The sequence below is a fragment of the Amycolatopsis bullii genome (genome assembly GCF_014654205.1).
GTDB classification, from domain to species: domain Bacteria; phylum Actinomycetota; class Actinomycetes; order Mycobacteriales; family Pseudonocardiaceae; genus Amycolatopsis; species Amycolatopsis plumensis.
In genome coordinates this window covers 115,344-165,351 of record NZ_BNAW01000014.1, presented here as the reverse complement: position 1 = coordinate 165,351, position 50,008 = coordinate 115,344, and the positions used below count along the sequence as shown (strand labels likewise).

The window sequence follows — 50,008 nt, the reverse complement described above, 5'->3', positions numbered from 1 at the left end:
CCGCCGGTCCCGCCGGTCCCGCCGGCCGCGCCGGGCGCGCCGCCCGCCGGGGAACCGGCCGTGCAGTCGGCCGGGTTGGCGGGCACCTCCGGAAGCGGCGCGTCACCTTCCTCGGCGTCGACCCGCACCCGGACGGGCCGGTCCGCCGGGCCGCGGACGTAGATGTCGAGCGGGTTCTCGTACTTGACCTTCCAGCCCTTCGGCGGCAGCAGGAGCAGCCGGTAGTCGGGGCCGGGCAGCACGTCGTGGAACTCGAAGTGCCCGTTCTCGTCGGTCGTCAGCTCGGCGGTGACCGGGCAGTGCGCCTCGGACACCAGCACGACCTTGGTGCCGGCGACGCCCTGCTTCACCTCGCCGCGGTCACCGTAGACGGCCACGTCACCCACCACGGTGGCCTTGCCGCCCGGCACAGCCGCCTGCGCACCGGCGAACGCGTGGTTGTCGAGGTCGACACCGCGGTAGCCGAAGTCGCAGCTCGCCGTGACGAGCCCGCGGTCGAGGGCCCCCGCCGGCACCTGCTCGGTGACGTCGATCGTGCGCGTCTCTCCCGGCCCGACCCGCACCCCGTCACCGGCGAGGTCGCCCCAGCCGGGCCCGGTGCCCTGCAGGGCGTACGAGGCCCCGAAGCGATCGCATTCGGCCACGATGCCGGTGAGCGGGACCTGGCCGGAGTTGGTCAGCTTCACGGTGACGTGCGCGAGGTCGCCGACGTGGTAGCTGTCCTGGGTGAAGGCCATCGAGGCCGCGAGCTTGCCGTCGAGCGGCGGTGCGCCGCGGACGACCAGGTTCGTGTCCGGCCCGACCTCGACGTTCCGGAACGGGAACAGCCAGCCGCCGATGACGTCGCCACCGAGGGAGTACTTGGCCGCCGGGATCTCGCCGAAGTCGAAGTGCCCGCCCTTGCCGCTCTTGGCCTGGTAGATGAGGGTGTTGTACCGCAGGGTGAGCGTGACGCCGGTCAGCTCCTCGCCGGCGTCGAGCGTGCCGTTGCCGTTCGCATCGCCGTAGACGACGCCGGACGCGTGCCCGGGCGTCTTCTCGAGCTTGAACGGGATGTCGAAGCTGGGGGCCACGCCGTGGCCGTCCTTGTCGTAGACGAAGCCGCGCAGGTTCGCGTGGTCCTGGCTGATGTCCTGGATCTGCCCGACCACCGCCAGGGTGAAGGTCTCGCCCGGCGGCAGCGTCACCCCGCGGTCGCTGCTGAGCGGTCCCCAGCCGTCGGCGAACGGGACCACGAGGTCGTCCGGCTTGCCGATCCACTGGGCGACCCGCAGCTTCTCGGCCGGCACGCTGCGCGGGTTGTGGATCTTGATGGTGAAGTGGACGTCCGCGTTGGTCGGGTACGAGTCCGCGTGCTCGATGGAAACGTCGAGGTCCGGCTGCGGACCGGGATCGTCCTGCGGCTGTGCCGCCGCGGGCTTGTTCTCCGGCTGGGTGGAGCTCGGCACGGAGCTCGGCTCCGGGACCGGTGCCTCCGAGGTGGGCGGCGCTTCGGACGTCGACGGCGCGGTGGCGGTCGGCGTCGGCTCCTCGGCCCCGGCCGGGCCGGCGAACACGCCGGCCAGCAGGGCCGCGGCCGCGACGACGGAGAAGCATCGCGCGAGCGGTCTCGCGGTTCTGGATTTGTTCACGAACAGTCACCCCTGATCAGATCGAAGTCGTACCGGAACGCACCCTCGGTCCACAGTGGACCGAGGGTGCGCTTTCCCGTCAGAACGTGTGCCGGCGCCGGCGGGCGCCGAACAGGAGGCCGCCGCCGAGGGCGAGAGCCAGCAGCGCGAGCGCGCCGAGGCCGATGGCGTCCACACCGGTGCTGGCCAGCCCGGAGGCGCCGCTCTGGCCACCGCCGGAACCACCCGCCGCGGCGGGTGCCGTCGAGGTCGGGGCACCGGCCGTGCAGTCCGCCGGGTCGACCGGCACCGAGGGCAGCGGAGCGTCGCCCTGCTCGGCTTGCACCCGGAGCTCGACCGGGTGGTCCGCCGGACCGTGGACGAAGATCGACCACGGGTTCTCTTCCTTGATCCGCCACCCCGCCGGCGGCAGGAAGAACAGCCGGTATTGCGGCCCGGGCACCACGTCGTGGAACTCGAAGTGCCCCTTCGCATCGGTCGTCTGCTCGGCGGTGACCGGGCAGTGCCGGTCGGACACCAGCACGACCTTGACCCCGGCGATGCCCTGCTTCACCTGCCCCCGGTCGTCGTAGACGGCCACGTCGCCGACCAAGGTCGCCTTGCCCCCGGGCACCGCCGCCTGCGCGCTCGCGACCGGGTGCTCCTCGATGCCGACTTCGCGGTAACCGAAGTCGCAGTCCGCCGTGACGACGCCGGCGTTCCGGGCCGCGTCCGGCACCCGCTCGGCGACGTCGAAGGTCCGCGTCTGGCCGGGAGCGATGGTCACGCCGTCGGCGAAGGTGGCGAGGTCTCCCCACCCGGCGCCGGCCTTCAACGCGGCGTCGGAGCCGTACCGGTCGCACGCGGCCACGATGCCGGTGAGCGGGATCGGGCCGGAGTTGGCCAGCGTCACGGTGAGGTGCGCGAGGTCGCCGGGCTGGTAGCTGTCCTGGGTGAACACCATCGACGCCTTCAGCGCGCCGTTCAGCGGCGGCACCGCGCGGATCAGCAGGTCCTTCGAGCCCGTACCGATCCGGATGCGCTGGAACGGGATCAGCCACTCACCGGCGGGCACGCCACCGAGGTAGTACGTGGCCGACGGGATCTGCCCGAAGTCGATCTTCCCACCCGGACCGCTCGTGGCCTCATACCGGTTTGGGCCGTTGACGTACTGCAGCGCGAGCGGGATTCCGGTCAGCTGCTCGCCGTCGTCGAAGACGCCGTTGCCGTTCCGGTCGCCGTACACCGTGCCGCCCGCGGGCACCGGCACCTGCTTGACCGTCGCCGTGTCCCTGAAGTCGGCGACCCCGCGGCCGTCGCTGTCGAACACGTTCCCCTCGAGGACCACCTCGGCCTGGGCGATGTCCCGGATCTTGCCCGTGGTCTTCAGCACGAAGCTCTTCCCCGGGTCGAGGTCCACGCCCGGCCACGAGAGCTTGCCCCAGCCGTTGTCGTCGGCGTAGACGACCAGGTCGGCCGGCTTGCCGATGTCCTGGCTGACCCGGAGGCCCTTGGCGGGGACGGATCCGGTGTTGGTCAGCGTGAAGGTGAAGGGAACGTCCTCGTCGGACTGGTACAGGTCCTTGTCGAGTTCGGCCGAGGCGGTGATTTTCGCTCGCTCGTCGGCAGCGGCCTGCGGCTGCGCCGCCGCGGGCTTGCTCTCCGGCTCGGTCGCGCTCGGTGCGGAACTCGGCTCGGGAGCCGGCGCTTCCGAGGTGGACGGCGCGGTGGACGACGCTTCGGACGTGGCCGGCGCGGTGGTGGTCGGCGTCGGCTCCTCGGCTCCGGCCGGGCCGGCGAACACGCTGGTCAGCACGGCCGCAGCCGTCAACGCGGCAAAACCGCGCGCGAAAGGTCTCGCGATCCTGGAAATGTTCACGAACAGTCACCCCTGATTACCCGTCGAAAACGCGTGAACCCCCGAACCGCGTGAACACGGGTAACTCTAGCGATGTGAAAGCCGCGTGAGTACCCGTTTGGGTGACGTTTGCAAAACAGCGAAAGGCCCCCGCCGGAAACCCGGCGAGGGCCTTTCGTCGAATCAGCTTCAGCGGAAGTCGCGGCCGAAGTCGTAGTCGTCCAGCGGCACCGCGGCACCGGTACCCGTCCCGAACACGTCCGGGGTGTAGTAGCCGTCGTCGTAGGACGGGATCGCGTACGCCGCGACCCGGGCCTCCTCGGTCGGCTGCACCTGGATGTTGCGGTACTTGTTGATGCCCGTACCGGCCGGGATCAGCTTACCGATGATCACGTTCTCCTTGAGGCCCACGAGCTTGTCCGAGCGGCCGTTGATGGCCGCGTCGGTCAGGACTCGCGTGGTCTCCTGGAACGACGCCGCCGACAGCCACGAGTCCGTGGTGAGCGACGCCTTCGTGATGCCCATCAGCACCGGACGGCCCGAAGCCGGCTCGCCGCCTTCGGCGACCGCGGCCCGGTTCGTCGCCTCGAACTTGGTCCGCTCGGGCAGCTCGCCCGGCAGGAAGTCCGTGGCCCCGGAGTCGATGATCGTCACCCGGCGCAGCATCTGCCGGACGATGACCTCGATGTGCTTGTCGTGGATGGACACACCCTGCGCCCGGTACACCTTCTGGACCTCGTCCACCAAGTGGATCTGCGCCTCGCGCGGCCCCATGACCCGCAGGACCTCGTGCGGGTCCGGCGTGCCCTCGAGCAGCTGCTGGCCGACGTGGACGTGGTCACCGTCGCCCAGCGGGCCGTTCGGGGTGTTCGCGAGCCGCTGACGCTTGGACAGCTTGTCGAAGACGATCTCTTCGCCGCCGTCGTCCGGGATCAGCGTGATCTTCCAGAACCGCTCGCTCTCCTCGATGCGCACGCGGCCATCGACGTCGGCGATCGGCGCCTTGCCCTTCGGGACACGAGCTTCGAAGAGCTCCTGAACACGGGGCAGACCGGTCGTGATGTCGTCACCGGCGACACCACCCTGGTGGAACGTACGCATCGTCAGCTGCGTACCCGGCTCACCGATCGACTGGGCGGCGACGATACCCACCGCCTCGCCAACGTCGACGAGCTGACCGGTCGCCATCGAGCGGCCGTAGCAGGTCGCGCAGATACCGACGGCCGACTCACACGTCAGCACCGAGCGGACCTTGACCTTCGAAATGCCGCTGGAGAGCAGCTTCTCGATGGCCGGGTCGCCCAGGTCGTCGCCGGCGTTCAGCACGACGTTGCCCTTGGCGTCCACCGCGTCCGTCGCGAGGTTCCGCGCGTACACGGAGGTCTCGACGTGCTGGTCGCGCAGGACCTTGCCGTCGCCGATGTCCTCGCCGATCGGCATCATGATGCCGCGGGTGGTGCCGCAGTCGATCTCGCGGACGATGACGTCCTGCGAGACGTCCACCAGACGCCGGGTCAGGTAACCCGAGTCGGCGGTGCGGAGCGCCGTGTCCGCCAGGCCCTTCCGGGCACCGTGCGTCGCGATGAAGTACTCCGCCACCGACAGGCCTTCACGGAAGTTGGCCTTGATCGGACGCGGGATGTACTCACCCTTCGGGTTCGACACCAGGCCACGCATACCGGCCAGGGACCGGACCTGCGTCATGTTACCGGCGGCGCCCGACTTCACGATCATGGCGATCGGGTTGTCGTCCGGCAGCGCCGTCTCCATGATCTTGTGGACCTCTTCGGTGGCCTGCGTCCACACCTTGACGAGCTCGTTGTTGCGCTCGGCGTGCGACAGCTGACCGCGCTGGTAGCGCTTCTCCACCTGGGAGGCCTTGCCCTCGTACTCGTCGAGGATGGCCTTCTTGCCTTCCGGCACCAGGACGTCGGAGATCGCCACCGTGACACCCGACCGGGTCGCCCAGTAGAAACCGGCGTCCTTCAGCTTGTCCAGGGTCTGCGCGACCTGGGTCATCGAGTACCGCTCGGCGAGGTCGTTCACGATCGCGGCCTGCCGCTTCTTCGGCATCGGCTCGTTGATGAACGGGTAGTCCGCCGGCAGCAGCTCGTTGAACAGCACGCGGCCCAGGGTGGTCTCGGCCAGCCACGCCTTGCCCGGCTCCCAGCCCTTCTCCGCGAGCGCCGGCTCGTCGGCCTTGGCCGGCTGCCGGTCGGTGATGCGGATCTTGACCGGGGCGTGCAGGCTCAGCGCCTTGCGGTCGAAGGCCATGATGGCCTCGGCCGGCGACGAGTACGCGTTGCCCGCGCCCTCGGCGTTCTCGTTGAGCCGGGTCAGGTGGAACAGACCCGTGACCATGTCCAGCCGCGGCATGGCGAGCGGACGGCCCGACGCCGGCGACAGGATGTTGTTCGCCGACAGCATCAGGATCCGGGCCTCGGCCTGCGCCTCGGCCGACAGCGGCAGGTGCACCGCCATCTGGTCACCGTCGAAGTCCGCGTTGAACGCCTCGCAGACCAGCGGGTGCAGCTGGATGGCCTTGCCCTCGACCAGCTGCGGCTCGAAGGCCTGGATGCCGAGGCGGTGCAGGGTCGGCGCGCGGTTCAGCATCACCGGGTGGCCGGTGATGACCTCTTCCAGCACGTCCCACACCTGCGGCCGCGAGCGCTCCACCATCCGCTTGGCGGACTTGATGTTCTGCGCGTGGTTCAGGTCGACCAGCCGCTTCATGACGAACGGCTTGAACAGCTCGAGCGCCATGTCCTTCGGCAGACCGCACTGGTGCAGCTTCAGCTGCGGGCCGACGATGATGACCGAACGGCCCGAGTAGTCGACGCGCTTGCCGAGCAGGTTCTGGCGGAACCGGCCCTGCTTGCCCTTGAGCAGGTCGGACAGCGACTTCAGCGGCCGGTTGCCCGGGCCGGTGACCGGACGCCCGCGGCGGCCGTTGTCGAACAGCGCGTCGACGGCCTCCTGCAGCATCCGCTTCTCGTTGTTGACGATGATCTCGGGCGCGCCGAGGTCGATCAGCCGCTTGAGGCGGTTGTTCCGGTTGATCACCCGGCGGTACAGGTCGTTCAGGTCCGACGTCGCGAAGCGGCCACCGTCGAGCTGCACCATCGGGCGCAGGTCCGGCGGGATCACCGGGACGGCGTCGAGCACCATGCCGCGCGGGTCGTTGCCGGTGGCCTGGAAGGCCGCGACGACCTTGAGCCGCTTCAGCGCGCGGAGCTTCTTCTGCCCCTTGCCGTTGCGGATCGTGTCGCGCAGGCTTTCGGCCTCGGCGTTGACGTCGAACTCGGTGGCCAGCTTCTGGATGGCCTCCGCGCCCATGCCGCCGGTGAAGTACTCGCCGTAGCGGTCGACGAGCTCGCGGTAGAGCAGCTCGTCGGCGATCAGCTGGCGGGTGTCGAGCTTCGTGAAGGTCGTCCAGACCTCCTCGAGGCGGTCCAGCTCGCGGCCGGCGCGGTCGCGCAGCTGGCGCATCTCGCGCTCGCCGCCCTCCTTGACCTTGCGGCGGACGTCGGACTTGGCGCCCTCCGCCTCGAGCGCGGCCAGGTCGGCTTCGAGCTTCTGCGCGCGGGCTTCGATGTCCGCGTCACGCTTGGTCTCGAGGTTCTTGCGCTCGACGCCGATCTCGTTCTCGAGGGTCGGCAGGTCGTTGTGGCGCAGCTCCGTGTTCACGCCGGTGATGACGTAAGCAGCGAAGTAGATGATCTTCTCGAGGTCCTTCGGCGCCAGGTCCAGCAGGTAGCCCAGGCGGGACGGAACACCCTTGAAGTACCAGATGTGGGTGACCGGGGCGGCCAGCTCGATGTGGCCCATCCGCTCGCGGCGCACCTTGGCGCGGGTCACCTCGACGCCGCAGCGCTCACAGATGATGCCCTTGAAGCGGACGCGCTTGTACTTGCCGCAGTAGCACTCCCAGTCCCGGGTCGGGCCGAAGATCTTCTCGCAGAAGAGGCCGTCCTTCTCGGGCTTGAGCGTCCGGTAGTTGATGGTCTCCGGCTTCTTGACCTCGCCGTACGACCACTGACGGATGTCGTCGGCCGTGGCGAGACCAATGCGGAGCTCATCGAAGAAGTTGACGTCCAGCACGTCTAGATCCCCTTGGGGTTGTTTCGGCTAGAGGGGTTGGCGGGCGAGCGAGGGGGCCCTGCGGGAGGCCGGTCCCCCTCGCTCAGCTCGCGATCAGTGCACGACGTCGTCCACCGAGGGCGACTCGTTGCGGGACAGGTTGATGCCGAGGTTGGCCGCGGCGCGCTCGAGGTCCTCGTCGTCGGAGTCGCGCATCTCGATCGCCGCACCGTCGCTGGAGAGCACCTCGACGTTGAGGCACAGCGACTGGAGCTCCTTGAGGAGCACCTTGAACGACTCCGGGATGCCCGGCTCGGGGATGTTCTCGCCCTTGACGATGGCCTCGTACACCTTTACGCGGCCGACCACGTCGTCCGACTTGATCGTCAGCAGCTCCTGCAGCGTGTAGGCGGCGCCGTACGCCTGCATCGCCCAGCACTCCATCTCACCGAAGCGCTGGCCACCGAACTGCGCCTTACCACCCAGCGGCTGCTGCGTGATCATCGAGTACGGACCGGTGGAGCGGGCGTGGATCTTGTCGTCGACCAGGTGGTGCAGCTTCAGGATGTACATGTAGCCGACGGACACCGGGTACGGGTACGGCTCGCCGGAGCGGCCGTCGAACAGGTTGGCCTTCCCGTTCTCCTTGACCATCCGCTCGCCGTCGCGGTTCGGCTTCGTGCTGGCGAGCAGCCCGGTGAGCTCCTCCTCCTTCGCGCCGTCGAACACCGGGGTGGCGGTGTTCGTGCCGGGCGCGACGTCACGCAGCTCGGGCGAAAGGTTCTTCGCCCAGTCCGGGTCGCCCTCGATCGTCCAGCCCTGCGAGGCCAGCCAGCCCAGGTGCAGCTCGAGGATCTGGCCGATGTTCATCCGTCGCGGCACACCGTGGGTGTTCAGGATGATGTCGACCGGGGTGCCGTCCTCCATGAACGGCATGTCCTCGACCGGCAGGATCTTGCCGATGACACCCTTGTTGCCGTGCCGGCCGGCGAGCTTGTCGCCCGGCTGGATCTTGCGCTTCTGGGCCACGTAGACGCGGACCAGCTCGTTGACGCCCGGGGGCAGCTCGTCGTCGTCCTCGCGGGAGAACACCCGGATGCCGATGACCTTGCCGGTCTCGCCGTGCGGCACCTTCAGCGAGGTGTCGCGGACTTCGCGGGCCTTCTCGCCGAAGATCGCGCGGAGCAGGCGCTCCTCCGGGGTCAGCTCGGTCTCGCCCTTCGGCGTGACCTTGCCGACCAGGATGTCGCCGTCGCGGACCTCGGCACCGATACGGATGATGCCTCGTTCGTCCAGGTCCGCCAGCACTTCTTCGGAGACGTTCGGGATGTCCCGGGTGATCTCCTCGGCGCCCAGCTTCGTGTCGCGGGCGTCGATCTCGTGCTCCTCGATGTGGATCGACGTCAGCACGTCGTCCTGCACCAGGCGCTCGGAGAGGATGATCGCGTCCTCGTAGTTGTGGCCTTCCCACGGCATGACCGCGACCAGCAGGTTCTTGCCGAGCGCCACCTCACCGTTTTCGGTGGACGGGCCGTCGGCGATGACCTGGCCGGCTTCCACCCGGTCGCCCTCGTTGACGATCGGGCGGTGGTTGAAGCAGGTGCCGTGGTTCGAGCGGCGGAACTTGTAGAGGCTGTAGCTCTTCCGCGTGCCGTCGTCGTGCATGACCGTGATCAGGTCGGCCGAGAGCTCCTCGACCACGCCCGACTGCTCGGCGACCAGCATGTCGCCGGAGTCGATCGCGGCGCGCAGCTCCACGCCGGTGCCGACGTACGGCGCCTGGCTGCGGAGCAGCGGCACGGCCTGACGCTGCATGTTCGCGCCCATCAGCGCGCGGTTCGCGTCGTCGTGCTCGAGGAACGGGATCATCGCCGTCGCGATCGAGACCATCTGCCGCGGCGACACGTCCATGTAGTCGATGTCGAGCGGATCGATCAGCTCGACCTCGCCGCCCTTGCGGCGGGCCATGACCCGGTCTTCGATGAAGGTGCCGTCGTCGGAGATCGGCGCGTTGGCCTGGGCCTTGACGAACCGGTCTTCTTCGTCCGCGGTCAGGTAGTCGATCTGGTCGGTGACCCGGCCCTCGACGACCTTGCGGTACGGCGTCTCGATGAAGCCGAACGGGTTGACCCGCGCGTACGAGCAGAGCGAGCCGATCAGGCCGATGTTCGGGCCTTCCGGCGTCTCGATCGGGCACATCCGGCCGTAGTGCGACGGGTGGACGTCGCGGACCTCCATGCCGGCGCGCTCACGCGACAGACCACCCGGGCCCAGCGCGTTGAGGCGGCGCTTGTGGGTCAGGCCGTCGATCGGGTTCGTCTGCTGCATGAACTGCGACAGCTGCGAGGTGCCGAAGAACTCCTTGATCGCCGCGCCGATCGGGCGGATGTTGATCAGGGTCTGCGGGGTGATCGCCTCGACGTCCTGCGTGGTCATGCGCTCGCGGACGACGCGCTCGGTGCGCGACAGGCCGACCCGGATCTGGTTCTGGATCAGCTCGCCGACGGTGCGGATGCGGCGGTTGCCGAAGTGGTCGATGTCGTCGGTCTCGACCGGGATCTCGGTCCCGTTCGCGGCGGTCATCTTGTCCTCGCCGGCGTGCAGCCGGACCAGGTACTCGATGATCGTGACGATGTCCTCTTCGGTCAGCGTGCCGTTGTCGATCGGGGTCGACAGGCCCAGCTTCTTGTTGACCTTGTACCGGCCGACCTTGGCCAGGTCGTAGCGCTTCGCCTTGAAGAACAGGTTCTCCAGCAGGGTCTGCGCGCTCTCCTTCGTGGGCGGCTCGCCCGGGCGCAGCTTGCGGTAGATGTCGAGCAGCGCCTCGTCGGTGCCGGCGGTGTGGTCCTTCTCGAGGGTCGCCAGCAGCGTCTCCGAGAAGGAGAAGCGCTCGCGGATCGCCTCGGTGGTCCAGCCGAGCGCCTTCAGCAGCACGGTGACCGGCTGGCGGCGCTTGCGGTCGATGCGGACGCCGACGGTGTCGCGCTTGTCGACGTCGAACTCCAGCCAGGCACCCCGGCTCGGGATGACCCGGACGCTGAAGACGTCCTTGTCGGAGGTCTTGTCGATGTCCTTGGAGTAGTAGACGCCCGGCGAGCGGACCAGCTGGGACACCACGACACGCTCGGTGCCGTTGATGACGAAGGTGCCCTTGTCGGTCATCACCGGGAAGTCGCCGAGGAAGACCGTCTGGCTCTTGATCTCACCCGTGTTGTTGTTGACGAACTCCGCCGTGACGAACAGCGGGGCCGCGTACGTCATGTCCTTGTCCTTGCACTCCTCGATCGAGGCCTTGACCTCGTCGAAGCGCGGGGCGGAGAAGGACAGGGACATCGAACCGGAGAAGTCTTCGATCGGGGAGATCTCGTTGAGGACCTCTTCGAGGCCGCCGACCGGGTTCTCTTCACCTTCCTCGACACGGCGCTGGAACCACGCTTCGTCCCCGGTGAACCACTGGAACGACTGGATCTGGACGTCGAGCAGGTTGGGGGTGTTCAGGGGTTCGCGAATCTTTGCGAAGGAAACCCGCTTGGGCGCGCCGGGGATTCCCGTGGCCTCCGAGCGAGATTCAGCCGAGGTGGTCGCAGCAGTGGCCTGGTTCGCGGGAGAGACTGCCAAGATGCGTCCTTCCGGGGACAATGAGCGGTGACGGCCGCCATAGCAACAGCTATGAGCGACTGTCAAGGGTGCCGTGTGCCCACTATCCTAACTACCGGCTCCGGGCAGCCTGAAAGAGGGCAGCGCAAAGAGACAGTCTAGCCCGAACGTCGCGGCCTGTCCAGGGGGCGCTCCCGATGGGGCCCAGCCTGCTTCGCAACGTCTTCAGGTATGCCTCCGGGCGACCCGGTGGTCCCTCCCGCAAGGGCCCCGGTTTCGCCGTTGGGAGTAAGCGTGAACCCACCGGCGCTTCCAGTCAAGATGCCACACGGGGGTCCCGCCGGTTGGCGCAGCGTGGAAGAGGTTCAGCGGAGCGTGAGCGGCCGAATATCATTCCAGCTACCGGCCGGTAACGCCACCTTGGCGGCTCTACCTGGGGTTTCCCGGGGCCGGTGGAGGTATGGCGAAGGCCACCGGGCCGGATGGGGGCCGGGCGTGTCGAAGAACGGGTTTTGCGGATCCGGTGTCCGGGGAGGGCCGGTTCGGGCGCGAGAGAGCGCTTGCGGGCGGCCTGTGAGGGCCTTCCGCCACGACTCGGTGCCGACCGCTCAGAGCCGCCTGGTGGCCCGCCACGCCTCCCGTCAGGCGCACCGGAGCGGCGGCGGGTTCGGACGTCAGGAATGACTCATTCCTGACGTCCGATGCCAGGAATGAGTCATTCACTGCGTCCGGCGACAGCCCCCGCCGCGTCTTGCGAGCTACTTGGTCGGCGAGGGGGAAGCCGGCGCCGAGGAAGGCGCCTGCGACGGGGCCTGCGACGCCGCCGGGACCTTCGGGGCGTTGTAGGTGTCCATGTCGGTGATCTTCCACTTGTCGCCCTGGAGCTGGGCGTTCAGGTGGAGCTGGGCCGTGCCCGCGGTCGTCTTCTTCGTGTCCGTGCGGGTCGAGGTCTGGTCGACGAAGACCATCACCTTCGCCAGGTCGCCGTTGAGCATGATCACCGCCGCGCGCGTCACCTTGCACGTCACGATCATCTTCTGCTGCGGCGCGAGCCGCTTCACCTCGCCCATCAGCGAGTTGTACTTGTTCTTGACGTCGTCGTTGGCGAGCAGGTCGTTCGCCGCGTCCTCGGTCTTCTTGATGTTGTTGAAGTCGTAGGAGAACAGCGCCTCGGCCGCCTTCGACACCGCGTCCTTGACCTGGGCCGTCTTCGCCACGTCCAGCAGCGCCGTGTTGCTCGTCGCCGAGGAGACCTTGACCTCCTCGGACTTGAACCAGAACGCCAGCCCGCCCAGGACCAGCGCGACCAGCACCAGCGCGCCCGCCACCAGGTACGGCTTCGGCACCTTCGGGCCCGCAGCCGCGGCGGACTCGCCCTCGGTGACCGGGACCTCGGACTCCTCGGTCGGCTTCGCGATCCCGGTGTCCCGCTTCTTCCGCCGCGGCGCCGGCCGCTCCGCGACCTCCTCGTCGGCGGCCGGCTCCCCGGTGAGCGCGTCGACCCGGGGCTCGGTCTCGACCGCCGCGAACACCTGCGTGTCCTCGGCCGGCGCGGTGTCGAGCTGCCCGCTGGTGGACTCCACCGGCTCCGGGGCAGGCCGGGGCACCGGGCGCGGCGCCGGCCTCGGCCGCGGCTTGCGCGGCTCGGCGGGCGGGACGGCGGGCTGCTGGCCGGTCCGCTCGGCGGCGGACTCGTCCACCGAGGGCTTGCGCAGGCCGGCCACGCGGGGACGCCGCGACGGCGTCGGGGTGCTGCGCGGCGGCTGGCGGCGGGAGGGGGGCACTACAGGCTCCTTCTGTACTACTGGCCGGCCGCGACGAGCGGGACGCTGTCGATGCCGGACAGCTTCCATTCCTCGCCCACCCGGGTCATCGAGACTTCGAGGCGCAACGGCTTCGCGCTGCTCTTGTCCCCCTGGGTGACGGTCGTGGCGATGGCGGCGAGGAAGCTCGCCTTGCCTTCGTGGTCGTCCAGTTCCTCGACGGCGATGTCCTGGACGTCGGTGGTGACCTTCGTCTTGGCGTCGGAGAGCGCCTTGCGGAACGTCGGCGCCGACTGGTCGATCTGCTGCGACATCTTGTCGTCCGACACCGCCTTCTGCCGGGCGAAGAAGCCGTCGAGGTCGGTGTAGTCGACCTCGGTGTAGGCCTTCAGCGCGTTGGTGCCCGCCTTGACCACGGCCTCGCGCGAGGCCGCCAGCCCGGCGTTGTCGTCGGCCGCGGCCGCCCACCACTGGATCCCGAAGAACGCCGCGGCGATCAGGGCGGCCAGCGCCAGCGCGCCGGCGCCGAGCACCAGGGTCCGCGCGGGGTCCTTCGACGGCGTCGCGGACTCCTCGTCCTCCACCGCCGTGGCGGCCGGCTCCTCCGTGCTCATGACACTCCAGAGTAGGTAACGGTCATCAAATCCACGTCAGGACAGGCCGAGCAGCGAGCCCAGGCTGTTCAGGCTGACGCCGGGGCTGCCGACGATGCCCGGAACGCCCCGGGTGTTCCGCTCCTCGGCCAGCTCTTCGGCCGGCCGGTTCGCGTTGGCCGCGACGTCGCTGTCCGACGGCGCGACCGGCACCCCGCCGTACGGCGCGTTCTGCGCCCCGCGGACGTTGATCGGGCTGCCCTTCGGTTCGGCACAGTACGCGTCTTCCTTCGCCGGCCTCGGGGTCAGGTCGTTGCCGGTGCGGAACTGCGAGTACGGGATGTACCCCTTCGTGCAGGACGGCGGGTTGAACAGGTTGAGCACCAGGCCGAGGTGCGCGGTGCCGTCGCCGGGCGCGACGCTGCTGACCGCGCCGGCCAGCGCCGGGTACGTGACCAGGCCCTGCTCGATCCCGTCGAGCCGGGTCACGGTCAGGTTGGCCGTGGTGAGCAGGTTCGCCGTCAGCGCGCCCAAGCCGGGGCCGGACTCGGCCAGCACCTGGCTGACCTGGGCGGCCACCTGCGGCGTGATGCCGATCAGCTTGCGCAGGTCGCCGTCGGAGTTCTTCAGCGTGCCGGTGAGCTCGTTGAGGCTCTTGCTGAACGACGCGAAGTTCGCCGCCTCGGCGTTCTGCGTGTCCAGCACCTGGCCGCCCGCGTCCAGCAGCTGGATCGTCTGCGGCAGGTACTCCTGCGCGGTCGCGGTGAAGCTGCGCGCGGTGTCCAGCAGCTTCTGCAGGTCGCCGCCGGTGCCGCGGAAGGCGTCGTAGGACTCGTCGACGACCGTGCGCAGCGAGTCGACCGGGACCGACGCGGCGAGCGAGTCGAGGTCGCCGATCAGCCGCTCGGTGCTGACCGGGGTGGTCGTCTTCGCCGCCGGGATCACCGAACCGGCCGCCAGGTACGGGCCCTGGTCCGCCTTGGGCCGCAGGTCGACGTACTGCTCGCCGACCGCCGACCGGTTGGCCACGACGGCGTCGAGGTCCGCCGGCACCTTCGGCGCCGACGGGTCGATGTTCAGGTCGGCCTCGAGCCCGGTCGGGGTGAGCCGCATCTCGCCGACCCGGCCGATGTTATAGCCGCGGTAGGTGACTTCGGCGTTGGTGAAGATGCCGCCCGACTCGCTGAGCTGCAGTTTCACCGTGTAGCCGTCGTTGCCGAACACGCTGCCGAGCCCGGCGAACCGGATCAGCGCGTACACGATCGCGACGACGGAGATGACCGCGAAGGCGATCAGCTGGATCTTCGTCCGGCGGATCAGCATCAGCCCGCACCTCCCGACAGGAGCCCGAAGAGGTTGCCCAGGCCCGGCTTGGACTGGGCGGACTGCTGGCCGGCGCCGGGGATCGGCAGCGGCGGCGGCTGGTTGGCCGGCGTGCCCTGGACCCCGCCGGTCAGCCCGGCCAGCGGCAGCTGCCCGGCCAGCGCGTTCTGCCGGCTGTTGCCCAGGTTGTCGACGATCGTCTTCAGGTTCAGGTCCACCTTCGCGAACAGGTTGAAGTAGTCGCCCTTGACGCCGTTGACGGCCTGGTCGCTGAACGGGAACGTCAGCAGCAGCTGCAGGGCCTGCGGCAGGTCGTTGCCCGCCTCGCCGAGCTTCTGCAGCGTCGGCGTCAGCGCCTTGAGGTCGGCGACGAGGTCCTTCTGCGACTTGTTCACCGTGTCGGTCGCGACGCCGGAGAGGTTGTCCAGCGCCTGCAGCATGGTGACCAGCTGGCCCCGCTGCTGCTCCAGCACGCCGAGCCCGGGCCCGAGGTTGTCGACCGCGCCGACCAGCTTGTCCTTCTGGTCGTTGAGGGTCGAGGAGAGCCGGTTCAGCCCGTCGATGGCCCGGGTGATGTTCTTCGACTGCTTGTCGAGGTTCGTCACCAGCTGGTTCGCGTTGTCCAGCAGCGCCTTGATGTCCGGCTCGCGGCCGGAGGTGGCGTTGTTGAGCTCCTTGGTGATGGTGTTGAGCTGGTCGATCCCCCCGCCGTTGAGCAGCAGGGACAGCGCCCCGAGCAGCTCTTCGACCTCGACGCTGCGGTTCGTGCGGGCCAGCGGGATGGTCGCGTTGTCGGCGAGCTTGCCCCGGGCCTGGTCGTCACCCGGCGAAGCCAGCTCGACGTACTTCTCCCCGAGCAGGCTGGACTGCTTGACGTTGGCGATCGCGTTGGCCGGCAGCTTGATGTCGCCGTTGACCCGCAGCGTGACCAGCGCGTGCCAGCCGTCCTTGGTGAGCCCGACGTTCTCGACCCGGCCGACCGGCACCTCGTCGACCTTCACCCCGGCCTGCGGGGTCAGGTCGAGCACGTCCCGGAACTCGACGTTCACCGTGTACGGGTGGTCGCCGAGGTCGGCGCCCCCGGGCAGCGGCAGGTCGTAGATGCCCTTGAAGGCGCACCCGGAGAGCACCAGCGCGGACGCCGTGGCCAGTGCCCCGACAGTCAGGAGCTTCTTCACTGGCCACCTCCGTAGAGCTGCCCGGCGATGGGCAGGGGCAGCGGCGGCAGCTGGCCGGACTGCAGGGCCTGCACGGTCTGCGCCACGGACGGCAGCGGGATCACCTTGTCGACCACACCGGCGATGCTCTCGCAGGCGTTGCCGAGCACGTCCGGGATGCTGTTGGTGCCGACCTGCTTGAGGAGACGGCAGATCATCACCAGCGGCGGCTGGGTCAGCTCGTTGAGGTTCGGCCGGGCGTCGAGCGTGCCCGCCGCGCCGTTGTAGGTGTTGACCAGGTTGCTCAGGCCGACCGGGGCGACGTCGAGGATCTCGGCGAGCGAGCTGCGCTGGTCGACGAGCACCTTGGTGATGCCGGCCAGCTTGTCCACATTGGACTTGAGCCGGTCGTGGTTGGCGTCGATGAACGCCTGCACCGAGGTCAGCGTGGTGCCCAGCTGCTGCACGGTCGCGGCCAGGTTGTCCTTTTCCGACGCCAGGTAGCCGCTGACGTCGGCCAGCTGGCTCTCGAAGGTGCGCACCTGCTTGTCGGAGTCGGCCAGCGTCTGCGAGAACTTGCCGAGGTTCTCGACCGTGGAGAACAGGTCGTCCTTGTTGCCCGACAGGGTGCCGGCCGCCTGGCCGAGCTTGGTGATCGTGTCGTGCAGGGCCTGGCCGTTGCCGTCGACGTTGGCCGCCGCGGTGTTCAGCAGGTTCGACAGCGACCCGGACTTGTTGGCGCCGTTCGGGCCGAGGGTCTCGCTGACCCGGGCCAGGCTCGAGGCCAGCTGGTCGACCTCCAGGGGCACCTCGGTGCGGTCGAGGCCGATGACCGCGCCGTCGGAGATCCGCGGGCCGCCGGTGTAGGCCGGGGCGAGCTGGACGTACCGGTCGGACACGAGCGAGGGCGCCACGATGAGCGCCTTGGCGTCGGCCGGGACGGCGACCGAGCGGTCGTACTCGAAGTCGACCTTCACCTGGTTGCCCATCGGCGTGATCTTGGTGACCGTGCCCATGTCGACGCCGAGCATCCGCACGCTGTTGCCCTCGTACAGGCCGACGGCCCCGGCGAAGTACGCGGTCAGGTGGTTGCGGCCGGCGTCCTTGAGGGTCCACCAGATCCCGCCGGCGACGACGAGCGCGAGGACGATCGCGATGGTGAAGCCCCGGGTCAGGGCTTGGCCGAAGCGGGTGTCACTCATTTCGTGTAGCACCCCTCTTCGTTGATCGGGCCGAACGACGGCAGCAGCAGGCCGCAGATGTAGTTGTCGAACCAGCGGCCGTTGCCGATGGTGTTGGTGAAGACCCGGATGAAGGGCGCGAACTTCTTGAGGCCCTCGGCCAGGGAGTCCTGGTTGCGCTGCAGCATCGACGTCAGCTGGTCGAGCTGGGTCAGCACCGGGTCGAGCTGCTGGGAGTTGTCGTCGATCAGGCCCTGCAGCTGGGTGGCCAGCTCGCGGGAGCCGTTGAGCAGCGCGGTGATCGCGTCCTCGCGCTTGGCCAGCTCGGCGAGCAGGTCGTTGCCGTCGGTCAGCAGCTTCTGCACCTCGGCGTCGCGGTCGACCAGCGTCTGCGACACCTCGCGCGTGTTGGCCAGCAGGTTCGACAGCTGCTGGTCGCGGGAGGCGATCGTGTCCGACAGCTTCGACAGCCCGGACAGCGCGCCCCGCACGTCCTCCGGGGTGTTGGCGAAGGTCTGCGAGATCGTGTCGAAGCTCTGCGCCAGCTGCTTCGTGTCGATGTTGTCGACGGTCTGGGACAGCCCGCGGAAGGCGTCGAGCACGTCGTAGGGCGCCATCGTGCGGTCCCGCGGGATGCCGGTGCCCGGGTTCAGGGCGTTCTCGCCCTGCGGGTCCAGCGACAGGTACTTCTGCCCGAGCAGCGTCTTGATCTTGATCGCCGCGCTGGTCCGGTCGCCCAGCCAGGCGTCCTTGACCTTGAAGGACACCTTCACCGACGCGCCGTCGAGCTCGATGTCGCTGACCTTGCCGACCTTGACCCCGGCGATCCGGACGTCGTTGTCCTTCTGCAGCCCGGAGGCCTCGCTGAACTCGGCGCTGTAGGTGGTGCCGCCGCCGATCACCGGCAGGTCGTCGGAGTTGAGCGCGGCGGTGAACGCCAGCGCCAGCACGACGATCCCGACCAGCGCGATCGGCACGGGGTTGCGCTTCTGGAACGACTTCATCCCGAGCACCTCGCCCGGTTGGCCGGGATCAACGGGAGGGCCACGTCATTGATCAGGGGCGGCAAGCTGACACTCCCGGAGAACTCGCAGGCGTAGAAGTTGAACCAGGAGCCGTAGTCCGCGGTGCGGGTCAGCGTGCTCACCTTGGTCGGCAGGAACTGGATGAAGTGCTCCAGCTCCGGCTCGTTCTTGTTCAGGGACTGGGTGAGGGTCCCCAGCGCGCTGATGTCGTTCTTCAGCGGCTCGCGCACCTCGCCGAGCAGGCCGGACGTCGTCTCGGCCAGGTTGCCGAGGCTCTCGATCGCGTCGCCGATCGGCTTGCGGTCGGCGGCCAGCCCGGACACCAGCTGCTGCAGCTTCACGATCAGGTCGTTGAGCTGCGGGGTGTGCGCGTTGACCGTGTCGAGCACCGAGTTGAGGTTGTCGATGACCTCGCCGATCACCTGGTCCTTGTCGGCGATCGTGGTGGCCAGCGAGGCCGTGTGCGAGAGCAGGCTCTCCACGGTGCCGCCTTCGCCCTGCAGGACCTGGATGACCTCGTAGGACAGCTTGTTGACGTCCTCGGGGTTGAGCGCGGTGAACAGCGGCTTGAAGCCGTTGAACAGCTCGGTCAGGTCCAGCGCCGGCGTGGTCCGCTCCAGCGGGATGGTGCCGCCGGGGGCCAGGGTCTTGCCGCCGGAGTTCTCGCCCTCGCCGAGGGAGACGTAGCGCTGGCCGACCAGGTTGCGGAACTTGATCTGCGCGGTCACCCCGGCGGGCAGCGTCCGCCCGGCGTCGACTTCGAACTCGACCTCGGCCTGGCGCTTGTCGACGATCTTGACGTCCTTGACCTGCCCGACCCGGACGCCGGCGATGCGGACGTCGTCGTTGGGCAGCAGCAGCGTCGCGTCGGTGAAGCGCGCCTTGTAGGCGTTGGTGCTGGTGGTGTTGATGTTGGCGATGCTGATCCCGAGGATCGTCGTGAACAGCACGGTGACGACCACGAAGATGCCGAGCTTGATCAGCGGCGCGAGCAGGCCCCTCACTTGACCGTCACCTCCGCACCCCGGTACAGCGGGCCGACGAGCAGCGAGCTCCAGCCCGGGACGTCGGCGGCGTTCATGCCCAGCTGCGGGCCGAGCAGGTCGGCCAGGAAGCCCTGCTCCGCCGTCGAGTACGCCAGATCACCCCCGCTGCCGCCGTTGCCGGCCGCGTCGGCCTTGAACTTGGCCGGGTTGAGGCCCTCGCCGACGCTCTTCGGCGCGGCCTGGTGCAGCGTGCCGTCCTTGAACGCGCCGTCCGGCGGCTCGGACGGGAACGGCTTGGGGATGTCCTTGATGTCGTAGCAGCGCGGACCGCGCTTGTCGTCGAACCGAGGCTCTTCCTTGCCGGCCTGGTAGGGCGCGCGCGGCACGATGATCTCGATGGTCGCGTGCAGGCCGGGCTGGTTGGTGCCCTTGCCCAGCGCCTGGTCGATCAGCGGCACGTTCTGTGCCATCTGGGAGATCACGCAGGGGTACTCCGGCGCGTACTTCGCCAGCAGTTCGGCCGTCGGCCGGGCGGTGTCGACGAGGGAGATGATGTTGTCCTTGTTGTTCTGCAGGAACGTCTGCAGGTCCACCGAGGCCTGGGTCAGGCTGCCGTAGAGGTCCGACAGGTGCTGCCGCTCGTCGACCACGGTCCGGGTCGTCGTGCTCAGGTTGTCCAGGCTCTGCACCAGGTCCGGGGCGGCGTCCTTCAGGTGGTCGGAGAACTCCGCGAGCGCCTTGAGGTTGTGCTGCAGCTCCGGCTCGTGCGGGTTCAGCTCGCCGATGTAGGTGCCCAGCTGCGAGAGCGTGTCGCCGAGCTGGTCGCCGCGGCCCTGCAGCGCCGTCGAGATCGCGGTGAGCGTCGCCGAAAGCTTCTGCGGCTGGACCGCCTGCAGCACCGGCATCAGGTGGGAGAACGCCTGCTCCAGCTCGACCGCGTTCGACGTGCGGTCCTGCGGGATGACGTCACCGGTGGAAAGGGTCTTCGCCGAGGGGTCCTTCGGGATCTCCAGCGACACGAACCGCTCGCCGAAGAGCGTCTTGGGCAGGAACCGCGCCGAGACGTTCTCCGGGATCAGCTTCGCCGACTCGGGCTTGAGCGCGAGCGTGAGCTCGGCGCCCTTGTCGGTGGCGACGATGTCCTGGACGGACCCGACGATCAGGCCGCGCACCTTGACGTCGGACTGCTTGATCAGCTGGTTGCCGATCTTGTCGGCCTGCAGCTTGACCGTGACGACCGGCGTGAACGCCTTGTCGTAGAGCGCGATGGACAGCGCCACCCCGCCGACCATCACGGCGATGAGCAGCAGGCCGAGCAGCCTGCGTCGGAGCGTCCTCATCCCGCGATCCTTACCGTGACGTCGGTTCCCCAGATGGCGAACCCGATGAAGAAGTTCATGATCGACACCGTGACGATGGACAGCCGGACGGCCTTGCCGACCGCGACGCCGACACCGGCCGGGCCACCGGTCGCCCGGTACCCGAAGTAGCAGTGCGACAGGATGATCAGGACGCTGAACAGCAGCACCTTGATGAACGAATAGAGCACGTCCTGCGGTGGCAGGAACAGGTCGAAGTAATGGTCGTACGTGCCCGCTGACTGGCCGTAGATGTAGATGACGACCAGTCTCGACGCGAGGTAGGAACTCAGCAGGCCGATGATGTAGAGCGGGATGACCGCGACGAACCCGGCGATGATCCGCGTCGTCACCAGGTACGGCAGGCTCGGCACACCCATGACTTCCAGTGCGTCGATCTCCTCGGAGATCCGCATCGCGCCCAGCTGCGCGGTGAACCCGGCCCCGACGGTGGCGCTCAGGGCGAGGCCGGCGACCAGCGGGGCGATCTCGCGGGTGTTGAAGAACGCGGTCAGGAAGCCGGTGAAGGCCGACGTCCCGATCGAGTTCAGCGCCGAGTAGCCCTGGAGGCCGACGAGGACACCGGTGAACAGCGTCAGGCCGACCATCACGCCGACCGTGCCGCCGATGACGGCGAGGGAGCCGGAGCCGAAGCTCACCTCGGCCAGCAGCCGGAGGACCTCTTTGGTGTAGCGGCGGATGGTCCGCGGGGTCCACAGCAGCGCGCGGCCGTAGAACGACATCTGGTCACCGAGGGTGTCCAGCGTCTGCAGGGGTCGGTTGACGACGCGTTTCGCGCCCTGGAGGAACGTCATGGCGCTAGTCCAGCTTTCCGGGCACGATCTGCAGGTAGATCAGGGTGATCACGAAGTTCACGACGAACAGCAGCAGGAACGTGATGACCACCGACTGGTTCACCGCGTCCCCGACGCCCTTCGGGCCGCCGGAGGGGTTGAGGCCCCGGTAGGACGCGACGACGGCGGCGATGAACCCGAAGATCAGCGCCTTGATCTCACCGACCCACAGGTCGGGAAGCTGCGCGAGGGCGGAGAAGCTCGCCAGGTACGCGCCCGGCGTCCCGCCCTGCAGCACGACGTTGAAGAAGTAGCCGCCGAGCACGCCGATGACGCTGACCATGCCGTTGAGCAGGAGCGCGACCAGCATCATCGCGAGGGTGCGCGGGACGATCAGCCGCTGGACCGCGGAGACGCCGAGCACCTCCATCGCGGCGATCTCTTCGCGGATGGTCCGGGCGCCGATGTCGGCGCAGACGGCCGAGCCGCCCGCGCCCGCCACCAGCAGCGCGGTGACCAGCGGACTGGCCTGCTGCACGGTGGCGAGCACGGAGCCCGCGCCGGTGTAGGACTGCGCGCCCAGCTGGCGGGCGAGCGAGCCGAACTGCAGCGAGATGACGGCGCCGAAGGGGATGGCCACCAGGGCCGTCGGCAGGATCGTCACGCTCGCGATGAACCACGACTGCTGGATGAACTCCCGCAGCTGGAACGGGCGCTGGAACAGGCCGCGGACGATGTCCAGGCCGAGAGCGAACAGGTTCCCGGTCTCGCGGAGCATGCCGATCCCGGGGATCTTCGCCTGTGTTGCGGGAGAGCTCACCTGCCACCTGGCCCGTTGTTCGTCGGTGGCATCCGGTGCGTGCCGGTTCTCGGCGGCTGGCCGCCGCCCGGGATCCGGGCCACCTGGTCGGCGGGCAGCTGCCCGTGGTGCTGGTTCGGGACGCCGTCACCCTGCGGGCGCGCGCCCACCTGCTGCGGCTGCCCGCGGTGCGGCCGCACGCCGTAGCGGCGCTGCTCCTCGGGGCTCAGCGACTCGATGATGCTTTCCTGCGCGGCCGGCGGCAGCCGGTGCATGATCTCCATGACCCGGTCCTTGCGGCGGATGGCACCCATCCGGGTGGCCACGCCCGGCGTGGTCTGCATCTGCGGCGGCACCCCGCTGATGTCCTCGACCCCGCCCGCGTGGTGGCCGGCGTCGAACATCGCCTGCTCGGCGGCCATCTGGGCGGAGTCCTTCTCCTCGGACATGCCGATCGGGCCCTGCATCTTGCCGTTGAGGAACTGCTTGACGACCGGCTCTTCGCTGGTCAGCAGCACCTCGCGCGGGCCGAACATGACCAGTTCCTTGCGGAAGAGCATGCCCAGGTTGTCCGGCACCGTGCGGGCCAGGTTGATGTTGTGCGTGACGATCAGGAAGGTCGCGTCGATCTGCGCGTTGACGTCGAGGAACAGCTGCGAGATGTAGGTGGTGCGGACCGGGTCGAGGCCCGAGTCCGGCTCGTCGACCAGGATGATCTCGGGGTCGAGCACCAGGGCGCGGGCCAGGCCGGCGCGCTTGCGCATACCGCCGGAGATCTCACCGGGCAGCTTCTTGTCGGCGCCGTTCAGACCGGTCATGTCGAGCTTTTCGAGGACGATCCGGCGGATTTCCGTCTCGGATTTCTTCGTGTGCTCGCGCAGCGGGAAGGCGACGTTGTCGTAGAGGTTCATCGAGCCGAACAGGGCGCCGTCCTGGAAGAGGACGCCGAAGAGCTTCCGGATCTCGTAGAGCTTGTGCTCGGAGCAGGTGACGATGTCGACACCGTTGATCACGCAGCGGCCGCGGTCGGGCTTGAGCAGCCCGATCATCGACTTGAGGAAAACCGACTTGCCGGTCCCTGACGGGCCGAGCATGGCCGACACTTCGCCCGGGGGGAGCGTCAACGTGACGTCCCGCCAGATGGTCTGCCTACCGAAGGACTTCGTCAGACCTTCGATGACCACCTCGGCACCCATCGCACCTCCAGGAGCTGTTCCGCGTCATTGCGCCCGCTGCCACACCCTGCCACCCACGCCGGCGGCGAGTGTGGGCCTGTGGCGCCCACGAACCCGCGTCAACCAGGTGCAACGAGCTGAGTGCGAACAGGTTACTCACCAGTTTTCTTTTCTGGCCAGCCCCGGACCCATCGTCACCCCGCCGTGATCGCCAATGGGCAGCACGGTAGCCCATTCGGGGCAACTGCGCAGGTCCGAGCGGCCCCGGAACCACGATTTAGGGACCCCGGGGAGATCCGGACACCGCTCCTAGGGGTTCCCGGAGGCGCCCAGCTCAGGAAGTCGTAGACGCGGAAAGGGCGGACATCCGCAGTGGATGCCCGCCCTTTCGCGAGGTGGAGCGTAGGCGCTTGCGCGCCGGAAATCACTTGATGGAGATCTTGGCGCCCGCGGCCTCGAGCTTCTCCTTGGCGGCCTCGGCGGCCTCCTTGTCGACCTTCTCCAGGAGGGCCTTGGGAGCGGCCTCGACCAGCTCCTTGGCCTCCTTCAGGCCCAGGCCCGAGACGACCTCGCGGACGACCTTGATGACCTGGATCTTCTTGTCGCCGGCGCCCTCGAGGATGACGTCGAACTCGTCCTGCTCCTCGGCGGCGGCGGCCGGGGCGGCACCCGGAGCGGCAGCGGCGACGGCGACCGGCGCGGCGGCGGTGACGTCGAAGGTCTCCTCGAACTCCTTCACGAACTCGGACAGCTCGAGGAGGGTCAGCTCCTTGAAGGCGTCGATCAGCTCGGCGGTGCTCAGCTTCGCCATGATGGCTTCCTCTCAGAAAAAACGAACTAGGCGTTCGGGGTGGGGGTGGTTCAGCTCTCGGCGGGTGCTTCGGCTGCTTCGGTACCGGCGGCGTTGCGCTGCTTCTCCTCCAGCGCGGCAGCCAGGCGGGCGACCTGGGACGCCGGCGCCTGGAACAGCGCGGCGGCCTGGGACAGCTTCGCCTTGAACGCGCCCGCCGCCTTGGCGAGCAGGACCTCACGGCTGTCGAGATCGGCGATCCGGTTGATCTCGTCCACGGACAGCGGCTTGCCGTCCATGTAGCCGCCCTTGATCACAAGCGCGTTGTTGTCCTTCGCGAAGTCGCGAAGCGCCTTGGCGGCGTCGACCGCTTCACCCTCGACGAAGGCGATGGCGGTCGCGCCGACGAACAGGTCCTCGAGACCCTGGATGCCGGCGTCCTCGGCCGCCCGCTTGACCAGGGTGTTCTTCGCGACCCGGTACTTGGCACTGGTGCCGAGAGCGCGGCGCAGCTGGGACAGCTGGGACACGGAGAGGCCGGTGTACTGGGTAACGACGGTGGCCGAGCTGGTGCGGAAGCTCTCCGCGATCTCGGCGACGGCCGCCACCTTGTCGGGCTTCGCCATGGTCGCCTCCTCTCTTGGCTAGTGTTTCCACTGGCTGTTCGAGGAGCCCCTCAGACGACGAAACGCCCTCGCGCAAGCAGGCGCGGGGCGTCTTCGGGCACTCGGGTGCCCGGCCTCGTTCCTCCTGCGCGGGCCGCCCGGCGTGATGCGGGACCTTCGTTCCCCGTGTTGGCGGGGAAAACCAGCGGTCTTCGGTAGAACCGTCATCGAGAATACCTTGTCAAGTCGACATGCCTTCTCCGACCCCCACCTCCGCGGTGGAGTGGGGCATCATGGTCACGTGGCGGAGCAGCGCGATGACGGAAAGCCGGGCTCGGAAATCGAACCGGCGGGCTCGAACGCGCCCGCGCCGCCGGGCGGGGCGCAGCCGCCGGTCGACCCGGCGGAGCTGGAGCAGTTCCGCCAGTTCCAGCAGTTCCAGGACTACCTGCGGTTCACCCAGGCCCAGCAGGGCACCCAGCCGGCACCCCCGCCGGACGCCGGCGTCGTCCAGGCGCCGCCGTCCCAGCCGGCCGCCCAGCCGCCGATGATCCCGCCGGGCTACCAGCTGGTCCCCACCGAGAGCCGTCGCGCTCCGAAGTGGGTGACGTGGCTCGGCAAGAAGGTCCTCGCCTGGGTGCTGGCGCTGGTCATCCTCGGCGTCGCGGGAACCTGGCTGTACAACCACTTCTTCCCGAACGACTCGGGCAAGTCCTCCGCCCAGCTCGCCCAGGAGGGCGGCGGGAAGTACCAGACCAACCACATCCTCTCGACCAGTCCGTACGAAGCCGTCCGCGAGGTCTACGACGCCATCGCGCAGAACCTCGTCCCGCAGGCGTGCGGGCGGATGGACGAGCCGATCCAGCAGAAGTTCGCCCAGGACCTGGGCTACGCGGACTGCCAGGTCGCGGTGCACGAGCTGAACCGCCAGGTCACCAACAAGAACAAGTACGCCGAATCGATGCCCTCGTACGTCTCGGAGCCGATCCCGGGTGACCGGTTCACGATCAGCTCGTGCCAGTTCGGCATCGTCGGCGGCCCGGCGCTGGGCGCGTTCACCGTGGCGAAGGTGCCGAAGGGCCAATGGCTGATCGTCGAGCACACCAACGAGCCGACGCCCTGCCCGGCGCCGACGCCGACGAGCCGCTAGCGCGGGTGCGGAGCGGACAGGAACGAAACCAGGGCCTCCGCGAACGCCGGTGACATCACCGCCGTCATGTGGTCGCCAGGGATCCGCATCAACCGCGCCCCCGCGATCGCCGCCGCCAGTCGCTCCGGCTCGGCTGCCAGCTGGTCCTGCTCGCCCGCCAGCACCAGCGTCGGCACCCCGATCGACGACAGGTCCAGGTGCCCGTCCCCCGAAGCCGAAGCCAGCGCCACCGCCGCCAGCGCGCGCCGGTCGCCGCCCGTGGCGTCGGCCAAGAGGCGGAACGGGACTCCCGATGGCGGGACCAGCGCCGGGTCCTCCGCCAGCAGGGCCGAAGCGATGTCCGCCGGTTTCACCACGCGCAGGTCGACGCCGCCGAAGTCGACGATGCCCGAACCGACGCCGCCCGTGGCCAGGCAGCGGATGCGCTTGTCCGCCGCCGTCGCCGTCAGGGCGATGATCGCGCCCATCGAGTAGCCGACCATCGACACCTCGTCGAGGCGCAGCTCGTCGAGCAACGCCGAGACGTCCCGGGCCATCGCGTCCTCGGTGTAGCGGGACTCGTCGTGCGGCTTTTCGGACCGGCCGTGGCCACGGGCGTCCAGCGAAATCACCGTGAAGCCCGCCGACCGCAGCGCCGCGACGACGCCGGTGGAGATCCAGTTCGCGTTCGTGTCCGCGGCGAAACCGTGCTGCAGCAGGACCGGGCGGTGGGCGCCGTCGCCCTCCCACACCGTGTAGTGCAACCGGAGCCCGTCGAACGACGCGAAAGTCGGCATGTCGTCAATAAGACACGAAGAAAGGGCGCCCCCGCAGCTTGCGGAGACGCCCTTTCTGGTGATCTCAGACTCAGACCGCAGCTTCCTCGGAGAGGAGGTTGCGGGTCCGCAGCGGGTCGACCGGGATGCCCGGGCCCATCGTGGTGGTGAAGGTGACCTTCTTCAGGTAGCGGCCCTTCGCCGACGACGGCTTGGCGCGGAGGATCTCGTCCAGCGCGGCCGCGTAGTTCTCGACCAGCTTCTCGGTGTCGAAGGAAGCCTTGCCGATCACCAGGTGCAGGTTGGCCTGCTTGTCGACGCGGAAGTTGATCTTACCGCCCTTGATGTCCTTCACGGCCTTCTCGACCGCGGGGGTCACCGTGCCGGTCTTCGGGTTCGGCATCAGGCCACGCGGGCCGAGGATGCGGGCGATGCGGCCCACCTTGGCCATCTGGTCCGGCGTCGCGATCGCGGCGTCGAAGTCGAGCCAGCCACCCTGGATGCGCTCGATCAGTTCGTCGGTGCCGACCGCGTCCGCGCCGGCGGCTTCGGCCTCGGCGGCCTTGTCGCCGACGGCGAAGACGATGACGCGGGCGGTCTTACCGGTGCCGTGCGGCAGGTTCACGGTGCCGCGGACCATCTGGTCAGCCTTGCGGGGGTCCACACCGAGACGCATCGCGACCTCGACGGTCGCGTCCATCTTGGTCTTGGACGTCTCCTTCGCCAGCTTCGCGGCCTCGAGCGGCGCGTACAGGCGCGCCTTGTCGATGAGCTCCGCAGCCTGGCGGTAAGCCTTGCTGTGCTTGGGCATGTCTGCTGTTCCTCAATTCAACGGATCAGTGTGGTGACGAGCCAGCCCTGGCTCTCCCACGGGTACTTCAGGAAATCAGGCGTCGACGACCGTGATGCCCATCGAACGAGCAGTGCCGGCGATGATCTTCGCGGCCTGGTCGATGTCGTGCGCGTTGAGGTCGGTCTCCTTGGTCTTGGCGATCTCGCGGACCTGGTCCCAGGTGACCTTGGCGACCTTGGTCTTGTGCGGCTCGCCGGAGCCCTTCTCCACGCCCGCGGCCTTCAGCAGCAGCTTCGCGGCCGGCGGCGTCTTCAGCTTGAAGTCGAACGACCGGTCCTCGTACACGGAGATCTCGACCGGGACGACGTCCCCGCGCTGCGACTCGGTCGCGGCGTTGTAGGCCTTGCAGAACTCCATGATGTTGACGCCGTGCTGACCCAGCGCGGGGCCGACCGGCGGCGCGGGGTTGGCCGCACCCGCCTTGATCTGCAGCTTGATGATCGCCGCAAGCTTCTTCTTCTTGGGTGGCATTTCTTTTCCTGTCCTGTACTACGTTCCCCGCGTACCTGCCGTGGACACGGGGACTGCGGCCGGAACGGCCGGCCGTCAGATCTTGGAGACCTGGTTGAACGACAGCTCGACCGGGGTCTCCCGGCCGAAGATCGACACCAGGACCTTCAGCTTCTGCCCGTCGACGTTGACCTCGGAGATCGTGGCCGGCAGCGTCGCGAACGGGCCGTCCATGACCGTGACCGACTCGCCGACCTCGAAGTCGACCTCGACGGCCGGGCCGCCGAGCGGCGCGGCCGCGGCGGCCTCGCCCTTGCTGGCCTTGGCCGGGGCTTCCTTCTCGACCTGCGGCGCGAGGAACTTCAGCACCTCGTCCACGGTCAGCGGCGACGGCCGCGAGGTGGCGCCGACGAACCCGGTGACACCCGGCGTGTTGCGCACCGCGCTCCACGAGGCGTCGTTGAGGTCCATCCGGACCAGGATGTAGCCGGGCAGCACCTTGCGCTGCACCTGCTTGCGCTGGCCGTTCTTGATCTCGGTGACCTCTTCGGTCGGGACCTCGATCTGGAAGATGTAGTCCTCGACGTCCAGGGTCTGCGTGCGGGTCTCGAGGTTGGTCTTCACCTTGTTCTCGTACCCGGCGTAGGAGTGCACGACGTACCAGTCGCCGGGCGCGGCGAGCAGCTCGGCGCGCAGCTTGGCGACCGGGTCCTCGTCGTCCGCGGCCGGCTCGGCGCCGGTCTCGTCGATCACGTCGTCGGCGGAAGCGTCGTCGTCGCCGGTAGCGGCAGCGTCGTCGTCGACCTCGGAGTCCGACACGTCGACGGGCTCGAGGTGGGCGGACTCTTCGTCACCGAGTGCCGCGTGCACCTGCTCGTCGGAAAGCTCGGTCAGGTCGTGACCGGCTGCTGTGCCGTTGTCGGAGGTCACGTTCCGTCCTCTCAGTTGATCATTGCCGGGGCCCGGGGCCCCATCGGCACCGCGCCGGGGGCGCGTCAGCCGAAGATGTGGCCGATGCCCCACTTGAACAGCAGGTCCAGGCCACTCACCAGGGCCACCATGAACACCACGAAGACCAGCACGACCGCGGTGTAGGTGACCATCTGCTTGCGGTTGGGCCAGATGACCTTGCGCAGTTCCGCCCAGACCTCGCGGATGAAGCGCACCAGCCGCGCGAACACGGAGGCCTTCTTCGGCTTCTGGTCCCGCTTCGGAGTCGGAGCGCCCTTCGCGTCGGGGGCGGTCTTCTCCCCCGACTTCCCGGCCGGGCGGGTCTTGTCGTCCGCACGTGCCGCGGACTTCCCCGCCGGACGAGCGGTCGCACGGCGCTCACGCCGGGCAGCGGCTGTGACGGGACGGGACGGGCTCTCGGGCTTCTGCCCGGTGCCGTCCTGCTCCTGCTCGCCGCCGCTGGCGTCGCTGTCGCTCACGACCACTCCTCCGCTCCACCAGTTCCGTTACGCAGGGGTGACAGGACTTGAACCTGCAACCTGCGGTTTTGGAGACCGCTGCTCTGCCAATTGAGCTACACCCCTGTGGAGCCCCGATCGCTCGGGGCCCCGGTGGACGCATTCCATCGTCCCCACCATCCAGGCGGGGATGACCGTAGTGCGTTCCAAGTCCCGAAGTCTACGGCAAGCCTCGCGGGAGCCCGCAACCGCGCCCCCCGATCGACCACCGCACCCCGGCCGGCCTGCGGAAAACTCCCCGCCGACCTCCTGATCATGCCAGGATGTCCGCCATGACGACCACCCCCCGTCCGGCGGGTGCTCCGCTGCAGCTCGGGCTCGCGCTCCCCCAGTACGGCGCCCTCGCCGACCCCGCTGCCGTGGGGCGCTTCGCGACGGCCGCGGAGGACCTCGGCTTCACCTCGCTCTGGGTGGGCGACCGGATCCTGACGCCGCTCGAGCCGTCGGACCTGTACCCGGGCGGCGGGACGCCGGAGCACCCCTACCCGCGGGAGTTCGAGACCTTCGCCGACCCGTTCACGACGCTGGCGGCCGCGGCCGCGGTGACCCGCACGGCCCGGCTCGGGATGAGCGCGCTGACCGGCCCGGTCTATTCCCCGGTGCTGCTCGCCCGGGCGCTGACCTCGCTCGACCTGGCCAGCTCGGGACGGCTGGACGTCGGTTTCGGGCTCGGCTGGCTCCGCGAGGAGTACTTCGCCACCGGCGTGCCGTGGGAGGGCCGGGGCCAGCGGCTCGAAGACCTGCTCGACGCACTCGACGCGCTGTGGACCGGCGACCCGGCGGAGCACACCGGCCCGCAGTGGCGGATCGCGCCGTCGACGGTGGGCCTGCGTCCGGCGCAGGACCCGCGCCCGCCCGTGCTGCTCGGCGGGTTCTCGCCGCCGGCGCTGGCCCGGGTGGGCCGCCGCGCGGACGGCTGGCTCGCCGGCTGGATGCCGGAGCAGTACCTGACCGGCCTCTGGTCGGTGGCGATCGAAGCGGCGGCGAAGGCCGGACGCGATCCGGGCACCCTGCGCCGCGTGCTGCGGATCAACCCGCGGCCGGGCACCGCCGTCGAGACCGCCGCCGACGTCCTCCCCTGCCTCGACGTGGCTCGCGAGCTGGGCATCACCGAGGTCCTCGTCGACCTGCACTATGTGGCCAAGGACGTCGACCACGCCCTGGAACTGGCCGGGGAACTGATCGCCGGCTGATCCGCGTCCACTGTGACGCAGCTCTCGCGCAGCGGCTCATTGTTCTATTATAGTTAGAATTATGCTCGTTCAGATCGACCCGAGCTCCACCGTCCCGCTCTTCGAACAGGTGGCCGCGTCGCTGCGCCGGTCCCTCGCCGACGGCCACCCGGCCCCCGGGCAGCAGCTGCCGCCCGCCCGGGAACTGGCCGCCGCCCTGGAGATCAACGTCCACACCGTGCTGCGGGCGTACGCGCTGCTCCGCGACGAAGGCCTGATCGACCTGCGGCGACGCCGGGGTGCCGTCGTCATCGGCGGCGCGTCCTCCCGGGCGCGGCTGGCCGAGCTGGCCGAGGACCTGGTCCGCGAGGCGAAGCGCGCGGGCGTCGGCCTCGACGAGCTCACCGGGGTGTTGAAGGAGAAGTACTCATGACGAAGCTGATCCGGGTCCTGCTCGCCACGGCCGCGCTGCCGGGCGCCGCGCTCGCCGCCGCCGGTGCGCTGGAGAACGCGTGGGCGGACCGGCTGCCCGACCCCGTCGCGACGCACTGGGGCAGCGAGCCGAACGGGCACACCCCGCTCGGGGCGTTCACCGGCGTGAGCCTGGGCCTCGGCGCCGTCGCCGTCCTGCTCCTCGCCACGACGGCGGTCACCGCGCTGCGCCGCGGGCGGCCGCTGCCGCGCCCGACCGTCGGGGTGGGCGCCGGGTTCGCCGCCATGCCGGCCGCCGTCCTGCTCACGGTGCTCGTGGCGAACCTCGACGCCCCGGACTGGCAGGCGGCCGGAAGCGGCCTCGGCGTCGTGCCCTTCCTCCTGGGCGCCGCGGCCCTCGGCGTCGTGGCGGCGCGCATCGGCGGCCTGCCGTCGCCGCCGGTCCGGGAGACCCCGGGGCACCGGCCGAGCGTCGGGCTCCGGCCGGGGCAGCGCGCGTTCTGGTCGGGCCGGGCGGTGAACCCGGCGATGCTCTGGGCTCTGGCGCTGATCCCGGTGGCGATCGCCCTCCTGCCCACCGGGCTCCCGTGGCCGACGGCCGTCTGGATCGCCTTCGTCGGCTTCGTCGTCACGGCGCTGACGTACCGGCTGTCGGCGTCCGTGGACGCCAAGGGCGTGACGATCCGCTTCGGCCTCCTCGGCGTCCCCTGGCGGCACCTGGCGCTGGACCGCATCCGCGAAGCGACCACGCGCGAGCTGTCGACCTTCGGCGACGGCGGGCTGGGCCTGCGCTTCAACCCGGTCACCGGCACGACGGCGTACAAGATCCGCGGCGGTCCGGCGCTCGCGCTCTCCCTGGAGAACGGCCGGACGGTGCTGGTCAGCGTGGACGACCCGGAGACCGGCGCCGGGCTGGTCAACGACCTGCTCGCGCAGCGGATCACCCGGATTGACTAGGTCGGCGGCGCGCCGCGTTCGGTAGAAACGAAGAAGTGGCGAAGAAGAGCGGCGGCGGGGGCTGCCTGGTGCTCGTGCTCGTGGTCGGTCTCTTGGCCTTCGGGTACTACAAGTGGCAGCACGGCTCGTCCTCGGCGCCACCCGAGGGGGTGGACACCGGAGGCGGCTCGGGCCGCTACGTCGCCCTCGGGGATTCGTACACGTCGTCGCCGCGGACCGGGCGCCAGGTAGGCGCCCCGGCCGGCTGCGAACGCTCGGACGACAACTACCCGCACCTCGTCTCGGCGAAGCTGAAGCCGGCCCAGTTCGCCGACGTCAGCTGCAGCGGCGCGACGACGGACCACCTGAGCCAGGCGCAGAAGACGGGCAACGGCACGAACCCGCCGCAGCTGGACGCGGTGACGGCCGAGACGACGCTGGTGACGGTGGGCATCGGCGGCAACGACGTCGGCTTCACCGCGTACGCGTCGAGCTGCGCGACCACGCACCAGAACACCTCACCGTGCCGGGATCGCCTGACCGCGGGCGGCCACGACCAGCTGGCCGAGCGCATCGACACGACGGCCCCGAAGGTCGGCGCGCTCCTCGACCGGATCCACGAGCGGGCCCCGAAGGCGAAGGTGGTGGTGGTCGGCTACCCGACGGTGCTGCCGGACGGAACCGGGTGCTGGCCGTCCCTGCCGTTCGGCGCGGGCGACCTCGACTACTTCCGGGGCGCGCTGGGCAAGCTGAACAAGATGCTGGAGGACCAGGCGGACGCCCACCGGGCGGGGTACGCGGACACGGCCGCCCCCGGCAAGGGCCACGACGTCTGCGCGGCGCCGGACAAGCGCTGGGTGGAGGGCCTGCTGCCCGCCGCGCCCGGCCTCCCGTTCCACCCGAACACCCGGGGAGAGCAGGGCATGGCCGACGCGGTCTTGGCGATCCTGAAGCTCCCTTAGCGGGCCCTGGTCAGAGGCGGACCAGGGCCTGCGGCTTCCCCAGCACCGTCTTCCCGTCGAACTTCACCACGAGGTCGATCCGCGCGATGCCGTCGTCCTTGACGTCCGCGACCTTGCCGGTGATCTCCAGCAGCGCACCCTCGGGCGTGTTCGGCACCACGACCGGCCGGGTGAACCGGGCGCTGAAGTCGACCAGCCGGGCCGGGTCGCCGAGCCAGTCCGTGACGACTCGGCCGGCCACCGCCATCGTCAGCATCCCGTGCGCGATCACGTCCGGCAGGCCGACGTCCTTCGCGAACGCCTCGTTCCAGTGGATCGGGTTGAAGTCCAGCGCCGCCCCGGCGTAGCGGACCAGCTGCTCGCGGGTGATCCGGACCTCGAGGGCGGGCAGCTCGTCTCCGGTGTTCACGAAGTCTCCCCTCGAACCACAAGCTGCGCGCGGGTGGTGCAGACCTTCTGGCCGGCGGCGTCGGTGATGTCGGCGCGCAGGTTGATGAAGTCGTTGCCGGCCCGGGCCATGATGCCGTCGATGTGGGTGGTCACCTCGAGCACGTCGCCCGCGTACACCGGGCGCGTGTAGGTGAAGCCCTGGTCGCCGTGCACCATCCGCGAGTAGTCGAGGCCGAGCTCGGGGTCGGTGACGATCGCGTTGATCGAGGCGAGGTTGATGATCGTGAGGAACGTCGGCGGGGCGATCACGTCCGGGTGACCGGCTTCGCGGGCCGCCTCCGGGTCGCGGTAGACCGGGTTCGCGTCGCCGATCGCGTCGGCGAACTCCCGGATCTTCTCCCGGCTCACTTCGTAACTGGTCTGCGGCGGATAGCTCCGCCCGGTGAACGACTGGTCCAAGGGCACGGCGACGAGGCTACCAACAGCGAGAAGCCGCCCTGGTGGTCCAGGGCGGCTTCTTCGAGCTGGTGTGAACGCGCTACGTCAGCGGGTTTCCTTGTGCGTCCGGTGCGTACCGCAGTTCGGGCAGAACTTCTTCATCTCCAGGCGATCCGGGTTGTTGCGCCGGTTCTTCTTGGTGATGTAGTTGCGGTGCTTGCACTCTTCGCACGCCAGCGTGATCTTGGGTCGCACGTCGGTGGCAGCCACAGCGTTTCCTTCTCTCTCAGGTCCCGGGGGCCAGCCCCGTCGTTACCGCGTAGCGGTGGCCGGACTTGAACCGGCGACACAGCGATTATGAGCCGCTTGCTCTGCCAACTGAGCTACACCGCCCTTACATGACCCAAGCCGCGACACGCAGGCGTGACGCGGCTGAGGTCGAGAGCCCCTTTACGGAATCGAACCGTAGACCTTCTCCTTACCATGGAGACGCTCTGCCGACTGAGCTAAAGGGGCCTGGCCTCTCGCGAGGACTTGGAAAGATTAGCAACCCCCGTCACCCGGCCGTGCAACCGGGGTCCCCAAACCGCAAAACCTCAGGTCAGCAGGGTCAAAACCGTCTCCGAGTGCCGCCCCGGCGAGCGTGCGGTGCGGGCCTGCAGCCACGCCTCCAGGCGGTCCTCCGGCAGCGGCCGCGAGATCAGGTAGCCCTGGGCGACGTCACAGCCCATCGCCTCCAGCTGGTCGCGCGCCACGTCCTCCTCGACGCCCTCGGCCACCACCGTCAGCCCGAGCGAGTGCCCCAGCTCGACGATCGACCGCACGACCGCCAGGTCGCCGAGGTCCGTGCCCATGCCGAGGACGAAGCTCTTGTCGATCTTCACCTGGTCGACCGGCAACTGCCGCAGGTAGGCCAGCGACGAGTACCCGGTCCCGAAGTCGTCCACGGCGAGGGTGATGCCCAGCGAGTGCAGCTCGCGCAGGATCGGCAGCGCCTTCTGCGGGTCGGACATCACGCCGGACTCGGTCAGCTCGAACGTCAGCAGCTCGGGCGGGATGCCGTGGTGCTCCAGCTCGCGGGCCACCTTGTTCGGGAAGTCCTCGTCGGCCAGGTTCCGCACCGACAGGTTGACCGCGACCGAGATCCGCAGGCCCTCGTCGAGCCACTTGCGGCAGCGCTTGAGCGCCTCGCCGAGCACGAACCCCGTCAGGACGCCGATCAGGCCCGCCGCCTCGATGGCGGGAACGAACTCGTCCGGGCCGAGCCTGCCGAACTCCGGGTGCACCCAGCGGACCAGCGCCTCGACGCCCTGCACCTGCCGGTTCGGCAGGGTGATCTTCGGCTGGTAGTGCACGCTGACCTGGCCGTCCTCGAGGGACTGCCGGAACTGCGTCACCATCTGGAAGCGGCGCAGGAAGATCTGGCCCATGCTCGGCACGTAGCCGCGGACCTCTTCGCCGCCCTTCGTCGCGCGGACGGCGACGTCCGCCCGCTGCAGCAGGCCTTCGATGTCGACGACGTCGCCCGGTTCCTCCGCGGACGTCGTCGCGTAGCCGATCATCGCGTTCGCCTCGACCGACAGCCGGTCGACCGGGTACGGCGCCGACAGCTCTTCGCGCAGCCGGACCGCCGCCGCGTGGGCGTCTTCCGGCGGGCAGCCGACGAGCAGCGCCGCGAAGGACGCGCCTTCGAGCCGGGCGAGCGGGACGTCGGGGCCGAGCGCGTCACGGATGCGGCGGCCCGCCGCGACGACCATCCGGTCGGCCCACGCGTAGCCGAGCGCGTCGCTGACCGTCGAGAAGACGTCGAGGTCGATCCGCAGCACCACGGCGTTGGCGAAGTCCCGCAGCGGCTCCTTCGCCACCTGCTGGAAGCCCGGCCGGTTGAGGTGCCCGGTCTGCGGGTCGTGGTAGGCGTCGTGGCGCAGCGTCGCCAGCAGGCGCCGGTTGTCCAGCGCCGTCGCGAGGTGGCTGGCCATGGTGCCGAGCAGCTGGACGTCGTACTTGCCGAAGCCGCGCCAGCGGGACAGCCGGTCGTGCGCCTCGACCACGCCGAGCAGCCGGTTCGCGCTGCGCAGCGGGACGACGAGCGCCTCCTGCGCGCCGCGGTCGAGCAGCGCCGCGCGGACGTCGGGGTTGGCCTCGGTGATCCGGAAGTGCCGGACGTGCGCGCCGGGCAGGCGCAGCAGCGGGTCGTCGGCGGCGGGGTCGGCGGCCGGCAGGTCGTCGCCCGCGACCACGACCCGCATGGTGTCCTTCGGTTCCAGCCGGAGCCGCAGCACCACGCGGCCGGCGGCGAGCTGGTCCTTGATGCGCTCGGCGATCGTCGCCCATTCGCGGACGTCGACGCCGCCGACGAGCTCGTCGGCGCGGCTGGCCGGGCGCGCCGCGGCCTGCTGGCCCGAGCGGGCCACCATCAGGCTGACGTCGGAGAGCGCCTCCATGTCCCGCTGCTCGCGCAGCAGGTCGGAGTACGCCCAGTACAGCGCGGTGAGGCCGAGGAAGACGGCGAGCACCAGCGGCCACGCCTGGGGCGTGCTGGAGATGACGAGGTAGCCGGAGAGGCCGACGGAGGCGTTGACGAAGCCGACGACCAGGATCCGCCCGGTGAGCCGGACGGCGGTGCTGACCCGCATGCGGCGCCGCAGCACGCGGACCGCGGCCAGCGCGAGCAGGGTGCTCACCAGCGGCGCGGTCAGGGTGCCGGCCAGCGCCGCGACCCACGGGATCTCGTCGCCGGTCCCGACGGCGTGCTTGACCAGCCCGGCGACCGCGAAGGCACCGGTGATCTCGAGCAGGAAGGCGCCCGCGTTGTAGAGGACGCGCCCGGCGACCTTGCGGGCGAGCAGCGTGCCGATGCCGGCGACCAGGTGCGCGGCCAGCACGACCTCGAACGGCGCGACGAAGAACCCGATGACGAGCGGGATCTCGGTGAAGGAGATCGTCCACGAGATGCCGCTGCGGACGTCGACGTTGATGCCGAGCTGCTCGGCGAGCAGGAAAGCGACCGCGAGCACGGGCCCGACCCACAGCAGCCGGTCGTCCCAGTGGAACGGCAGCCACGAGCCGACCGCGAACGCGGCGACGAGCCCGAGGCTCAGCACGGCGAAGGTGTAGACGCGGAAGCGGCGTTCGTCGGTGCGGGCTTCGGCGGAGACGGGTGGTGCCCCGGAAGCGGCTCCCGGCCCGGGCTGCGCCTGCGCGACGGCGTCACCGTGGGCGTTGGTGTCCGGCATCCGACCTTCCCTCCCGGCTTGTCCACCGGTGCTGATCCGTGACTTCGGGTGTGGACAAGGGCCATACCGTACCCCGTAGGGCGTACCCGTGTCCCTTTCGAGACAGTAGGAGATCACCCCAGGGTTAACAATGCCTCGAACGCGCTGACCTGCGTGGACCAAGGGGTGAAAGGGCAGGTGTCGTAATCGAGGCGGTTCTCCACGCACACGGCGGCGGGTAGCGCTTCAATGGCGTCATGCACAGCGACGTGATTGCCACCGAACACGCGGCGCGGCTCGCGGCGGTGGACTCCCTCCTCCCCGGCTCGACTCCCTTCGAAGCAGCGGAAAACGCGGTGGTGCTGGAGGTCGCGACGGGTGATTCCGCCGCCTCCGCCCTCGCCTCGCGCATCCAGGTCGACCAGGACGCACCCAACGCGCCGTGGCGGGCGCTGACCGAGCACCGCCTCGACCTTCAGCTCGCCGGCCCGCGGCCGGCCGAGGCCCTCGACGCCCTCCTCACCCGATGGGATGAACATCTGCGCGCCGTCGCCGAGCCGGGTGACACGGAGACGGCGGCGATCGTCCCGCGGGCGAGCCGCGACGCCGCCGGAACGCGCGAAATGCTGCACCACGGCTTCGCGCCGCTGCGGGTGATCGCGGTCCGCCCGGCGGAGCGGATGATCCCGGCCGGCCCGCGCGGCACACCCGGCGTCAAGATCCGCCGCGCCGAGCCGGGGGACCTCGACACCGCCGTCGAGCTGGGCCTGGAACTGCACACCTTCGACGCGCAGTACGGCACGGTCAACTTCCGCAAGGGTGTCGAGGACATCATGGCCAAGGACCTCGCGGAGCAGCTGAACCGGCCGGAGCCGCCGCTGTGGATCGCCGAGCTGTACGGCCGTCCGCTCGGCATGGTGAACGTCCAGCACCCCGGCGAGACCGGCTGGATCAGCGACCGCGTCGCCGCGGACCGCGTCGGCTACCTGTCGTCGCTGGCCGTCGCGGAGACGGCGCGGTCGTCCGGCGTCGGCACCGCGCTGGCCGCGCACGCCCACCACGTTCTCGACGAAGAAGGCGCCGACGTCGTCCTGCTGCACCACGCCGCGGCGAACCCGCTCTCGACGCCGTTCTGGTACGCGCAGGGGTACCGCCCGCTGTGGACGTACTGGCAGCGTCGACCGGCTGTTCGGTGAACTACTGGTGGATTACCCGGTCCGGCCGGGGCTTATAGGCTGACCCTCGCCGCCAGCGAGGGGAGCCTGAAGTGACCGACCAGCGGGATTCCGCGCCGAGAGCGCCCGAGGGTGTCGACACCGAGAAGCCGTCCGCGGCCCGGATCTACGACTGGTACCTGGGCGGTACCCAGAACTGGGCCGTGGACCGCGAGTTCGGCCGGCGCATGGAGCAGCAGTGGCCGCTGGTGCGGCCGGGGTCGAAGCAGAACCGCGAGTTCATGAACCGTGCGGTGCGGGCGGCGCTGCGGGCCGGGATCCGCCAGTTCATCGACCTCGGCTCGGGCGTGCCGACGGCCGGGAACGTGCACGAGGTCGTCGAGGCGGAGCTGCCCGAGGACCACGACGCGAAGGTCGTCTACGTCGACTACGAGCCGGTCGCCGTCGCCCACGCGACGCTCATCCTCGAAGAGGGCATGGCGACCGAGTGGGCCGGGATCGTCCAGGCCGACATGCGGGACGCGAAGTCGGTGCTGCGTGCCGAGGAGACGCGGCGGCTCATCGACTTCTCGCAGCCGGTCTGCCTGATCATGGCGGCGGTGCTGCACTTCGTCGGGCCCGACGACGACCCGGAAGGGCTGCTGGCGACGTACCGGGACGCGCTCGCGCCGGGCAGCTGGCTGGCGATTTCGCAGATGAGCGAAGGCGACGGCACCGGCGAAATGCTCGAAGGGCTGCGCTGGTTCGTCGAGCAGTACCGGAAGACGAGCAACCCGGTCTGGCTGCGCAACCGCGAAGAAATCGAGCCGCTCTTCGGCGACTGGCCGCTGCTCGAGCCGGGCATCGTGCACCTGCCGGACTGGCGGCCGGACCGGAAGATCAACGCCCTCGAGGCGGAGGCCCGGCCGTTCGCGTGGTGCGCCGTCGCGGCGAAACCAGGGCGCTGACCTGCGGTTATCGCGATCGCTGTGGGCGAACGCACCATCGGAAACAAACGCACCCATCGGAGAGTTGAGCTAGGCAGACTCAACTACACGAGGAGTGCACATGTCCGACACCCGCCTCCTGCCCGTGCTCCCGCTCGATGACGACGTCGTGCTGCCGGGCATGGTCGTCCCGCTCGACCTGACCGACACCGAGACGCGGGCAGCGGTGGAGTCCGCCCAGGCCAAGACGCCGAGCCAGGCGTCCTTCCCCGGCATCCGGTCCTCCGCGGCCACCAAGGCCGAAGTCCTGATCGTTCCCCGCGTCCACGGCGAGTACGCCGAGTTCGGCACCGTCGCCACGGTCGAGCGCATCGGCCGCGTGCCCGGCGGCAAGGCCGCCGTCCTGCTGCGCGGCACGGCCCGCGCGGTCGTCGGCCGGATCGCCGACGGTCCCGGCGCCGCCCGCTGGGTGCACGCCGAGGACGCCCCCGAGACCACGAACGACCAGACCGCCAAGCTCGCGGCCGAGTACAAGGCCGTCGTCATCTCGATCCTCCAGCAGCGCGGCGGCTGGCAGCTGATCGACGCCGTCCAGCAGGTCGAGGACGCCTCCGCGGTCGCCGACCTGTCCGGCAACGCGCCGTACCTGTCCACCGACCAGAAGCTCGAGCTGCTGTCCACTTTGGACGTCAGCGCCCGGCTCGAGAAGGCCCTCGAGTGGAGCAAGGAGCACCTGGCCGAGCTCGAGGTGACCGACACGATCCGCAAGGACGTCGCCGAGGGCATGGAGAAGCAGCAGAAGGAGTTCCTGCTGCGCCGCCAGCTCGAAGCCATCCGCAAGGAGCTCGGTGAGCTCGACGGCACCGCCGACGAGACGGACTACCGGGCCCGCGTCGAATCCGCCGAGCTGCCGGACGCGGTGAAGAAGGCCGCACTGGCCGAAGTGGACAAACTGGACCGCACGTCCGAGCAGTCCCCCGAAGGCGGCTGGATCCGCACCTGGCTGGACACCGTCCTGGAGCTGCCCTGGAACGAGCGCACCGAGGACGTCTACGACATCGCCGCGGCACGGGCCATTTTGGACGCCGACCACGCGGGCCTGGACGACGTCAAGGAACGCATCATCGAGTACTTGGCCGTGCGCAAGCGCCGTGCGGAATCGGGTCTCGGCCCGGTCGGCGGGCGTCGTTCGGGTGCCGTGCTCGCCCTCGCGGGCCCTCCCGGGGTCGGCAAGACGTCGCTGGGTGAGTCCGTCGCGAAGGCCATGGGCCGCAAGTTCGTCCGGGTCGCACTGGGTGGCATCCGCGACGAGGCGGAGATCCGCGGTCACCGCCGCACGTACGTCGGCGCGCTGCCCGGCCGGATCGTCCGCGCCATCAAGGAAGCCGGCTCGATGAACCCGGTCGTGCTGCTCGACGAGATCGACAAGGTCGGCGCCGACTACCGCGGCGACCCGACCGCGGCGCTGCTCGAAGTGCTGGACCCGGAGCAGAACCACACGTTCCGCGACCACTACCTCGAGGTCGAGCTGGACCTGTCCGACGTCGTCTTCCTGGCCACGGCCAACGCGCTGGAGACCATCCCCGGCCCGCTGCTGGACCGCATGGAGCTCGTCACGCTGGACGGCTACACCGAGCACGAGAAGGTCACCATCGCCCGCGACCACCTGCTCCCCCGCGAGCTGGAGCGCGCCGGCCTGGGCACCGCGGACGTGGTGCTGACGGACGCGGCGTTCAGCCGGATCGCCGCCGAGTACACCCGCGAGGCGGGCGTGCGCGACGCGAACCGGACGATCGCCAAGGTGCTGCGGAAGGTCGCGACCAAGGTGACGCTGGACGAGGTCTCGCTGCCGGTTGTGATCGACGCTGCCGATCTGGACGCCTACCTGGGCCGCCCGCGGCACATCCCGGAGTCGTCGCTGCCGGCGTCGACCCAGCGCACGGCGACCCCGGGCGTGGCGACCGGCCTGGCGGTGACGGGTGCCGGCGGGGACGTCCTGTACATCGAGGCGTCGCTGGCGGACCAGGAGTCCGGCGCGTCCGGGCTGCAGCTGACCGGCCAGCTCGGCGACGTGATGAAGGAGTCGGTGCAGATCGCGCTGTCGTACTTGCGGTCGCACGGCGCGGAGCTGGAGCTGCCGGTGGGTGACCTGCGCAACCGCGGCATCCACGTCCACGTCCCGGCGGGCGCGGTCCCGAAGGACGGCCCGTCGGCCGGCATCACGATGACGACGGCCCTGGCCTCGCTGCTCTCCGGCCGCGTGGTCCGCGCGGACGTGGCGATGACGGGCGAGGTGTCCCTGACCGGGCGCGTCCTGCCGATCGGCGGCGTGAAGCAGAAGCTGTTGGCGGCCCACCGCGCGGGGATGAAGACGGTGATCATCCCCCAGCGCAACGAGCCGGACCTGGACGACGTCCCGGCCGAGGTGCTTTCCCAGCTCGACGTGCACGCGGTGGCCAACGTCCGCGAGGTCCTGGACCTCGCACTGACCCCGGCTTCGACGCCGGTTTCCCAGGCGGCGTAACCCCGAGCGCCGCCGCGGCCGTTTCCCTCTCCCGCAAGGGAAACCGGCCGTTCACGCGAAAAAGGGCTCCGTGGTTCACGGAGCCCTTTTTCGTCGGGTGGCGGGTGAGGGATTCGAACCCCCGTAGGCGTAAGCCAACTGGTTTACAGCCAGTCCCCTTTGGCCACTCGGGTAACCCGCCCAGGCCGGTCTCACCGGCCGGACAGAAGCTTACCCAACGCCCCCGAGCAGGGGTCAACCGGGATACCCGTCGGGTGACAGGGGCTAGGCTGGGTGGCCCCTGACAAGCGAGTACGAGGTGTGAGGACACGTGGCGGATCCCTCTTTCGACGTCGTGAGCAAGGTCGACCGCCAGGAGGTGGACAACGCGCTCAACCAGGCGAGCAAGGAGCTGGGCACGCGGTTCGACTTCCGCGGCACCGGCACGACGATCAACTGGGCCGGCGAGGAGGCGCTCACGATCGAGTCCGAGACCGAGGAGCGCGCGCTGGCCGCGGTCGAGGTGTTCAAGGAGAAGCTGATCAAGCGCAACATCTCGCTGAAGGCCTTCGAAGCCGGCGAGCCGGCGCTGTCGGGCAAGATCTACAAGATCTCCGGCAAGATCCTGCAGGGCATCGCGTCGGACAAGGCGAAGCAGATCGCCAAGTTCATCCGCGACGAAGGCCCCAAGGGCGTCCAAGCCCAGATCCAGGGCGACCAGCTGCGGGTGTCGGGCAAGAAGAAGGACCAGCTGCAGGAGGTCATCGCCCTGCTGAAGGGCAAGGACTTCGAGATCGCGCTGCAGTTCACCAACTACCGGTGACGCCGCCGCGGGCACCCGGTCGCCGGGTGCCCGCTCAGGACGGCGTCACCGTCCAGCCGGCCTCGTAACCCACGACCTGCAGGTACGCCGGACCCTCGACGTCCCGCTCGACCTGCACGTCGCCGATCTGGTTGAGGATCAGGTCGCGGTCGATGATGGACGTCGCCATCACCCAGAGGCCGATGTTGCCGCGGGTTTTCGCCGTGAACTTGATGCGGCTCACGCCCGCCGGGAGCTTCAGCACCGCTTCGCCCTTGCCGGCCGTGTCCTTGCCGCTCTCCGCCATCGGGAGGCTCCGGTGGTCCGAGATCGTCGCCGTCCAGGGGGCGTTCGCGTGGACCGTCACCCGCTTCACCGGGCGGTCCGGCTGCGTGTTCATCCACTTCGTGCCCTTGTAGGCGCCGATGGCGTTGACGAGGCTGTGGTCGCCGCCGTCGGTGTCGACGATCACGTTGGCCGTGCACTTGGGGCAGTCGAACGTGAAGAAGCCCACCTGGTCCGCCGGCCACGTGGTCTGGAACTCGCCGCTTTCCGAGCCCGAGTGCGTCTCCGTCGGCACCTCGCGCGGCACCGGCGGCGCGGTCGACGTGGGCGTCGGCAGGGCGGGCTCGTAGGTCGGCTCCGCGACGATCTCGCCGTAGCCGCTCGACGGCGCGCACGCCGATGCCAGGACCAGGAGCAGCAGCGCGCCGCCCAGCCGGATCTTCATCTTTCCCCCTCGGGACCACCGCGGCCCCTCCGGTGATCTTTCGGCTCCGGCAGCGAGAGCGTTACCCGAACGCGTGAATGCGCCCGGTGACCGTCGCCCGGTCGTGCTGTAATCGCGCGGACACCGCGTGGAGGGGGTCGAGTTGCGCCGTTCGCTGGCCTTCGTGCTGACGCTCGCCGCCGTCGCCTCGCTGCTGACCCCGGCGAGCGCGGCCGAGCGCAAGCAGCTCGTCCCCGGCTTCGGCGCGTACGCGCGCTTGATCCGGCTGGAGCACGGCCGCGGGCGCATCATCGCCACCCTGACCAGCGAAGACGCCGACGGCAAGTTCACACCCGTCCTGGAGAGCACCGACGAAGGCGAGTCGTTCCACGAAATCGGCGCGATCCGCGACCCCGAGGGCCGGTCCGGCATGTGCTGCGGCACCGTCTACGAACTGCCGGTGCGCGTCGGCAGGCTCCGCGCCGGCACGCTGCTGTGGGCCGCCTCCTACCGGCAGGACGCCGGGCCGCTGCGCCGCATCGGGATCCGCGTCTGGGCCAGCAAGGACGGCGGCCGCTCGTGGAGCTTCCTGTCCGAGGCCGCCCGGTCGCACAACATCGACGGCATCTGGGAGCCCGAGTTCACCGTCGACGCCGGCGGCACGCTCTGGCTCCACTTCGCCGACGAGACGCAGGCGCCGAAGTACGCGCAGGTGCTCAACCGGGTCGCCTCGACCGACGGCGTGAACTGGGGCACCAAGCAGCTCACCGTGGCGATCCCGCCGGACCGCGTCCGGCCGGGCATGCCGATCATCCGCCGGCTGCCCGACGGCCGCTACTACTTCGCCTACGAGATCTGCAACTTCCGCGACCGCTACTGCGACCCGTACTTCAAGATCTCCGACGACGGCGCCAACTGGGGCGACCCCGGTGACCCCGGCACCCGCGTCGACACCGCCAACGGCAACTACTTCCAGCACGCGCAGACGATCACGCTGTTCCCCGGCGGCCCGAACGGGGTGCGGATCGTCATGGTCGGGCAGATCTACACCGACGCGAAGGGCGTGCCGCAGCCGCAGAACGGCCAGGTCCTGCTGGCGAACGACGACTTCGGCAGCGGCCACTGGTACGAACTGCCGGCCCCGGTGCACATCAGCGGCATCTGGAACAACTGGTGCCCCAACTACTCCTCGACCCTGCTGCCGGTGGACGACGGCCGGAACGTGCTGGAGATCGCGACCGAGAACAACGCCGGCTGCAAGGCCTACTTCGGCAAGGGACCGGCCTTCTAGGGCCTGTATCGAAGTCGGTCAGAGCCATTCGTCGATGGCTGCGATGTGGATAGTGGCTCACCTATCTCGGCCGCCGACACGCCCAGCACGGTCAACTCCAGCTCAAGCCGCCGGAGACTACTTCGATACAGGCCCTAGCGGCGGCCCGTAGGGTGGGGAGGTCTCAGCAACGCCGAAAGGGAGGCCGTCCATGAAGGGCATCGTGCTGGCCGGAGGCAGCGGGACACGCCTGCACCCGATCACCCAGGCGGTGTCCAAGCAGCTGCTGCCGGTCTACGACAAGCCGATGGTCTACTACCCGATCTCGGTGCTGATGCTGGCCGGGATCCGCGAGATCCTAGTCATCTCCACCCCCACCGACCTGCCGATGTTCCGCAGGCTGCTGGGCAACGGCGACCAGTTCGGCGTCTCGTTCTCCTACGCCGAGCAGCCGAGCCCGAACGGGCTGGCCGAGGCCTTCGTGATCGGCGCGGATTTCATCGGCGACGACGACGTGGCGCTCGTCCTAGGCGACAACATCTTCTACGGCCAGGGCTTCTCCGGCCGCCTGCAGCAGGCCGTGCGCGAACTCGATGGCTGCGTCCTGTTCGGCTACCCGGTCAAGGACCCCCAGCGCTACGGCGTCGGCGAGGTCGACGAGACCGGCAAGCTGATCACCATCGAGGAAAAGCCGCTGAAGCCGCGCTCCAACAAGGCGATCACCGGCCTGTACTTCTACGACAACCAGGTCGTCGACATCGCGGCCGGGCTGAAGCCGTCGGCGCGCGGTGAGCTCGAGATCACCGACGTCAACCTCACGTACGTGCGCCAGGACCGCGCCACGCTGGTCGAGCTCAGCCGCGGGTTCGCCTGGCTCGACACCGGCACGCACGACTCGCTGCTGGAAGCCGGCCAGTTCGTGCAGGTGCTGGAACACCGCACCGGCGTGCGGATCGCCTGCCTCGAGGAAATCGCGCTGCGGATGGGCTTCATCACCGCCTACGAGTGCTACGCGCTGGGCGAAAAGCTCGCGAAGTCCGGTTACGGCGACTACGTGAAGGCCGTCGCCGTGGCGGCGGGGGCGTCGGCCTAGAACGGTCGGCGGGCCATCTCTTCGAGCCGGGCGATGCGGTCGGCGATCGGCGGGTGGGTCGAGAACAGCTTGCTCAGGCCCTCGCCGGGGCGGAACGGGTTCGCGATCATCAGGTGCGACTGCGACACCAGCTGCGGCTCGGCGACCAGCGGCCGCGCCCGCGTCCCGGCGTCCAGCTTCCGCAGCGCCGAGGCCAGGCCCAGCGGGTCGCCGGTCAGTTCGGCGCCGGACGCGTCCGCCTGATACTCCCGCGAGCGGCTGACCCCCATCCGGATGATGGCCGCCGCGATCGGCCCGACGAAGATCAGCAGCAGGCTGAGCAGGGGATTCCCGTCGCGGTTGTTGCCGCCGAAGAACAGCGCGATGTTCGCGAGCACGCTGATCAGGCTGGCCAGCGCGCCCGCCACGCAGGAGATCAGGATGTCGCGGTTGTAGACGTGCGACAGCTCGTGGCCGAGCACGGCCCGCAGCTCGCGCTCGTCGAGCAGGTCGAGGATGCCGGTGGTGCAGCACACGGCCGCGTGCCGGGGGTTGCGGCCGGTCGCGAACGCGTTGGGCGCGACCGTGGGGCTGATGTAGAGCTGCGGCATCGGCTGCCGGGCGACCTGCGCGAGCTCGCGGACGATCCGGTACATCGCGGGCTGCTCGACCTCCGAAACCGGCCGCGCCCGCATCGCGCGCAGGGCCAGCTTGTCGGAGTTGAAGTAGGCGAACGCGTTCATCCCGAGCGCGACGAGCAGGCCGATCACCAGCGCGCCGCGGCCGAAGAGCCCGCTGAGCGCGACGATGATCGCCGACAGCAGGCCGAGCAGCAATGCCGTCTTGAGTCCGTTCTGGTGCCCGTGCACGCGCGCTCGCCTCCGTCCACTCTGGAAGTGGATTACCCAGTCGAAACAACGCGATCGGGGGACGCGAAGTTCCTTCACGTGGCGATGGCGCGGGTTACGCTCGGGCGGGAGTTGATCAGGAGCGGAGGCGCCGATGGGCGGTGCACGGCTACCCCGGCGGACCCTGTTCGCCCTGGTCACCGCGGGTTTCGGCGCGCTCGCCCTTCCCGCGACGGCACGCGCGGCGGACGTCCGGTCGCTCGACGTCGGCGGGGCGCCGGCCGGCGTCGCGGTGAACCCGGTCACCGGCCTCGGGTACATCACCGACGCCCAGGCCGGGACGGTCTCCGCGGTGGATCCCCGCCGCGTGGCGGTCGTCGACGTGATCGACGTCGGCGGCGCGCCCGGCGACGTGGCGGTCGATCCGGAGGCCGGCCGAATCTACGTCGCGAACCCGCCGGCGGGCACCGTGGTGGCGCTGGACAGCCGCACGCACGACCTGGTGAGCGTGATCGGTGCGGGGGCCGGCGCCTCGGCGCTCGCGGTCGACGAGGAGGCCAACCGCGTCTACGCGGCCAGCGGGACCACCGGGACGCTCGCCGTGCTCGACGGCGTGAGCTGCACCCTGGCGGCGCTCGTGCCGGGCCCGAAGCCGGGGTTCGCCGGCATCGGCGTCGACCCCGGGCGCAAGCTGGCTTACTGCGCGAGCGCCGCCACCGACTCGGTCGAGCTGTTCTCGATCGACAGCGGGAAGTTCGTCGCTTCGGTGAAGGTCGGGCGCAACCCGACCGGCGTCGCGGTGCACCACGCGAGCGGCACGGTTTACGTCGCGAACTCCGGCATCCACCACATGTCCATTGTGGACGCATCGACGCACGCCGAGCGCAAGACCGTGTTGCTGCGCAGCGAATCCTCCGCGCTGGCCGTGCACCAGGGCACGAACACGGTGTACACCAACGGCGGCCAGAACGGCCTTTCCCGCGTCGACGGCACGGCGGGCACGCTGAGCGGCGAGCTGTCGCTGGGCGTCAACCCCGGCGAGGTCGCGGTCGACCAGCGCACACGCACGGTGTGGGTCACCGATCCCCTGCACGGCCGGATCTTCCTGGTCCGGGATTTCTGACCCCGCACCTGGGGCCACTCCAGGTATACGGTCGGAAGACATGAAACTCGGACTGCAGATCCCGGACTTCACCTGGCCGAACGGGGCGTCCGCGCTGGGCGCCGACCTGGCCGCCGTCGTCCGCGCCGGCGACCAGGCCGGCTTCGGCTCCATCGCCGTGATGGACCACTTCTTCCAGATCGGCGGCGTCGGCCCGACCGAAAACGACATGCTCGAGGCGTACACGACCCTCGGCTTCATCGCGGCGCACACCGAGCGCGCCAAGCTGCTCACCGTCGTCACCGGCGTCCTCTACCGGCACCCCGGCCTGCTGGCCAAGGCCATCACGACGCTGGACGTGCTCTCCGGCGGCCGCGCGATCCTCGGCATCGGCGCGGGCTGGAACGAGGAGGAGTCGCGCGGGCTCGGCTTCCCGTTCCCCTCCGTGAGCGAGCGGTTCGAACTGCTGGAGGAGAACCTCCAGTACGTGCTGCAGATGTGGGCGGACGGCGATGCGCCGTTCAAGAGCAAGCACTTCGACGCCGCCCGGCTGCTCAACGTGCCGCAGGCGCTGTCGAAGCCGCGGCCGCCGATCATGATCGGGGGCGGCGGCGAGAAGAAGACGCTGAAGCTCGTCGCGAAGTACGCCGACCAGTGCAACCTCTTCAACGGGCCGGAGCTGGAGCGCAAGCTCGACGTGCTGCGGCAGCACTGCGAGAACGAGGGCCGCGACTACGACTCGATCACCAAAACCGTCTACCACATCCTCGACATCGGCGAGAACGGTGAGAAGTCCGGCGAGCTGCTGGCCGAGCTGGAGCGGCTGAACGGCCTGGGCATCCAGGTGGCCCTGGGCATGGTTCCGCACGTCCACCGCCCGGCGATCCTCGAGAAGTTCGCCACCGACGTCATCCCGGCGGCCGAGAAGATCTGACCGGCTTCGAGCCCTCTCCGCCGGGCGGCGGGGAGGGCTCAGCCCTCCTTGGCGACGACCCGGGTCAGCACCGCGATGCCGATCCCGGCCACGGCCACCACGATCCCGGTGACCAGCCAGCCCACCAGCGCGAGCACCACGCCGGTGACCGCGAAGAGGGCGAATTCCAGCAGGAAGCGGGCCGGTTCCGGGAGGCGGCGGCGGGCCCGCGGAGCGAGGAACAGGCCCCAGAGCGCGGCGGCCGCCGCCGGCAGCAGGACCGCATCGGCGATCGCCAGCGCCACCCCGCTTCCGAGCTGGGTGCCGGCCAGGGCCAGGCCACCCAGGAGCATCAGCTCGGTGAGGAACCGGGCCGTCAGCACCACGCCCGTGAACCCGCTCAGCCGGGGTGTGGACTCCGATGTCATCCCGCCAGCCTAGAAGGACGTCCACTGTGGACGTTACGGGTTCGATCGGGTACGGTTCGTGATTCCGGCCACAGTTAGGCTATTCAGGTTGCGGTTCCGAATCGGTCCACCAGCGGCTCACGCGTCGCTGTAACGACCTCCCGGCGCCGGTCGACGTGTTGGGTGCACATCGCGACCGCGAGCCAAGGAGCCTGGTAGATGACCACATGTCGACTCTGCGGTTCGACAAACACGGCCAGTGTCGTCGACCTCGGCGCGACTCCCCCGTGTGAGCGATTTTTGGCGGCGGAGCAGCTCGACGAGCCGGAAGCCACCTTCCCGCTCCACCTGCAGGTCTGCACCGACTGCTGGCTCGCCCAGATCCCGCCGCTGATCGACCCCGACGACACCTTCACCGAGTACGCCTACTTCTCGTCCTTCTCGACGTCGTGGGTCGAGCACGCGAAGCGCTTCGTCGACGGCGCGGTGGAGCGGCTCGGGCTCGGCGAGAAGTCGTTCGTCGTCGAGGTGGCGAGCAACGACGGGTACCTGCTCAAGCACGTGGTCGGGCACGGGATCCGGTGTCTGGGCGTGGAACCTTCGGTGAACGTCGGGCAGGCGGCGCGTGACGCCGGCGTGCCCACGCTGACGGCCTTCCTCTCCGAGGAAACCGGTCTTCGCGTGCGCGAGGAGCACGGGCCGGCCGACCTGGTCGCCGCGAACAACGTCTACGCGCACATCCCCGACGTCCTCGGCTTCACCAAGGGCCTGCGGGCGCTCGTCGCCGACGACGGCTGGGTCTCCATCGAGGTGCAGCACCTGCTCACGCTGATCGAGAAGAACCAGTACGACACGATCTACCACGAGCACTTCCAGTACTACACGGTCGAATCCGCGCGCCGGGCCCTGGCGACCGGCGGCCTGACCGTGGTCGACGTCGAACTGCTGCCGACGCACGGCGGATCGATCCGGCTCTGGGCGCGTCCGGCCGAGGTGGCGGGCGAGCCCAGCGAGCGGATGACCGACGTGCTGGAGCGGGAGAAGTCCGCCGGGCTGCACGAGCTGTCCGGGTACACCGAGTTCGCCGAGCGCGTCACCCGCGTGCGGCTGGACCTGCTGAAGTTCCTCATCGAGGCGCGCAACGATCGCAAGACCGTCGTCGGCTACGGCGCCCCGGGCAAGGGCAACACCCTGCTGAACCACTGCGGCATCCGGACGGACCTGCTGCAGTACACGGTCGACCGCAACCCGTACAAGCACGGCCGGTTCACCCCCGGCACGCGCATCCCGGTGCTGCCGCCGGAACGGATCGACGCGGACCGGCCCGACTACGTGCTCGTCCTCCCGTGGAACCTCCGGGAGGAA

Annotated in this window: 43 protein-coding genes and 4 tRNA genes (1 of these 47 running past the window's edge); 14 read left to right on the top strand and 33 right to left on the bottom strand. The window is 69.6% G+C overall.

From position 1 onward, the window contains the following. The 17 genes from IE317_RS18545 to rplJ form a co-directional block, all read right to left on the bottom strand. Nucleotides 1–1,631: hypothetical protein (locus IE317_RS18545; RefSeq protein WP_191311658.1), on the bottom strand; the 1,631-nt coding region annotated here is incomplete at its 3' end. Nucleotides 1,632–1,710: 79 nt separating this feature from the next. Continuing rightward, entirely contained in the window at nucleotides 1,711–3,489 is a 1,779-nt protein-coding gene (locus IE317_RS18540) for a hypothetical protein (protein ID WP_229902782.1), read from the bottom strand. 168 nt (nucleotides 3,490–3,657) lie between these two features. Further along, nucleotides 3,658–7,569, bottom strand: a complete 3,912-nt coding sequence (locus IE317_RS18535) for a DNA-directed RNA polymerase subunit beta' (RefSeq protein ID WP_191311656.1) — start codon at nucleotides 7,567–7,569, stop codon at nucleotides 3,658–3,660. 93 nt (nucleotides 7,570–7,662) lie between these two features. Beyond that, nucleotides 7,663–11,166: a DNA-directed RNA polymerase subunit beta gene (gene rpoB, locus IE317_RS18530; RefSeq protein ID WP_191311653.1), complete on the bottom strand. Its 3,504-nt coding sequence runs from the start codon at nucleotides 11,164–11,166 to the stop codon at nucleotides 7,663–7,665. Between the two features lie 737 nt (nucleotides 11,167–11,903). Further along, nucleotides 11,904–12,869: a hypothetical protein gene (locus IE317_RS18525; protein WP_191311684.1), complete on the bottom strand. Its 966-nt coding sequence runs from the start codon at nucleotides 12,867–12,869 to the stop codon at nucleotides 11,904–11,906. Between the two features lie 77 nt (nucleotides 12,870–12,946). Beyond that, on the bottom strand, nucleotides 12,947–13,522 hold the full coding sequence (locus tag IE317_RS18520; RefSeq protein WP_191311650.1) for a hypothetical protein: 576 nt from the start codon (nucleotides 13,520–13,522) through the stop codon (nucleotides 12,947–12,949). Nucleotides 13,523–13,558: 36 nt separating this feature from the next. Beyond that, entirely contained in the window at nucleotides 13,559–14,824 is a 1,266-nt protein-coding gene (locus IE317_RS18515) for an MCE family protein (protein WP_191311648.1), read from the bottom strand. Then, a complete protein-coding gene (locus IE317_RS18510) occupies nucleotides 14,824–16,002 on the bottom strand; it encodes an MCE family protein (protein ID WP_191311645.1) in 1,179 nt (392 codons plus the stop codon). The genes IE317_RS18515 and IE317_RS18510 overlap by 1 nt, the downstream gene beginning before the upstream one ends. Further along, complete coding sequence (locus tag IE317_RS18505) at nucleotides 15,999–17,183, bottom strand: MCE family protein (protein ID WP_191311642.1); 1,185 nt, start codon at nucleotides 17,181–17,183, stop codon at nucleotides 15,999–16,001. The genes IE317_RS18510 and IE317_RS18505 overlap by 4 nt, the downstream gene beginning before the upstream one ends. Further along, on the bottom strand, nucleotides 17,180–18,166 hold the full coding sequence (locus IE317_RS18500) for an MCE family protein (RefSeq protein ID WP_191311640.1): 987 nt from the start codon (nucleotides 18,164–18,166) through the stop codon (nucleotides 17,180–17,182). Before IE317_RS18500 ends, IE317_RS18505 begins: the two co-directional genes overlap by 4 nt. Next, the gene (locus IE317_RS18495; RefSeq protein ID WP_191311637.1) at nucleotides 18,163–19,191 is read right to left on the bottom strand and encodes an MCE family protein; all 1,029 of its coding nucleotides are present in this window, start codon (nucleotides 19,189–19,191) and stop codon (nucleotides 18,163–18,165) included. The genes IE317_RS18500 and IE317_RS18495 overlap by 4 nt, the downstream gene beginning before the upstream one ends. Further along, complete coding sequence (locus IE317_RS18490) at nucleotides 19,188–20,513, bottom strand: MCE family protein (RefSeq protein WP_191311634.1); 1,326 nt, start codon at nucleotides 20,511–20,513, stop codon at nucleotides 19,188–19,190. Before IE317_RS18490 ends, IE317_RS18495 begins: the two co-directional genes overlap by 4 nt. Beyond that, nucleotides 20,510–21,346 carry an MlaE family ABC transporter permease gene (locus IE317_RS18485; protein ID WP_191311632.1) on the bottom strand — a complete coding sequence of 279 codons (837 nt, stop codon included), beginning with the start codon at nucleotides 21,344–21,346 and terminating at the stop codon, nucleotides 20,510–20,512. Before IE317_RS18485 ends, IE317_RS18490 begins: the two co-directional genes overlap by 4 nt. Before the next feature lie 4 nt (nucleotides 21,347–21,350). After that, nucleotides 21,351–22,103 carry an MlaE family ABC transporter permease gene (locus IE317_RS18480; RefSeq protein ID WP_003060268.1) on the bottom strand — a complete coding sequence of 251 codons (753 nt, stop codon included), beginning with the start codon at nucleotides 22,101–22,103 and terminating at the stop codon, nucleotides 21,351–21,353. Nucleotides 22,104–22,141: 38 nt separating this feature from the next. Beyond that, complete coding sequence (locus IE317_RS18475) at nucleotides 22,142–23,320, bottom strand: ABC transporter ATP-binding protein (protein ID WP_191311629.1); 1,179 nt, start codon at nucleotides 23,318–23,320, stop codon at nucleotides 22,142–22,144. A gap of 403 nt (nucleotides 23,321–23,723) precedes the next feature. Further along, on the bottom strand, nucleotides 23,724–24,110 hold the full coding sequence (gene rplL / locus IE317_RS18470; RefSeq protein ID WP_191311627.1) for a 50S ribosomal protein L7/L12: 387 nt from the start codon (nucleotides 24,108–24,110) through the stop codon (nucleotides 23,724–23,726). Nucleotides 24,111–24,160: 50 nt separating this feature from the next. Next, complete coding sequence (gene rplJ / locus IE317_RS18465; protein WP_191311624.1) at nucleotides 24,161–24,715, bottom strand: 50S ribosomal protein L10; 555 nt, start codon at nucleotides 24,713–24,715, stop codon at nucleotides 24,161–24,163. Nucleotides 24,716–24,995: 280 nt separating this feature from the next. Here rplJ and IE317_RS18460 point away from each other — a divergent pair, with 280 nt between their 5' ends. Continuing rightward, complete coding sequence (locus IE317_RS18460; protein WP_191311622.1) at nucleotides 24,996–25,844, top strand: hypothetical protein; 849 nt, start codon at nucleotides 24,996–24,998, stop codon at nucleotides 25,842–25,844. On the opposite strand, the gene IE317_RS18455 is transcribed toward IE317_RS18460, so the two are convergent. The 6 genes from IE317_RS18455 to IE317_RS18430 form a co-directional block, all read right to left on the bottom strand. Continuing rightward, complete coding sequence (locus IE317_RS18455) at nucleotides 25,841–26,620, bottom strand: alpha/beta fold hydrolase (RefSeq protein WP_191311620.1); 780 nt, start codon at nucleotides 26,618–26,620, stop codon at nucleotides 25,841–25,843. The genes IE317_RS18460 and IE317_RS18455 overlap by 4 nt on opposite strands. A 70-nt stretch (nucleotides 26,621–26,690) precedes the next feature. Further along, nucleotides 26,691–27,410, bottom strand: coding sequence for a 50S ribosomal protein L1 (gene rplA / locus IE317_RS18450; protein ID WP_191311618.1), 720 nt, complete (start codon nucleotides 27,408–27,410; stop codon nucleotides 26,691–26,693). Nucleotides 27,411–27,485: 75 nt separating this feature from the next. Next, complete coding sequence (gene rplK / locus IE317_RS18445) at nucleotides 27,486–27,923, bottom strand: 50S ribosomal protein L11 (RefSeq protein ID WP_043781763.1); 438 nt, start codon at nucleotides 27,921–27,923, stop codon at nucleotides 27,486–27,488. A gap of 75 nt (nucleotides 27,924–27,998) precedes the next feature. Next, a complete protein-coding gene (nusG, locus tag IE317_RS18440; RefSeq protein ID WP_191311616.1) occupies nucleotides 27,999–28,832 on the bottom strand; it encodes a transcription termination/antitermination protein NusG in 834 nt (277 codons plus the stop codon). 65 nt (nucleotides 28,833–28,897) lie between these two features. Beyond that, nucleotides 28,898–29,338 carry a preprotein translocase subunit SecE gene (gene secE / locus IE317_RS18435; protein WP_191311613.1) on the bottom strand — a complete coding sequence of 147 codons (441 nt, stop codon included), beginning with the start codon at nucleotides 29,336–29,338 and terminating at the stop codon, nucleotides 28,898–28,900. 26 nt (nucleotides 29,339–29,364) lie between these two features. Next, nucleotides 29,365–29,437 (bottom strand) — tRNA-Trp (locus IE317_RS18430). A 206-nt stretch (nucleotides 29,438–29,643) separates the two neighbouring features. Between IE317_RS18430 and IE317_RS18425 the strand changes: the two genes are divergently transcribed. The 4 genes from IE317_RS18425 (at nucleotide 29,644) to IE317_RS18410 (ending at nucleotide 32,873) form a co-directional block, all read left to right on the top strand. Further along, entirely contained in the window at nucleotides 29,644–30,564 is a 921-nt protein-coding gene (locus tag IE317_RS18425; RefSeq protein ID WP_191311611.1) for a TIGR03619 family F420-dependent LLM class oxidoreductase, read from the top strand. A 61-nt stretch (nucleotides 30,565–30,625) separates the two neighbouring features. Further along, nucleotides 30,626–30,976, top strand: a complete 351-nt coding sequence (locus tag IE317_RS18420) for a GntR family transcriptional regulator (protein ID WP_191311608.1) — start codon at nucleotides 30,626–30,628, stop codon at nucleotides 30,974–30,976. Beyond that, complete coding sequence (locus IE317_RS18415; RefSeq protein ID WP_191311605.1) at nucleotides 30,973–31,932, top strand: hypothetical protein; 960 nt, start codon at nucleotides 30,973–30,975, stop codon at nucleotides 31,930–31,932. The genes IE317_RS18420 and IE317_RS18415 overlap by 4 nt, the downstream gene beginning before the upstream one ends. A gap of 35 nt (nucleotides 31,933–31,967) precedes the next feature. After that, nucleotides 31,968–32,873, top strand: coding sequence for an SGNH/GDSL hydrolase family protein (locus IE317_RS18410; RefSeq protein WP_191311603.1), 906 nt, complete (start codon nucleotides 31,968–31,970; stop codon nucleotides 32,871–32,873). A 10-nt stretch (nucleotides 32,874–32,883) separates the two neighbouring features. Here the strand turns inward: IE317_RS18410 and IE317_RS18405 are convergent, their stop codons facing one another. From IE317_RS18405 to IE317_RS18380, 6 genes are all read right to left on the bottom strand, one after another. Continuing rightward, on the bottom strand, nucleotides 32,884–33,282 hold the full coding sequence (locus IE317_RS18405; protein ID WP_191311601.1) for a MaoC family dehydratase: 399 nt from the start codon (nucleotides 33,280–33,282) through the stop codon (nucleotides 32,884–32,886). Continuing rightward, nucleotides 33,279–33,728: a MaoC family dehydratase N-terminal domain-containing protein gene (locus tag IE317_RS18400; protein ID WP_191311599.1), complete on the bottom strand. Its 450-nt coding sequence runs from the start codon at nucleotides 33,726–33,728 to the stop codon at nucleotides 33,279–33,281. Before IE317_RS18400 ends, IE317_RS18405 begins: the two co-directional genes overlap by 4 nt. 78 nt (nucleotides 33,729–33,806) lie before the next feature. Further along, entirely contained in the window at nucleotides 33,807–33,971 is a 165-nt protein-coding gene (rpmG, locus tag IE317_RS18395) for a 50S ribosomal protein L33 (protein ID WP_005152047.1), read from the bottom strand. 50 nt (nucleotides 33,972–34,021) lie between these two features. After that, nucleotides 34,022–34,094: transfer RNA gene (locus IE317_RS18390), tRNA-Met, on the bottom strand. 50 nt (nucleotides 34,095–34,144) lie between these two features. Then, nucleotides 34,145–34,217: transfer RNA gene (locus IE317_RS18385), tRNA-Thr, on the bottom strand. A gap of 80 nt (nucleotides 34,218–34,297) precedes the next feature. Continuing rightward, nucleotides 34,298–36,937 carry a putative bifunctional diguanylate cyclase/phosphodiesterase gene (locus IE317_RS18380; protein WP_191311597.1) on the bottom strand — a complete coding sequence of 880 codons (2,640 nt, stop codon included), beginning with the start codon at nucleotides 36,935–36,937 and terminating at the stop codon, nucleotides 34,298–34,300. A 236-nt stretch (nucleotides 36,938–37,173) separates the two neighbouring features. On the opposite strand from IE317_RS18380, the gene IE317_RS18375 reads away from it, so the two are divergent. The 3 genes from IE317_RS18375 (at nucleotide 37,174) to lon (ending at nucleotide 41,541) form a co-directional block, all read left to right on the top strand. Beyond that, complete coding sequence (locus IE317_RS18375) at nucleotides 37,174–38,112, top strand: GNAT family N-acetyltransferase (RefSeq protein WP_191311595.1); 939 nt, start codon at nucleotides 37,174–37,176, stop codon at nucleotides 38,110–38,112. Nucleotides 38,113–38,183: 71 nt separating this feature from the next. Beyond that, complete coding sequence (locus IE317_RS18370) at nucleotides 38,184–39,038, top strand: SAM-dependent methyltransferase (RefSeq protein WP_191311593.1); 855 nt, start codon at nucleotides 38,184–38,186, stop codon at nucleotides 39,036–39,038. Between the two features lie 100 nt (nucleotides 39,039–39,138). Then, entirely contained in the window at nucleotides 39,139–41,541 is a 2,403-nt protein-coding gene (gene lon, locus IE317_RS18365; RefSeq protein WP_191311591.1) for an endopeptidase La, read from the top strand. 98 nt (nucleotides 41,542–41,639) lie between these two features. On the opposite strand, the gene IE317_RS18360 is transcribed toward lon, so the two are convergent. Further along, a tRNA-Tyr gene (locus IE317_RS18360) sits at nucleotides 41,640–41,722 on the bottom strand. Nucleotides 41,723–41,851: 129 nt separating this feature from the next. On the opposite strand from IE317_RS18360, the gene IE317_RS18355 reads away from it, so the two are divergent. Further along, entirely contained in the window at nucleotides 41,852–42,343 is a 492-nt protein-coding gene (locus tag IE317_RS18355) for a YajQ family cyclic di-GMP-binding protein (protein WP_191311589.1), read from the top strand. Between the two features lie 34 nt (nucleotides 42,344–42,377). On the opposite strand, the gene IE317_RS18350 is transcribed toward IE317_RS18355, so the two are convergent. Beyond that, nucleotides 42,378–43,052 (bottom strand): hypothetical protein, encoded by a 675-nt coding sequence (locus IE317_RS18350; protein WP_191311587.1) that lies wholly within the window; start codon nucleotides 43,050–43,052, stop codon nucleotides 42,378–42,380. Nucleotides 43,053–43,179: 127 nt separating this feature from the next. Here IE317_RS18350 and IE317_RS18345 point away from each other — a divergent pair, with 127 nt between their 5' ends. Beyond that, complete coding sequence (locus IE317_RS18345) at nucleotides 43,180–44,322, top strand: sialidase family protein (RefSeq protein ID WP_229902781.1); 1,143 nt, start codon at nucleotides 43,180–43,182, stop codon at nucleotides 44,320–44,322. Nucleotides 44,323–44,512: 190 nt separating this feature from the next. Continuing rightward, nucleotides 44,513–45,394 (top strand): glucose-1-phosphate thymidylyltransferase RfbA, encoded by an 882-nt coding sequence (rfbA, locus tag IE317_RS18340; RefSeq protein ID WP_191311585.1) that lies wholly within the window; start codon nucleotides 44,513–44,515, stop codon nucleotides 45,392–45,394. On the opposite strand, the gene htpX is transcribed toward rfbA, so the two are convergent. Continuing rightward, nucleotides 45,391–46,242, bottom strand: coding sequence for a zinc metalloprotease HtpX (htpX, locus tag IE317_RS18335; protein WP_191311583.1), 852 nt, complete (start codon nucleotides 46,240–46,242; stop codon nucleotides 45,391–45,393). The genes rfbA and htpX overlap by 4 nt on opposite strands. 133 nt (nucleotides 46,243–46,375) lie before the next feature. Here htpX and IE317_RS18330 point away from each other — a divergent pair, with 133 nt between their 5' ends. Both IE317_RS18330 and IE317_RS18325 read left to right on the top strand, forming a co-directional pair. Further along, nucleotides 46,376–47,344 (top strand): YncE family protein, encoded by a 969-nt coding sequence (locus tag IE317_RS18330; protein WP_191311581.1) that lies wholly within the window; start codon nucleotides 46,376–46,378, stop codon nucleotides 47,342–47,344. A gap of 40 nt (nucleotides 47,345–47,384) precedes the next feature. Next, on the top strand, nucleotides 47,385–48,257 hold the full coding sequence (locus IE317_RS18325; protein WP_191311579.1) for an LLM class F420-dependent oxidoreductase: 873 nt from the start codon (nucleotides 47,385–47,387) through the stop codon (nucleotides 48,255–48,257). Nucleotides 48,258–48,295: 38 nt separating this feature from the next. Here IE317_RS18325 and IE317_RS18320 read toward each other — a convergent pair whose 3' ends face one another. After that, entirely contained in the window at nucleotides 48,296–48,664 is a 369-nt protein-coding gene (locus tag IE317_RS18320; RefSeq protein WP_191311577.1) for a DUF2568 domain-containing protein, read from the bottom strand. 198 nt (nucleotides 48,665–48,862) lie between these two features. Here IE317_RS18320 and IE317_RS18315 point away from each other — a divergent pair, with 198 nt between their 5' ends. After that, nucleotides 48,863–50,008, top strand: partial view of a class I SAM-dependent methyltransferase gene (locus IE317_RS18315; RefSeq protein ID WP_191311575.1) — the 5' portion only. It continues 87 nt past the right edge of the window; only the first 1,146 of its 1,233 coding nucleotides appear in the window; the start codon lies at nucleotides 48,863–48,865; the stop codon falls past the right edge of the window.

What these genes read in the sequence shown, in the direction of transcription:
- IE317_RS18320 (WP_191311577.1), bottom strand. Translation starts at nt 48,664, where the DNA reads ATGACATCGGAGTCCACACCCCGGCTGAGCGGGTTCACGGGCGTGGTG.
- rplJ (WP_191311624.1), bottom strand. Translation starts at nt 24,715, where the DNA reads ATGGCGAAGCCCGACAAGGTGGCGGCCGTCGCCGAGATCGCGGAGAGC.
- IE317_RS18480 (WP_003060268.1), bottom strand. Translation starts at nt 22,103, where the DNA reads ATGCTCCGCGAGACCGGGAACCTGTTCGCTCTCGGCCTGGACATCGTC.
- IE317_RS18505 (WP_191311642.1), bottom strand. Translation starts at nt 17,183, where the DNA reads ATGAGTGACACCCGCTTCGGCCAAGCCCTGACCCGGGGCTTCACCATC.
- IE317_RS18455 (WP_191311620.1), bottom strand. Translation starts at nt 26,620, where the DNA reads ATGCCGACTTTCGCGTCGTTCGACGGGCTCCGGTTGCACTACACGGTG.
- IE317_RS18330 (WP_191311581.1), top strand. Translation starts at nt 46,376, where the DNA reads ATGGGCGGTGCACGGCTACCCCGGCGGACCCTGTTCGCCCTGGTCACC.
- rplA (WP_191311618.1), bottom strand. Translation starts at nt 27,410, where the DNA reads ATGCCCAAGCACAGCAAGGCTTACCGCCAGGCTGCGGAGCTCATCGAC.
- IE317_RS18425 (WP_191311611.1), top strand. Translation starts at nt 29,644, where the DNA reads ATGACGACCACCCCCCGTCCGGCGGGTGCTCCGCTGCAGCTCGGGCTC.
- IE317_RS18415 (WP_191311605.1), top strand. Translation starts at nt 30,973, where the DNA reads ATGACGAAGCTGATCCGGGTCCTGCTCGCCACGGCCGCGCTGCCGGGC.
- IE317_RS18500 (WP_191311640.1), bottom strand. Translation starts at nt 18,166, where the DNA reads ATGAAGTCGTTCCAGAAGCGCAACCCCGTGCCGATCGCGCTGGTCGGG.
- rplL (WP_191311627.1), bottom strand. Translation starts at nt 24,110, where the DNA reads ATGGCGAAGCTGAGCACCGCCGAGCTGATCGACGCCTTCAAGGAGCTG.
- IE317_RS18515 (WP_191311648.1), bottom strand. Translation starts at nt 14,824, where the DNA reads ATGCTGATCCGCCGGACGAAGATCCAGCTGATCGCCTTCGCGGTCATC.
- IE317_RS18350 (WP_191311587.1), bottom strand. Translation starts at nt 43,052, where the DNA reads ATGAAGATCCGGCTGGGCGGCGCGCTGCTGCTCCTGGTCCTGGCATCG.
- IE317_RS18380 (WP_191311597.1), bottom strand. Translation starts at nt 36,937, where the DNA reads ATGCCGGACACCAACGCCCACGGTGACGCCGTCGCGCAGGCGCAGCCC.
- rplK (WP_043781763.1), bottom strand. Translation starts at nt 27,923, where the DNA reads ATGCCACCCAAGAAGAAGAAGCTTGCGGCGATCATCAAGCTGCAGATC.
- IE317_RS18490 (WP_191311634.1), bottom strand. Translation starts at nt 20,513, where the DNA reads ATGAGGACGCTCCGACGCAGGCTGCTCGGCCTGCTGCTCATCGCCGTG.
- IE317_RS18325 (WP_191311579.1), top strand. Translation starts at nt 47,385, where the DNA reads ATGAAACTCGGACTGCAGATCCCGGACTTCACCTGGCCGAACGGGGCG.
- IE317_RS18420 (WP_191311608.1), top strand. Translation starts at nt 30,626, where the DNA reads ATGCTCGTTCAGATCGACCCGAGCTCCACCGTCCCGCTCTTCGAACAG.
- lon (WP_191311591.1), top strand. Translation starts at nt 39,139, where the DNA reads ATGTCCGACACCCGCCTCCTGCCCGTGCTCCCGCTCGATGACGACGTC.
- IE317_RS18475 (WP_191311629.1), bottom strand. Translation starts at nt 23,320, where the DNA reads ATGGGTGCCGAGGTGGTCATCGAAGGTCTGACGAAGTCCTTCGGTAGG.
- IE317_RS18485 (WP_191311632.1), bottom strand. Translation starts at nt 21,346, where the DNA reads ATGACGTTCCTCCAGGGCGCGAAACGCGTCGTCAACCGACCCCTGCAG.
- rfbA (WP_191311585.1), top strand. Translation starts at nt 44,513, where the DNA reads ATGAAGGGCATCGTGCTGGCCGGAGGCAGCGGGACACGCCTGCACCCG.
- IE317_RS18520 (WP_191311650.1), bottom strand. Translation starts at nt 13,522, where the DNA reads ATGAGCACGGAGGAGCCGGCCGCCACGGCGGTGGAGGACGAGGAGTCC.
- IE317_RS18375 (WP_191311595.1), top strand. Translation starts at nt 37,174, where the DNA reads ATGCACAGCGACGTGATTGCCACCGAACACGCGGCGCGGCTCGCGGCG.